The sequence below is a fragment of the Streptomyces rectiviolaceus genome (assembly GCF_039533825.1).
GTDB classification, from domain to species: Bacteria; Actinomycetota; Actinomycetes; order Streptomycetales; family Streptomycetaceae; genus Streptomyces; species Streptomyces rectiviolaceus.
In genome coordinates this window covers 12710-70380 of the sequence record NZ_BAAAUG010000043.1, presented here as the reverse complement: position 1 = coordinate 70380, position 57671 = coordinate 12710, and the positions used below count along the sequence as shown (strand labels likewise).

The following is a 57671-nucleotide window of genomic DNA, read 5'->3' as shown; positions in this document are numbered from 1 at the left end:
CGATGCGTGGAGTGGATGGCCGAGCCGGTGCCGGCCGCCGAGCTCGCCCTGGCACAGGAGGTGGCGGCCGACCACCGCGCCCGCTGGCGCGCGCATCATCTGCGGCCTGAAGCCTCGGCCGTGGAGGAGGCCCTGCGGGCCTGGCGGCGGGGCGACGCCCGGCCCCCGGCCGCGCTCGCCGCGCGACCCGAGCTCGTCCCGGACGCCGAGCCCCGCTATCTCGACACCGCGGCCGTCCTGGCCCGCTACCGCCTGGGCGACCCCTCGGCCGATCCGAGCGACGTCGAGGGGTCCTGCGTCGCCGACCTGCTGCTCGCGCGGGGCGACCTGGATGGCGCGCGGGACGCGTTCGTCGCCCAACTCACCGGCAAGGAAGCACCGTTCGCTGCCTGGGCGGGGCTGGGGCGGGCCCTTGCCGGAATGCCGGAGCAGCGGGACGCGTCCCGCCTTCTGTGCCACTTCCCGGAACGGGCCTGCGCCGTACAGAGCGCACTGGAACGTGCCACGGGGCAGCGAGCCGACCCGGTGGAGCTGGCGCGGTGGCTGGGGCGGGGCGGGGCGGCCGAGGGCTAGCGAGCCGAGGGCTAGCGGGGCGGGGGCTTCACGAGCCCCCGCCGCGACGAGCGGTACGGGCGGGCTACAGCGGTACGGGGTCGATGTCGCAGTTGGCGCGCTGCCCCGCCTTGGCCTGGACGGTGGCCGGGTGCGGAGCGGCATGCTCCGAGCGGAGCCGGGGCTCGTCGAGCACGCGCTCCATCCGCGCCAGCGTGTCGGCCCGCACCGCGGCTCCGTCGGCCTCCTCGCCCAGCGCGGTGAGGTCCGCCGCCAGGTTGATGGCACAGGCGAGCGTGGTGGGGTGGTCCTCGCCGAGCGTGGCCCGGCAGCGCTCCAGGGTCTCCTGGCCGAGCACGCGGGCCGAGCCGTGGTCGCCGAGCGCCGCCTGATCGCTGGCCAGGTTGATGGCGCAGGCCAGGGCGATGGGGTGGGCCGGGCCGAGCCGTTCGGTGAGGGAGGAGAGGGCCGCTTCGTCGAGCCGGCGCGCCTCGTCGGGATTGCCGAGCAGACGCAGCGTCACCGCGAGGTCGATGTCGGCGGCCAGTACGTGGGGGTGGTCGGGGTCGAAGATGTCGCGGTACCCCCGGCACGCCTTGACACCCCGCTCGCGTGCCGCCTGGAGGTCGCCGTTCTCGCGCAGTGCGATGGACAGGGTCAGGGCGGCGGAGAGGGACTGCGGGTGGTTGTCGCCGTACCGGCGGGTGAAGCGGGAGCTGGCGTCGGTGGCCAGTTCCAGGGACTTGGCGTGGTCGCCCTCCTTGCGGCAGGCCTCGCTGAGCTGGCGCACCGTGCCGATGGTGGCGGGGTTGCCGCGGCCGAAGACCTCGCGGTAGGCGATCATGACGGCTTCCTGGCGGGCGCGCGCGCCGACGTAGTCCCCTGTCTCGCGCATGTCGATGGCGACGTTGAGCTCGGTGTGCAGCGTCTGCTGATGGTCCTGGCCGAGCACCCGCAGCTTCAACGCCAGGGTCTGCTGGTCGAGTTCGTAGGCCTGGCGGTAGTCCCCCATCAGGCGCAGGCTCACCGCGAGGTTGTGGGCGGTGTTCAGGGTGGTCGGGTCCTCTTCGCCGAAGGCCCTGCGTGCCCGCTCGTACACCGTGGCGTCCAGCTGGGCGCCGAGGGCGAAGTCTCCTTCGACACGTCGCACGGCGGCCTCGAAGTTGATCGCGTCCAGGGCGTCCTCGCGGGCGTCCTCACGGCCGGCCGGGGCCGTGCGCTCGTAGATCGCCCTGATCTGGTCCACAAGGGCCGCGGCCTCGCGGTGGCGGCCGACGCTCCAGTAGAAGAAGCCCAGCTTCTGCCCCATGATGAGCGTCATCTGGTCTTCCTCGCCGAAGACGTCCCGCCAGGTCGCCCAGGCCCGCTCGGAGAAGTCGAGCGCCACGTCGTGGTCGCCCCAGTGGTAGAGGTACAGGGCGACGTTCAGGACGAGCTGGCGCACCCAGGGCTGGTCCGACTTGATCGCCTCGGAGGCGATGACGTGGCTGTACAGCTCCGCGTAGCGGGGCCAGTTGGCCGGGGCCACCGGGGACTTGGGGTCGGCGGCGGCCAGCAGGGTGTGGGCGCCGTGGCGCATCCGGACCTGCTCCTCGGGGGTCATGCGGTTGTTCAGGACGAGCTGGACGAGGCGGTGCATCTCGATGGAGTTCGTACGGTGGTCGATGCGGGCGAGGGAGTAGCGGTTCACCTCCCTTATGGCGCGCGCGAGCCGCATCGGGTCGTTCAGCGTCGCGTCGAGCTCGGGGAAGATGCTGCTGTTCCCGAGGCCGGAGAAGATGGACCGCGAGATCGGGTCCGGCGCGAAGTACGAGCAGAGCTGCAGCAGACGCAGGGCCGAGGGGCTGCGGGTCTCCAGGTGGTCGAGGGAGACGTTCCAGGCGGCGGCGACCGGCAGTTGGTAGTCCGGGGGCGGGGACGTCTCCAGGAGTTCGGTGCGCTTACTCTCGAAGAGGCGCAGATACTCGGACGCGGGCATGCCCGTCTCCGCGCGCCACGCGGCGGCCTGCTCCAGGGCGAGCGGCAGGTCTCCCAGCGCCTCGGCAAGCCGGTCGGCCTCGTCCTCCTGGAGGGGCGGCCCGGAATGGCGAAGGAGTTCCTTGCTCTCCTCGCGCGTGAAGACGTCCACCTCGAGCGAGCCGCCGACCAGACCCCACCGCCTGTTGCGGGAGGTCACCAGGATCGTGCCGTTGCCTCCGGTGGGGAAGTAGTGGCGTACCTGCTCGGGGTTGTCGGCGTTGTCGAAGATCAGCAGCCAGCGCGAGAAGGGGCGGCCCTCGCGAAGGGCCTCACGCACCGCGGGTCCCGCGATGTTCGCCTCGGTGCTGGTCTCAAGGCCCAGGCGCCCGGCCAGTTCCACCAGGGCCTGACCGATCTGGCCGGGCCGCTCGGAGGGGATCCACCAGACGATGTCGTACTCGCCCTGGTGCCGGTACGCGTACTCGATGGCCAGCTGGGTCTTGCCCACGCCGCCCATGCCGTGGATCGCCTCGGGCAGGACCGTGGTCGTGCCCTCGCGCAGGCGCTCACCGAGCAGTTCGAGGAGCTCTGCGCGGCCGGTGAAATTGGGGTTCCTCGGCGGTAGGTTTCCCCAGACGCGCGGCTGTGATGTGCGGTCCCCCTCCATTGTTTGCTGGGGCGTAGTCGACATCACCGAAGCTCCTTCAAGGACGGGCCGAGAGACGGGGGTTCCACCGCTTTTCTCCAGGCTGACTGCGTATCGCCGATCGTGCCAGCCAAGTACGCCTGCCAGCAGAGCGGCGCGCTGCATGAAACGACCGGAGAGTGCTCTCAGCGCGGCGAGTTCCACGCGCAGGAAACCGATATTGCGACTGTTCACCCGGGGCATGGCCAGGGTGTCCAGTGGTTCGGCCGGGGAGGGGAGCAGCGAGGCGGTCTCTGCTCCGACACCCGCCAACAGGGCGCGTACGTCGTGCAGGATCCGTGCCGTGTCGCTGCGGCGGCCCAGGGCGAGCAGTTCCTCGCGGACGTCGGGGGCGAAGGAGAACGCCACGTCCGTGATGTCCTCGCCGTGTGCCCCACTGGGCCGGACGAGGCCGCTCATCAGCAGCTCCGACGCGTGCACCGGCCCCGCTCCGGGTGTGGTCTCCAGGACCTTGCGGATGAGGGGGAGGCTCAGGGGGACGGCGGATAAGCGCGTCGCCAGCGTGAAGGCCGTGGGCGAGGCGCCGGCGCGGAAATCCGACACGCGCTCCGATGCGGGCACCGTGCTGCGCGGGTCAGGGATGTCGTCCGTCCAGGGCAGGGCGCGCGCCGCGTCAGGCCGGCGCTTCCAGTCCTGCGCCCGGATGGCGGACATCTCGAGCCACCGCGGCTCCGGGCCCATGACGAGCTGGGTCCAGGCCTCGGCCCAGCGGTTGGTCAGGGCCAGGACAGGCACGAGGACCGCGTCCCCCTCGGCCTCGGGCTCGTCCGGGTCGTGCGACTCCACGGGGGCCTCGCGCAGCTCCCAGTCGAGCTCGCTGTTGGCCGCCCAGGCGTGGTCGGCGCGCAGCCGCACCCGCAGGACGTCGAGGCCCGTGCGGAACCACAGCTGCTGGGGGAGCACATGCACCACGGCGACCGGACAGGTGCGCCCCCAGGCGCGCAGCAGGGGCATGACCGCGCCCGACCGCCATCCGGCCGCCAGACCGTCGGTCAGCACGAGGACCACGCGGTCCATGTCCCCGGCGCTGCCGATGGGCTCTTCCATGCTGAGACGGGCGGGGCCGGTCTCGTCGGTGCCGCGCAGGTGCAGCACGCGTACGCGCGCGAAGTCCCCCGCGCGGTTCAGTTCGTCGGCCAGGTCGTGGACCGCCTGGTCCCACACCTTCATCGTCAGGTGACCGTCGATGACGAGGACCGCTTCGGAGCGTTCCGGTCTGCCCGGCCGGCCGGGCCTCGAGTGTCCGAGCCGACGGAGAACGGACGCGGCCTCACGACGTGCCCGCGTAGCCGGTCCCTGCCGCTGCCCTCCGTCGTCATGCATATGCGCCCTCAAGGCGTCGTGGCGGCCAGGACAGTTGTGCGGAGTCCCGCAGAGCGCGGGCGTGCGTGACATCCACAAGCGCAGCGTGACAGTGCGCCCGCACTGCAAGCAAGGGGGTACGGCCGCATGGCCCGGGGCGCACGGAAATCCTGCCGGAAGTCGCGCCTTCGGCAGGAAAAACAGTGCCTCCGGCGGGAAGTTTCCTGCCCCTTGCGGGAAACTTCTTGCCCCCTGCGGGTAACGGCCGCACGGCAGTGGAGGCCGGCTGGTTCACGGCGCGGCACCCCCTCTCGCCGAGTGCGGGAGGATCACGGACATGTGGCCGGCGGGCCCGTTCAACTCGTCACCGGCGCGCGGTCGGGGCCGGGCGGCCCGGGTCTGCGTTCCGGATCGTCGAGCAGGATCGCCAGATGGCGTCCCACGTGGTTGTCCCAGCCCTCGGGTCCCAGCGCCAGAGCCTCCTTGCGCCAATTTCCGGCGCGCGTCATCAGACTGGACAGGCCCCTGTCCTGGACCATCTCGGCGACCGCCTCCTTGAAGGCGGGATCGCCGCAGTCGCCCCGGTGCCAGATCATCGCGGGCACCCCCGCCCGCAGTCCTGCCATGAACTCCCGGCGGCTGTCGCGTGAGTCGGTGCCCGGCGGCCGGCTCAGCACCAGGCAGACCGCGTGGTCGTCATCCTTCAGCTCGCGCTCCAGGTGGAAGTGCGACTGGCCGGGAGGGTTGAAGTACGAATGGCTGTCGGCGGGCTGCTCCTTGAGCTGACGCCACTTCTTGTGCCAGGGGCGGTGCCAGGCGGCCTTGCGCAGGCGCTCGAAACTGCGGATCAGCACGGCGTAGTCCATCACCAGGGGTGTCGGTGTCGAGGAGGAGGACTCCTTGTGCCACCACTCCACCGGCTCCCCCAGTAGTTCCCACGGCAGGATGAACTCCAGGACGACCGGTTGTCTCAGGTCCGCCCACCGCTCCTCGGTCTGCTCGATGAGGACCTCGACCTCCGCGGGCAGTTCGTCGCGGTGCAGGTGCAGGGTCTCGCCCGGTACGGGATGCCAGCCCTCGGCGTCCGACTGCCGCCAGTGGGAGAGGAAATAGCGCTCGGGGTCCACCCCGTCGGGCTCGAACTGGATCATCAGATACGCGGGCACCATGGGCGGTGGGGCCTGCTGAGCCATGCCGCTGCGCTGCCAGTCGACGATCTGGTCCTCAAGGCCCCATGTCCTTGCCTGCTGACGGTTCCAGCGACGCAGGTCCTCCGCTGCCTCCATCTGTCCGTCCTCCACGAGCTGTTCGGCGGCCAGGGCCAGGAACGCCATGCTCACCGGCAGTTCTTTAGCGGCGGTGTTGTCGCCGGCCAGTCGTAGGAAGACTGCCCAACCCGTGTCGCACCACGCGGGCAATTCCTGGGTGCGTGACCGGCTGGCTCGCCGGGCCAGCGTGGCGAGTCCGGCCGATGAGCGCATGTCCCGCAGGATCGGCTGCAAGGGGTGCAGGTCGGTGCCGTCGAAGAATTCCACGGCCTCCCATTCGTCCACCAGCCGCAGCAGCGACAGAATGGCGGAAGACTGCTGCTCCAGATATTGCAGGCAGCGCACCAGACACTGCAGCCCGTCAGGGATCCGCGCGCAGTGTTCCACCAGGTGCAGCAGCCAGGGCCGCAGCGCCGCGTTGCGCAAAGGTTCGACGGGTGAGTCCAGCTCGTCGCTCAGCATGCGCACCCATATGTCGGCGCTGTTCTCCTGTCGTACCGTGCTCGATTCCTGCAGTACGTCGACGATGTCGGCGACCAACTTGTTGCGAACCCTCGCAGGGCTGCGCCCTTCCACCCCCGTGACCTCCCGATCGCCACCAGCAGTCAGCAGTCAGCACTCATGCATCGATCAGCACGCGTGCATCGATGTGCGGCACCGTCGTATCGATGGTGACAGCAAGCGTACGACCACAGTCAGGCTCACGGCAGGCCTCCGGCCATTAGCAGAGCAGAGCTGTGACCATCAGGGGCGAGCTGCCAACTCCCATGCCCTGGCGAACAGTTCATGCAAGGGCACGGTTGGCAGCAGTCGTATGAAGGGGCCGTCGAAACCGCCGCGGCCGTCCGGTGAGGCCAGGAGCGTGGCCGGCTTCGCGGACTCCAGGGGCAGGTGCGGTGCGGCGGCCTCGGTCCAGCCGCCGGGCAGGAACGCCGTGCGGCCCGCCCTGGGGCGCTTGCCGGTCTCGATGACGCCTGCCGCGGCCAGCTCCGCTTGCGCGGCTTTGTGGCGGGCGGCCGTCCAGCTGTTCCAGCGTCGTACGTTGCGGTCCGTGGGGGCGGGCAGGGCGAGGAGCTGGAGGTGGAGCGCTGCGGCGTCGCGGCCCACGCCGAGTGCCGCGGCCACCTCCGTGACCAGCTCGGGGACGCTGAGCTGAGGGTTTGCCTCATAACCACCCGCGGGAACGGGCGAGTCGGCGGCTCGGTCGACCATCCTGGCCAGGCCGTCCTCGTACAGAGCCGCCGTCTCCCGGACGCGTCGCAGCAGGTCGGGGAGGGCGAGCTCCTGGCATACGCGGGTCACCCGCTGGAGGCGGCCCGGATCGGCCAGTCCGGCGGGGCGGACGAAGACGTGTCCCTGGGGCGCGCCGACGATGAGCAGGCCGTCGTCGTAGGCCACCGCTTCATCGGCTCCTCCCTGCGGGGGTGAGCCGGGAGACGGATGCAAGGGATGGCGGGTCGGGCCGAAGCGGCGGGCGATCTCCTGCGCACCGCCGGGGAAGGCGTGGCAGCCGAGGGACAGCGGCAGCTCGCGCAGGCGCGCGTGCAGGTCGGGTACGCCCGCGACGGCCGGGTCCCCGACCGGGCGCTCGGTGAGCGCCCACACCAGGAGCGAGGAGAGCGCGCGGTGCGGGACGCTTTTTCCGTAGACCCAGTTCCCCAGGGAGCCGTCCGGGTTGGTCCGGTGCAGTTTGACTCCGCCGTGAGTGTCGGCCGCGAGGACATATCTTGCTGCGGTTGCGTCCTGGGTGCCCGAACCGGCGAGTGCGGCGGCCCAGTCGGCGCCCAGGGTCAGATCGTTCTCCAGCGCCGCGGTCAGGTCCTCGTCGACGTACGGACGCGCTCCGAGGAGCCGGATCCACACCTCCGCCATGCGCCCGGCGGCGGCCACGACGCCGCCATCGGCCCAGAGGTCGGCCGGGTCGTCCGGCATGCCCGCCGCGAGGATCTCCTGGCGTCCCGCGATGCCCAGCTTCGAGAAGAGGCTGTCGTACGCGGACTCGATTTCCTTGGTCGCTCGGTAGGGAGCTCCTCGCAGCATCTTGCGGTGATCGTCGGTCCAGGCCTGCCGGGGCAGTCCACCGAGCGCGAGCGCCGCGAGCGCTCGCCGTGCTCCGGTCCGGCGGGAGAACTCCGTCAGGGCTTCGGTGCTCAGGGGCAACGGGCCCTTCACGGCGAGGAGTTCGAGGAGGCGTACGAGACGCGCCGCGTCGTCACGGGCGATGCCGACCGTCTCGCAGTCCGTCGCGCCCTCCGGTGCGGGGGCCGCGCCGGGCTGGATGAACCGGAGCTCGGGGTCGGCCGGTGCGGTGACCCGGCCGCGGTCGGCGGGAGCGGCTGCCGTGGTCGCTGCCACCGGGTGCCCGGCGGCGCGGCTCGCGGCCAGTGCGGACTCGGTGGCCCGGCCGGTGCGCCAACTGCTGCCGGGCTCGGCGAAGGGCTGCCCGCTCCAGGTGTGCAACAGCTCGGTCAGGGCTGCCCGTTCGGTGTCCGGGGTGGGGGCGGTGACCGCGCGCCAGGCCACCGCGTCGATTCCGCCGAGCAGTGTCGTCCAGTCGGCGGGCGGCGCGGGCGGGCTGAGCCTGCGGGTCTCGTCGTCCGTCTCGCCGCGCAGGTGGCGGCCGTCGGCGGCGATGGCGGTCTGCGTGGCGGGCTGTGGCTGGGCGGAGTGTCGCCGGAAGCCTTGGGGGTTGGTCAGGAGCCCGCGCAGTGCCGCGGTCAGGTCCGTGTCCGAGACTTCCGCCCGGAGCGTGACCGCGGGCCCCGAACGCATGATGCCGACCTGCCGGGAGAGCACCTCGCGAAGGGCCAGGGCGGCTGCCGCGCGGCGAGCTGCCCGGAGCGCACCCTCGATGATGCGGCGGTCCTTCAACTGAGGGAGGGCGCTGACGAGTTCGGCGTGCAGCTCGTGGTCGGACGTGGCCGTACGGGCCGCTTCCAGCAGGGTCCGCGCGGTGGCGTGGGTCGCCGCGCGCAGCGCCCTGGAGGACGCCGGGTCGCGTGGTGTGAGGAAGTGCCAGAAGGCGGGCGGCGGGGCCAGGAACTTCCCGGCGCTGTTCAGCCGGTCGGGCCTCTGGTTGTTCCCCTTGGCGGCCCGCAGCTTGAAGGCCCGCAGCCAGCTCCGGTCGGGGAACCCGGGCAGCTCCCACAGGAGGGAGCCGTCCTCGGCGGAGTGGCAGCGGACCCGGTCCGTCTCGGCCAGGACGCCGTACTCACCCTCCTCGGGCATGTGGACGATCCCCCAGGGGGTCTGCCCCTGACGTGTCACACGGAAGTCGGCGCGGCGGCCGTCGATGCTCTCCAGGGTGTAGCGCTCGGGGGCGTTGCTCGGGTAGTCCGTGCGGTAGAGCACACGGCAGCCGACCAGCGATCCGTCCTGGCCGAGCGGTGACGGGGCCGCGCCCGGCGGCATCGGTGCGAGGGAGATGCCGTCCAGGTGGACGGCCATGCCCTGTTCGGCCGGAGGAGCACCGGGGAAGTCGGGCAGTCGGCGGTCCTCGCCCCGCACGCCGGTCTCCGGATCGAAGCGCGTCCAGCCGCGGTCCCTGCCGCCGTGCCGCTCGTTGCCGAAGGGGGCGGAGCTCCAGCAGTGCTTCCCGTCGCTCAGCTGCTGTTCGTGACCGCTGATGCCTTCGCGGTCTCCCGGCCGCAGCGCACGTTCGCCGTCGTGCCGGCCGGTCCCGTCCGCCGTCTCGAACTGGAAGCCGAGCCCGCCGTCGATGTGGCCTCCGTAGGCGACCATGCCCAGCGGGTTCTCCGGCTTGAACACGTCCTCGGGCCGGTCGGACCAGAAGGCGTCGCTGACCAGACCCAGCTGGTCGTCGGTGCTCCACCCCACCAGGAAGCGGCCTCCTACGTAGTGCACGCTCTGGCTCCTGGCCTCCTCGGGGAGACGGAACGCGAACGCGGCACGGCGCCCCGCGTGGTCGACCGCCACGGCACGATCGCGGGAGAAGACGGTGAGAACGGGCCAGGTGCCCGTCACTCCCGTGACCGTGCCGTCGTCGAACTCGGCCAGGGCGTCCTCCAGGGCGGGCCAGCCGAACTCCTCCGGAAGCCCGGCCCGCAGGGCACGCGCGAGCGGGCCCACGAGGTCCAGCTCGGCCAGGGCTTCTTCGATGCCGTCCAGAGCGGTGGCCGTGGGCCGGTCGAGCAGCGAGCCGAGTTCGACCACCGCCTCCTCGGCGGCGGCCAGTCCTCCGCCGCGCAACTCCCCGAGCAGGCGGGTGATCCGCCCGTGCACCTCGGCATTGATGCCGGCGTTGCCCGGCAGCAGTGTCAGTGCGGTGCCGCGCCGCAGCCGGGCGTGGACCGTGCCCTCGAGGCGCGGCCCGAAGACCGGGTCCTCGGCCAGGGAACGCAGGTCGCGGTGCGAACGCTCGCCCCAGAAGTTGAGCGGCACCCGCAGGCCGGGATCCTCCACGGCGACGCCCGCGGCCAGGCAGGTGTCCAACAGGTCGGCGTCCAGGCCCGTGTAGTGGTGCCGCGTCCTGTGCACCTGGACCGGCCCGCCCTCCGCGCGGATGAACGGCGCGAGTCCGGTCACCAGGTCGAGCAGTTCTCGCGGAAGCTGCTGGCGGCTGACGCCGCCGCCGTCGGCCTTCCGATAGCCGTAGGCGTACGTGAACCGTCCGAGCCAGGCCCCGCAGCCGCCCTCGGGCGTGACCCGGCCCGCCACCATGGCGTCGCCCGCTCCGGAGCGGGCCAGCAGGCGCAGCCAGGCGGCGCCGTCGGTGTTGTGGGAGGGGAAGAGGTCCACCAGGGCGCTGCTCAGCGCGTCGTCCGCCGGGTGGTCCGCGAGCACGGCGGCCGCCGCGTCGAGGAGGGCGTCCGGCACGGGCTTCCCGCGCGCCTGGCGCAGGACTTCGCCGAGTACGCGCGCCTCCTCGGCCTGCCCGAGGCCGGCGCTCCGCGCCGAATTCCGGATCCGCGTGGCCAGGTCGGCGGCGAGGCCCGCGGGCGACCCCGCCCACGCCGTCAGGAAGCGCACGAACTCCTGATGCGCCCGCTCCGGAGACAGCGAGGCGGCCAGCCACCGCTGGTGCGCGCCCATCTCCTTGGCGGGCAGGGCGCCAGCGCGGGCGAACAGCAGCGCGTTCTCGACGCGGTGTCCCTCGTCGACCGGCAGTCCCAGCTTCTGCTCGGCCTGGCGTGCCAGTGCGTAGGCCCGCCCGGCGTGCCGGGGCTGCCAGGAGCTCAGCCGGTGACCCACCGTGTCCCAGAACCACGGCCGGTGGGCCGCGGGCAACCGCTCGGCGCGCCAGCCGAGTTCCCGCAGTACCTGCCCCGGCTTCTCGTGCGCCCGCCCGAGCTCGGTCCGCAGCAGCTCTGTCGACTCCTCGGCGACCGGCTCGGCAGCGGGGTCATGAGCCCTTGCCCAGTCGAGGTACAGCGTGGAGGAGTGAGGTTGTGTCGGCAGAGGAATCACAAGCGCTGGAGCCATGCCGAAGATCCTGACACGCGCCACTGACAGCGCCGCTGGTTCCTTGGCCCGGGGCGGCTCCGTTCAGTCAGTGACGGTGAGTTCAGTCAGTGGCGATGAGTTCGTTCAGGACGGGTGCCTTCTTCGCCGCTTTGACCGTGAGCCTTACGTAGCGGACCGGTTCCGTGCCCGGCGCGTGCCAAGTGCGGCCGTCCGTCGACGTCTCGACCGTGTGGCCTGCGGGCTTGACCGTCCACTTCGGCGTGACCGCGGCGACCTGGGACGTCCGCCCCAGGTCCACTGTCAGGGCGGACTTCCCGGCGGTCGGCGACCAGGCGGTGACCGTGTTGCCGTCCACCGCTGCCGCCGCGTACAGACCGGGGTCCTCGGAGGTCGCCTCCGCCGGGCGGCAGCGCGCCAGGTCCTTCGTCGGCTTCAGGTCGGGGCGGCGGGTCTCGAGGACGGCCGGGGCGCCCTCGCCCACCGTGAGCCGCCCCTTCGGGGAGTCGATCGCGAAGGGGCTTCCCGAAGTGAGCCGGACCGTCGTCTTCTCGGGGCCGATCGCGATGTCGTACGTACGGCCGCGCCACTTCATGCCGCGCAGCGTCACGCCCTTCTTGAGCTGCGGCGGAAGCGTCGGGTCGAGCTTCACGGAGTCCTCGCGCAGCCGCAGCCCCGTCAGGCCGTGCGTGAACACCTGCAGGAAGCCGCCCTTTCCGGTGAGGAAGTCCTGCGCGGGTGAGCCCGCGAGAGCGTCGCCCGCACCCGCCTTGTCACCGCGGGCCTCGGAGAACAGGGCGAACGGGCCACGCATGAAGGGACGTACGGACCGCTGGAGGAAGGTGTACGCCGAGCAGCCGGGCTCACCGATCGCGGCGGCGTCGATCGCGTGCACGGAGTCCGTCATGGCGGGCCCGTCCGGATCGGTGCGCGCGCTGTAGTAGTCGAGGGTCGCGGCAGCGGCGCCCTTGGGCATGGGCCAGTCCAGGGGGTAGGTGAGCAGCACGGTGTCGGCCTGCTTGATGGTCGAACCGTCGTAACCCGCGTACTGGAGATAGATCTTGCGCTTCGGGTCGTACGGGATGCGGATGCGGTCCGCGGTCCTGGTCCAGGCGGCCGGGGCGGTCCGGTCGAGCACGCGGGCCGCGCTGACCGCCGAGCGCAGGGCGGTGGCCGCGACCGCGTTCGTGTAGACGCCGTCCGTCACGCCGTTGCTGTACTCGTCAGGGCCCGCGACGTTCTGAATTGAATAACTGCCGTCTTCATTGAGGTGCGTGCGCGACGTCCAGTACTCGGCGATGCCCTTCAGGAGGGGCCAGCCGCGCGAACGCAGCCAGTCGCGGTCTCCCGTCGCGAGGTAGTACTGCCAGGCGGCGAGCGCGATGTCGCCCTGGAGATGGTTCTGCTGGACGCAGTGCGGTGGGTACCAACTCTGGCACTCCGACCACAGGGCGCCGCGGCTCGCGCTCGTCCAGGGGTAGAAGAGGCCCTTCACGGCGGTCTTGGCGGCGTTGTCGCGGGCGGCCTCGCTGGTCGCGTGGCGGTACTCCAGGACGGGGCGTGCGAGTTCGGGGCGGGTCGCGAGCAGCGCGGGGTACATCCAGGTCTCGGCGTCCCAGAAGATCATGCCCGCGTAGTTGTCGCTGGTCAGCCCTGCGGGCGCGATGCTGTCTCGGGCCCCGCGGCGGGTGGACGACAGGAGGCCGTACTGCGCCGAACGCGCCCAGAGTTGGAGATCGGGCTGCCCGGGGACCTCGATGTCGGACGACCACAGCTGCCGCCAGGCCGCGGCGTGCCCGGCGAACAGTGCGGGCCAGCCGCGGTCGGCCGCGCGCAGGGATACGGCGCGGGCGTCGGCGTGCGGGGTGCGGGAGGTGGCGGCCGTGTCGACCCCGACGTACTTGGTGACGTCGTACGTCCGGCCCTCCTGGACGGCGAGGACGGCGGACTGGCTGACGCTCAACTTCCGCGCCGGATCCGCCTGACGGGGCCTTCCAGGGGCCACCAGGGTGGATGCCACCGCGCCGTCCGTGCGGGTGCCGTCGGTGCGGAAGGTGACCTCCATGGTCCGCTCCCCGGTCGCGCCGCCGCCGGTCTGCGCCATCCGGCGGGCGCCCCGGCCGTCGATGCGGTCGGTGACCTGGGCCTCGCCGGACCAGTCGGGGGTGAGGCGCAGCCGTACGGCGCCGGTGTGGGCGTGGCCGCGGTCCGTCAGGACGTCGTAGGTCAGTCGGGTGCGGCGGCCGTCGGCGGTGATCCAGGTGAGCGAGGTCCTGACGAAACCGCAGCGGAGGTTCAGGGTCTGCCGGTAGTCCGACACGCGGCTGCGCGGGCCGTACGTCTCACCGCCGACGGTGACGTCGAGCGCCGTCCAGGTGGGCAGGGCGGCGATGGCCTCGCGGCCCGCGGTGTTGCGGGGCCCGCGCGCGTAGAGGCCCGCCGCGAAGGCACCGTCGTAGCGGGGGGTGTAGAGGGGCCAGCCGGTCTTCTGGTCCTTCACCGGCGCGGAGTAGCCCGCTCCGGAGGGCGGGACCCGGGTGCCGAGGTATCCGTTGCCCACGTAGGGCGCGTACGTGTCCTTCGGAGAGGTGCGGTCCGTGGTGGAGGGGGCCCAGCCCGGGGCAGGTGTGCAGTCCGGGGTCCTGGGCTGGGGCTGGTCGGCTTCCGGGACGGGGACGGGGGAGGCGGTGGCGAGGAGGGCGGTCGCGAGGAGCGTGGCGGTGAGGAGGGTCACGGGGTGACGATGCGCGGGTGCGCCACCGGAAACGGGGTGGCGCGCCCCGGGGTCCCACGGGTGGGCGCTTGCCCAGGACCGTCGGCCGGTCCTGTTCTCAAACGCTCGCCAGTCCGGATTTCAAACCCGCCCCGCACAGTGGAACCACCGCGGTGCGCTCGCCGAGGGCGCCGTTCCGTACGGCTGCCCAGCAGGCGACCCCGGTCGCCTCGACGTACAACCCGCGTCCCGCCAGGTCCAGTTGAGCGTGCCGGATCTGGTCCTCGGTGACCGTCAGGAAGCCGCCGCCGAGTCCGCGTACCGCCCGGAGGATCTGCCGTGCGCGAGGTGGCCGTGGAATCGCGATGCCCTCCGCGAGCGTGGGCGCCATCGGGGTGGTGCCCAGCGGCTCGTCGGCGCCCGCGCGCCACGCCTCGGCCAGCGGGGCGACCGCCGCGGCCTGCACGGCGTACAGCGCGGGAGCCTTCGCGATCAGGCCCGCCGCGTGCAGCTCCCGCACCGCCAGGGCCGCGCCGAGCAGCAGGGTGCCGTTGCCCACGGGCACGACGAGCGCGTCCGGCAGACGGCCGCCCAGGTCCTCCCAGAGCTCGTGCACGTACGTCTTGGTGCCCTGCAGGAAGTAGGGATTGTGGACGTGCGAGGCGTAGAACGTGCCGGGGTCGTCGGCCGCCGCCCGTGCAGCCCGTGCCGTCAGCTCACGGTTTCCGGGGACGACTTCGAGCCGCGCCCCGTGCGCGCCGATCTGCTCCAGCTTCTTCGGTGACGTGCCCTCCGGGACGTACACCGTGCAGGGCAGCCCGGCCCGCGCGCAGTACGCGGCGACCGCCGTGCCCGCGTTGCCGCTGCTGTCGGCGATCACCCGCTCCGGGGCGAGCCGCTGTGCGAGCGCGGCGAGCATGACCGCGCCGCGGTCCTTGAAGGAGAGCGTCGGCATCAGGAAGTCGAGCTTGGCCGAGATCGCGCCATTCAGCGGTACGAGCGGCGTACGGCCCTCGCCGAGCGAGAACGCGGGGGCGGGCAGCGGCAGGGACTCCGCGTACCGCCACAGTGAATTGACCCTTCCGTTAAGGGATTTCAGCGGCGCGGGATTGGGGGAGAAGTCCAGGTCGAGCGGGCCGCGGCAGACGGGGCAGCACCAGGCGAGGGTGCCCGCGGGGACACGGGTTCCGTCGGCGGGGCAGAAACAATCCGGCAATGCTGTCATGTGCGCAGGCTAGTTGGGGCAGTTGGGGCCGATGTGTCATGGCGGGTGCGTGGCGGTCATGTTGCGTCCGGTCCTGGCCCTTGTGGGATTCCTATGGATCAGCCAATCTTTCGTCCCGACGAAGGCAAGAGTGGACGCATTGCTTGACATGTACCTGTCTTTTGCCTCCGCGCGTGTGGGCACCACCAGCACCGCCCGTACCACTGGCACCATCCCCCACCAGCGCACCACCTATTGAGGAGGACCCCTCAGATGGCAGTGATGCGTCACACCCGCCGAAGACTGGCCGGGATCAGCGCGACAGCGGTCGCGGCCCTCGCCCTCGGCGTCGTCTCCGCCCTCCCCGCGACCGCTCAGCCGGGTCAGGCCGAAGGCACGATCGAGAACGCCGGAGCCCCCGGCGCGATACCCGGCAGCTACATAGTCAGCCTCGACGAGGACGCCGCGAAGGCGGACTCCAAGGCGGGCAAGGCGCTGGCCGAGGAGTACGGCGCCGAGATCAAGCGCACGTACAAGAAGGCCCTCAACGGCTACGCGGTCGAGCTCTCCGCGGCCGAGGCCAAGAAGTTCGCCGCGGACCCGGCGGTCGATTCCGTCGTGCAGAACCGGACGTTCACGGTCGACGCCACCCAGCCGAACCCGCCCTCCTGGGGCCTGGACCGCATCGACCAGAAGACGCTCCCGCTGAACAACTCCTACACCTACCCGGACTCCGCCGGTGAGGGCGTCACGGCGTACGTCATCGACACCGGGGTGCGCATCAGCCACAGCGACTTCGGTGGCCGCGCTTCGTACGGCTATGACGCCATCGACAACGACAACACCGCGCAGGACGGCCACGGCCACGGCACGCACGTCGCGGGCACCGTCGGCGGAACGCTGCACGGCGTCGCCAAGAAGGCGAAGATCGTCGGCGTGCGCGTCCTGAACAACCAGGGCTCCGGCACCACCGCGCAGGTCGTCGCCGGCATTGACTGGGTCGCCCGGAACGCGGTCAAGCCCGCCGTCGCGAACATGTCGCTCGGCGGCGGCGCCGACAGCGCCCTGGACACGGCCGTACGCAACGCCGTCGCGTCCGGCATCACCTTCGCGGTCGCGGCCGGCAACGAGTCGGTCAACGCCTCCACGCGCTCGCCCGCGCGCGTGACCGAGGCCATCACGGTCGGCGCCACCACGAACACCGACGCCAAGGCGAGCTACTCCAACTTCGGCAGCGTCCTGGACCTGTTCGCGCCGGGCTCGTCCATCACCTCGACCTGGAACAGCAGCGACACGGCGACGAACACGATCTCCGGTACGTCGATGGCGTCCCCGCACACCGCGGGCGCCGCGGCGCTCTACCTCGCGGACAACCGCACGTCGACCCCGGCGCAGGTGTCCGCGGCTCTGGTCGCCGCGGCCTCCACGGGCGTCGTCACCAGCCCCGGAACGGGCTCGCCCAACCGCCTCCTGAACGTGGGCCCCGGCTCGACGAACCCTCCGGGCCCCAAGTTTGAAAACGCGACCGACGTCGCGATCAACGACAACACCACGGTCGAATCGCCCGTCACCGTGAGCGGTGTCGCGGGCTCGGCTCCGGCCGCCCTGAGTGTGCCGGTCGCCATCAAGCACACCTACGTAGGTGACCTTCAGGTGCAGCTGATCGCGCCCGACGGCACCGCGTACACGCTGAAGGGATATGGCACCGGCGGCAGTTCGGACGACATCAACACCACGTACACGGTGAACGCGTCGTCGGAGACGGCCAACGGGACGTGGAAGCTGCGGGTGAGTGACAACGCGGCGCAGGACGTCGGGAAGATCGACTCCTGGGGGCTGCAGTTCTAGGCCGCAGGCCTTGAGCTGAGTTACTCCAGTACGAACGTACGCACGCTCTCGTCCTCGCGGAGGGGCTTCGGGTCGCCGACCCGGCCCGCCGCGAGGACGAAGTGTTGAGGGCTCACACTATGACGCCAGATGTGCCTTTTTAGTCCACCGGCCGTGCGCCGCATACGATGCGAAGCCCCCGCATCGACCGACCCTTCCGCATCTGGAGCACGGCACTCGTGGACATACCCCCGCCGCCCGACCTCGGTGGCCGCCCTCAGCAGCCGTACGGGCAGGCCCCGTACGGACCTCCTGCGGGGCCCCCGTACCCGGGCGGGCCTCAGGTTCCGTACCAGCGGTGGCCCGGCGCGTACTCGCCGTACTCCCGCCCTCCGGTCAACGGCTTCGCGATCGCCTCGCTCGTCCTCGGCATCCTCTGCTTCGTGCCCGCCGTGGGGCTGATACTCGGCCTCGTGGCGCTCGCGCAGATCGCGAAGAAGGGCGAGCGCGGCAAGGGCTTGGCGATAGCGGGCAGCATCCTCTCCGTCGTCGGCATCGTGCTGCTGGTGCTCGCCGTCGCCACGGGAGGCGCGCGTGACTTCATGGACGGCTTCAGGGAGGCCGCGCGTGACGCCCGGAACAGTTCCGGGTTCCCCGTCGACAAGGGGGAGTGCTTTAACGTCCCCGGCGGCAAGCTCGAAGGGGCGGAGTACGCCTACCAGGTCGACACGGTGCCCTGCGCCTCGCGGCACGACGGTGAGGTCTTCGCCTCGTTCCGGGTGAACCACGACAGCTACCCCGGCGACTCCGAGCTCATCCACCTCGCCGAGAAGAAGTGCGTCGACCTCCAGGCCGCCTACGTACTCGACACCTGGGTCGACTGGGGGGACGCCCAGATCAACTACTTCGTGCCCGACCGGGACACCTGGCGCCAGGGGGACCGCGGTGTCACCTGTCTCTTCGGTGACGCGGAGGAGAAGCGCACGCTGAAGGGTTCATTCCGCCGCGACGGCACGAACCTCGACGCCGACCAGCTCGCCTACCTGAAGGCGGACAAGGCCCTGTACGACGCCTACGGGACCGAGCCCGACACGGAGAACTTCGAGGACGACCTGCCGGGCCACAAGGAGTGGGCGGGCCGCGTCGACAAGGGCCTCGCCGAGCAGGCCCGGCTGCTGCGCGCGCACGACTGGCCCGCCAAGGCGGACGCCGGCGTCACCGCCCTCATCGACGCCATCGAGCAGAACCGCGAGCAGTGGCAGAAGGCGTCCACCGCCAAGGACGCCGACGCCTTCAGCGAGTACTACGTGCCGGCGCAGCGGCACATCAGCGGCAAGCGCGAGGCCGCGGCACGCAAACCCCTGGACCTGGCGACCACTTCACCGCGCGACGCGACTCCCGGCGGCGACGGTGAGAGCCACGAGGACGACGGAGGCGGGGCGGGCGCGGCGGTGTGAGCTGCCGTGTGGGGTGCCGTGTGAGCTGCCGTGTGGCGAGGGGGCGGCGCGGCGCTCCGGCGAGCGGGTCCTGCTCATCGCAGGGCCGCTCACCCTAAGGGCTTTTTGTCCGCTTCTGTGATAGTTCTTCGGCGTGACGACCGTCATGACGCCGACCGTCGCGGCCCAGCGCACTCCGGGGCCCGCGGCGTCGGACTCTCCCCGAAGGGGCAGCCGCAACGGCAGGAACGGGCCCAGGGTTTCGTGCGTCGCGCACCTCTCCCGCGGGCTCCTCGTCGTCGTCGCCCTCCTGAACGCCGCCCTTGTCGTGCTCGTCGCCGCCCCGCTGCCCCGCATCCCGCTCCTGGTGCTCGTCGCGGCGGCGGTCACCTCCTGGGGGCTCGTGATCGTGCCGCCCGCGGTCATCGGCCTGGCGGCCGGAGTGATCGCGGGGCGGCGGCACCCCTGGTGCGCCGCATTCACCGTGCTGACGGGGTTCGTCGCACTCGTGTACGGCGTCATGCCGTACGCCGCCGCGTACCGCACCGCCCAGGACCACGGTCAACCCCTGCTTCCCACGGCCTACTTCGAGGGCGTCAACTACGCCAAGGCCCCCGACGGCGACCGCACGCGCCGGTACGCCCGCATCGGCGAGCGGCGCGAGAAGCTGGACCTCTGGACCCTGCCGAAGCGGGACGGGGTGCGTCACCCGGCCGTGGTCTGGGTGCACGGGGGAGGCTGGAACAAGGGGCACCGCGGCCAGAGCCCCGGATGGAACCGCTGGTTCAACGAACGCGGCTGGTCGGTCTTCGACATCGACTACCGGCTCGCGCCCCGCGTGACCCAGCTCGACCAGATCGGCGACGTGAAGTGCGCCGTGGGGTGGGTGCGGCGGCACGCGCGCGTGTACGGCATCGATCCCGACCGCCTTGTCCTTGCGGGCAGTTCCGCGGGCGGCAACCTCGCCCTCGCGGCTGCCTACACGGAGGGTGATGACCGGGTCCCGGCGTCCTGTGCGGTGCGTGACAGCTCGGTCGCCGGGGTGATCTCCCTCTACGGGCCGACCGACATGGGGCGCCTCATCGCCGGGACCGCGCTGCGCGGCGACCCCATGATCCCGGGTCTGATGGGCGGTTCGGCGAAGGCGGTGCCCGCCCGCTATCTCCTCGGCTCGCCCGCGAAGCTCGTACGGACCGATGTGCCGCCCACGCTCTTGCTGCACGGCAGCGCGGACCGGGCGGTGCCGGTGGCGCAGGCGCGGGAGCTGGCGCGGCGGCTCGACGCGGCGGGGGCGCCGGCGACGTATGTCGAACTCCCCTGGGCGGACCACTGCTTCGACGTGAACTGGGGCGGCTGGGGGAGTCAGATCGCGAGATCGGCGATCTCCCGGTTCCTCGCCATCCGGGGCGAGAGCGCTTGATCGCCGCCTCCTGGAGAGCCGCGCGAAACTGATCGCCATAGCTGCGGAAAGCCCCTGCGTAAAGACCTGCACACTCCAAAATCATCACTTCGGGTGATTCCTTGGCCTTGGGTTGCGGCCAACAACCCACGGTTGCCAGGCTGTTGCTGTCTGTCAACCTGATGGGAGTGGCCAGTGACTTTCGGTGAACAGCCGGCGTATCTGCGTGTCGCGGGTGATCTCCGCAAGAAGATCGTCGACGGTTCCCTGCCGCCGCACACCCGACTCCCCTCGCAGGCCAGGATCCGCGAGGAGTACGGAGTGTCGGACACGGTCGCCCTGGAGGCCCGCAAGGTCCTGATGGCCGAAGGCCTGGTCGAAGGGCGTTCCGGATCCGGCACCTATGTGCGCGAGCGACCGGTGCCCCGCCGCGTCGCCCGTACCGGCTATCGGGCCTCCGGCGGCTCGACGCCCTTCCGTCAGGAGCAGGCGGAGGACGGCGCGCGCGGCACGTGGGAGTCCCGCAGCGAGCAGGCGGAGGCGACCAGCACGGTCGCCGAGCGTCTCGGCATCCGCGTGGGCGACCGCGTGATGTGCACCAGGTACGTCTACCGCGACGCGGGCGAGGTGATGATGCTCTCCACATCCTGGGAGCCGCTCGCCGTCACCGGACGCACTCCGGTGATGCTCCCCGAAGAGGGACCGCTCGGCGGCTGCGGAGTGGTCGAGCGCATGGCGGCCATCGACGTGATCGTGGACAACGTCGCGGAGGAGGTCGGCGCGCGCCCGGGGCTTGCGGAGGAGCTCATGGCGCTCGGCGGTGTCCCCGGCCATGTGGTGATCGTCGTGCAGCGGACGTACTTCGCGTCGGGCAAGCCGGTCGAGACGGCCGACGTCGTGGTGCCCGCGGACCGGTATCGCATCGCATACCACCTGCCCGTGAGGTGACCGAGCGCTCCGGCGTACGCCCGGAATCCGGACGGGCCCGTCCGCCCGCCGTGATCGCGAGTTAACGCGCGCTCAACTTCCGTAACGCCGGGGCAATCCCGCCCTGCAACAACTTGTCATGCACGGCTCCTAACTTCGTCGCCCGTACCCGCAATCCGGTCGGACGACAGGAACCCTCATGACGGATACGGCCACCCGCGACACCAGCGCAGCCGCAGGACCACCACCCAAGCGCAGCTACGCGAAGATGGCGGCCGACGAGAGCCGCGAGGACTACTCCCTGCGGTACGCGCCGCACTCCTTCCGGCGCTGGTCGCCGACCATGGTGGCGTCGACCGCGCTCGGCGGCATCGCCTACCTCGCGGACTTCGCGATCGGCGCGTCCATCGTCTTCACCTACGGCTTCACCAGCGGACTCGCCTCGATCCTCTGTGCCGCGACGATCATCTTCGTCACCGGCATCCCGATCGCGCGGGCCTGCGCCAAGTACGGCCTGGACATGGACCTGGTCACCCGGGGCGCGGGCTTCGGCTACTTCGGCTCGACGCTGACGTCGCTGATCTACGCCTCGTTCACGTTCATCTTCTTCGCCCTCGAAGGCTCGATCATGGCCCAGGCCATGCATCAGGCCGTCGGACTCCCGGTGGAGATCGGCTACTTGATCACGACGCTCATCGTGATCCCGATCGTCTTCCGCGGCATGGGCGCCCTGGCCAAGGTGCAGGCCTGGACGCAGCCGATCTGGCTCATCGGGATGGTGCTGCCCTTCGTGGTGCTCGCCTTCGAGGCGCCGGAGGCCTGGGGCGCCTTCGGCTCCTTCGGGGGCACCGAGGGCGCGGGCAGCGGCTTCTCCTGGGTCGCCTTCGGGCTCGGCACGGGGGTCGCGCTCTCCCTCATCGCCCAGATCGGCGAGCAGGCGGACTACTTGCGCTTCATGCCGGCCAAGACCGAGCAGAACAAGAGGCGTTGGAATCTGGCCGTTCTCGCGGCAGGGCCCGGCTGGGTCATCATCGGCGCGGCCAAGCAGCTGGGCGGCGCACTCCTGGCGTTCGTGGCCCTCGAAGCCGTCGGCAAGACGCACGCCCTGGAGCCGATCGCCCCGCAGATCGAGGCCCTGAAACCCTGGCTCGGCTCCTTCGCGCTGCCCGCGGCGGCCCTCTTCGTGATCGTCTCCCAGATCAAGATCAACGTGACCAACGCCTACAGCGGCTCGCTGTCCTGGTCGAACTTCTTCTCGCGCATCACGCACAAGCACCCGGGCCGGGTCTGGTACATCTTCCTCAACCTCGCCATCGCGCTGACGCTGATGGAGATGAACATGTTCGCGGCCCTCAACAAGCTGCTCGGCTTCTACTCGAACGTGGGCATCGCGTGGATCGTGGCGGTCGCCGCCGACCTCGTCATCAACAAGAGGATGGGCTGGAGCCCCCCGTACATCGAGTTCAAGAGGGCCTACCTGTACGCGGTGAACCCGGCGGGCTTCGGCGCGATGGTGATCGCCTCGGTGGTGTCGATCCTGGCCTTCTTCGGCCTCTTCGGAGAGTACGCGGAAGCCTTCTCGACGTTCATCGCGGCCGGACTCGCCGTCGTCCTCTGCCCGTTGATCGCCTGGGCGACGAAGGGCAAGTACTACCTGGCGCGCCCGAACCCGGTGAACGGCCCGCATGTCGATGTCCCCGACGTGACGGCCACGCACGCGTGCAGCGTCTGCGAGACGGCGTACGAACTCCCGGACATCGCGGACTGCCCGGTCCAGTCGGGTCCGATCTGCTCCCTGTGCTGCTCGCTGGACGCGGAGTGCGGCGACGTCTGCCGTACGTCGCCGTCGAGTGCGCCGGTGCTCATGCCGATGCCGACGGTGCGCGCCGACTGACGCGGGCCCGTACCGGCTGAACCGGTGTCACCAGGGGGCGCACCCGACAAGGTGCGCCCCCTCGTCGTTGGCCAATTGCGTACCTCTTTGTGCAAAGTCGTATCCGCTGAGTAAAGGTCGGGCGTAGGCTCGGGCATATGCGGATTGCGGTTTCCTTACTGATCGAGGCGTGGCGCGCGCCGGGGGCGGCGAGCGGAGGGGCGCGATGAATGACGGAACGGTCGTACTTCCCTGGCTCGTGATACGTCAGGACGACAACGGCAACCGCTACAGGGTGGGCAGGTACGCGACGAAGGCCGAGGCCGAGAAGATCGCGGACAGCCTCGACGAGCACGGACACCAGCGGCTGTACTGGGTCGAGAGGCTGAGCGCGAACGGCACCGCGCGCTGACCACATAGGCTCCCGCGCATGACGGAACGGATCGTGGTGGGCGCCGCCCTGTACGACGACGGGCGCCTGCTGGCCGCGCGGCGCAGCGCACCCCCCGAGCTCGCGGGCCGCTGGGAATTGCCCGGCGGGAAGGTCGAGCCCGGCGAGCATCCCGAGGAAGCCCTGGTCCGAGAGCTGCGCGAAGAGCTTGGCGTCGCCGCCGAGCCGGTCGCGAGGGTGCCGGGGGAGTGGCCGCTCAAGCCGGGCTACGTCCTGCGGGTGTGGACGGCGAAGCTCCTCTCGGGAGCCCCCGAGCCCCTGGAGGACCACGACGAGCTGCGGTGGCTCTCGCCGGACGAGGTCTGGTCGGTGGAGTGGCTGGACGCGGACGTCCCCGCGGTGGCGGCCGCGATCGAGTGCCACTAGGCGGAATCGGCGCCGCTGGGCGAGGGAGCGTGCGGGGCGCGCCTGCCCGTACTTGAGCCCCACCTACGCCGTTCGTGCCACAGTGCGCCCAGGTAAGCGGTAATTCCGCCGGGATATCGGGTATGTGCCCATTAACCCCATGAAACCGGACAAGGGTCCGCTGTTGCTGGTCTGGAAGTGATCGGCGTGATCGACACCGAAGGCGACTGCGCCGAGTGGAGCTTTCCCGCGGACCCCGGCGCCGTGCGCACGGCCCGTGCCGTGGTCCGCAAGCAGCTCGCCGCCTGGGATCTCGCCGCCCTCGGTGACATCACCGTCCTCCTCGTGAGCGAACTGGTGACCAACTCCCTGCGACATGCCTCGGGGCCTATCGGCGTACGGCTCGTACGCCCTGCCGGGCCTTTGGGCGCCCTCCTCGTAGAGGTCTCCGATCCGCTTCCCGACCCGCCCCAGGAGCGCGATGCCACGCCTGATGACGAGGGGGGCAGGGGTATCCAGTTGGTGGCCCGCGCGTCCCGGCGCTGGGGGACACGGCAGGGCAGGACGGGGAAGACGGGGAAGACGGTGTGGTTCGAGCTGGTGCTGCCGGGTTAGAAGACTGGCAGCGTAGGACGGACACAAGACGGGCACGGGCCAAAAAGAGTTGAGTCCGTGCTGTGATCGTGAACGCCGTGTGGCGTGGCTCCGTAGTGCTGGATACTGCGGGCAGCTGCATCCGGTGACCGGTGCCGGACGTGGTGAGCTGGAGGGGACGGTTCGCGTGAGCGAGATACCAGCGAAGGCGACGGAGCGGGACGGGCCGTCGGGTGACGCTAGGGGCGAAGCTGCGGATGACGTGATGTGGCAGAGCAGTCCACCCGGTTCGATCTATGACTACATCAAGGTGGCCTCGTTCTCGATCGGCCCCGACGGTCTCATCGACCAGTGGAGCGTGCGGGCCGAGCGGCTTTTCGGAGTGGCTGCAGGCGACGCCGTGGGCAGAGACCCGATCGAGGCCTTCGTCGCGCCCGAGCTGCGCAGCAGCGGGCACCGCAAGATGGCGGAGATCCTGGACGGCAGGGAGTGGACCGGGTCCGTCCCCTTCCGGGCGCCGGGGCGGCCGGACGAGACCGAAGCGGCATCCTTCAAGGGCTCCGAAGGCATAGCCGAGGTCTACGTCATGCCGACCGAGACGGAGGACGGTGAACGGGCCGCCGTCTGCATCGTCGTCGACGTACGGGCGCTCCGGCAGATCGAGACCGACCTCGCGGCGTCGCAGGCCATTTTCGGCCAATCTCCCTTCGGCTTCCTGCTGTTCGGCACCGACCTGAAGGTCCAGCGAGCCAACCGCCGCTTCGCCGCTGTCTTCGGAGGCGGCGTCGAGGAGCACCGCGGCCGCACCGTCCACGACTACCTTCCCCGGCACGAGGCCGACCGCATGGCCGCCGCCCTCAAGCGCGTCCTGGAGACCGGCGACTCCGTCACGGACATGCAGATCGTCGGCCCCGCCCCCGGCAGCAACGAACGCCGCCACTGGTCGATCAACCTCTACCGCGTGCACAGCGGTTCCGGACGGGCCATAGGCATCGCGGGCCTCGGCACCGACGTCACCCGACGGCACGCCGCAGCCCGCGAGGCCGCCCACGCCCGCCGCAACCTCGCCCTGCTCAATGAGGCGGGCGCACGCATCGGCAACTCCCTCGACCTGGAGACGACCGCGCGCGAGCTCCTTGACGTCACCGTCCCCGGCTTCTGCGACCTCGCCTCCGTAGACCTCTACCAAGGGCTGCTCGACGGCGACGAGACACCTCCTGGCCTCGCCGACGGAAGCGCCGAACTGCGCCGCGTCGCCTTCGCGAGCGCCGTCGCCGACGCACCCTTCCCGGAGGGCGGCCGACCCGTCGACGTGGGCGCGGTCCACCGGTTCGCCTTCACCTCGCCCTGCGCCGACGCCCTGCGCACCGCACGGCCACGGCTCGTCTCCGCGGCCGACGACGGCTCCGCGAGCAGGCTCACCGGCGGGCTCGTCCAGTCGACGCTCGCCGTGCCGATGGTCGCCCACGACACGGTCGTCGGCCTCGCCCAGTTCTCCCGCACGAAGGGAAGCGAGCCCTTCGGGGAACGCGATCGCTCCCTCGCCGTCGAGCTCGCCGCACGCGCCGCGGTCTGTATCGACAACGCCCGCCTCTACCGCCGCGAACACGAACGCGCGCTGATACTGCAGCGCTCCTTGCTGCCGCCCGGCGACCCCGAGGCGTCCGGCCTGGACATCGCCTGCCGCTACCTCCCGGGCAACGCGGCCACCGAAGTCGGCGGCGACTGGTTCGACGTCATCGAACTGCCGGGCCATCGCACCGCCCTGGTCGTCGGCGACGTGATGGGCCGCGGCCTGCGCGCCGCCGTCGCCATGGGAGAACTGCGCACCGCCGTACGCACCTTGGCGCTCCTGGACCTGGAGCCCGCCGAGGTCCTCTCCGCGCTCGACGAGATCGCCCGCGGCCTCGGTGACCCCTCAGGCACCCAGCAGGCCACGAGAGCGGCCCGTCAGACGCGTTCCACGAACGGGACGGACCTCGCGGAGGTCTACCTCGCCACGTGCGTCTACGCGGTCTACGACGCCGTCACGCGCCGCTGCACGTTCGCCAACGCCGGCCATCTGCCGCCCGTGCTCGTCGAGCCCGACGAATCGCCGCTCATGCTCGACGTGCCGCCCGGCATGCCGCTGGGAGTCGGCGGCGAGCCCTTCGAGGAGGTCGAGGTCGAGCTGCCCGAGGGCGCCCTGCTCGCGCTCTACACGGACGGGCTCGTCGAATCCCGCCACCATCCCCTCGACGAGGGCCTGAACGCCTTCGTACGCGCCCTCGACGACCCCGCACCCGCCCTCGAGGACGTCTGCGACCACGTCCTGAACACCCTCGACACCCACCACGGAGAGGACGACATCGCGCTGCTCATGGCGCGCATCCAAGGCCTGCCGGCCGAAGCCGTCGGCGACTGGACGCTGCCGCGTGACCCGAAGTCGGTGGGCCGGGCGCGCGAACTGGCCTGCGAACAGCTGCGCACCTGGGACCTGGAACCCCTCTGCGACACGACCGAACTGCTGGTCAGCGAGCTGGTCACCAACGCGCTTCGGTACGGCGAGGGCGACATCCGGCTGCGGCTCCTGCTCGACCGCACCCTGGTGTGCGAGGTGTGGGACGCGGGGCTCGTCCAGCCGCGCCGCCGCAGGGCCCGTGACACGGACGAGGGCGGCCGTGGGCTGCAGCTGGTCGGTCTGCTGAGCGCCGCGTGGGGCTCGCGCAGGACACCGCGCGGCAAGACGGTGTGGTTCGAGATGCCGCTGCCGGACAGCGGGGTGGAGCCGATGGACGCGGCGGAGGCGCTGCTCAGCCTCTTCTGAGGGCTCTCCTCTGCTGGGGCGCCGCTAGGTCGTGGCCTTCAGGGCGGCGAGGCGGGCCGCGACCTCCGCCTCGTCGCCCATGCTGTCCAACTGCTCGAACTGCGCGTCGAGGGAGGACGCGGCGAGTTCCTGTTTGCCCATGGCCCTGGCCTCCTCCCGGCGCACCTTGTCCTCGAAGCGGCTCAACTCGCTGGCCGGGTCGAGCACATCGATGCTCTGGGCGGCGTCCATCATCTGGTTCTGCGCCTGCGCGGTCTTGGCGCGGGCGACCAGCTGATCGCGCTTCGACCGGAGCTGGGTCAGCTTGATCTTCATCTGGTCGAGGCCGGACTTCAGCTTGTCGACGACCTCGGTCTGCGAGGCGATCGTCGGCTCGGCGTCCTTGGCCTCCCGCCCGGACTGCAGCTGCCGCTGCAGCGCGACCTTGGCCAGGCCGTCGAACGTGTCGGCCTCCACGGCGCTCCCGCCGGACCGCAGCTCGTCCGCCTTCTTGCTGGCCGCGACCGCCTTGGTGCCCCACTCGGCGGCCGCGTCCTGGTCCTCCTTGTGGTCCAGTTCCAGCACCCGCAGATTGCCGATGGTGGTCGCGACCGCCTCCTCGGCCTCCTGGATGTTGCTCGTGTAGTCGCGGATCAGCTGGTCGAGCATCTTCTGCGGGTCCTCGGCCTGATCGAGGAGGGAGTTGATGTTGGCCTTGGCGAGCTGGGCCACACGTCCGAGGATCGTCTGCTTCGTCATGACGAGCTCCTTCTATGAGGGTCGGTAGGAGTACGAGGGCTCCAGGGGACGTACGAAAAGGACCGCGATGGCAGCGGATGGCAGCGTCATGCGCCGGCTCAGAACCTCCCGCCCCCGCCCATCCGCCCCCGGGTCCCGCCCCCGCCGAAACTCCCGGGACCGCCGCCTCCGAAGCCGCCGCCCCCGAAACCTCCTCCGCCGGCCCCGCGGCCCATGCCTCCGAAGAGCTCGCCGAGGATGATGCCGCCGAGGACCGCGCCGCCCATGCCGCCGCCGCGCCCGCCACCGCCCCCTCCGTAGGGGTTGCCGAAGCCGCGTACGTCCCGCTCGGCGAGCTGCTGTGCCTGCCGGGCCTGGGCGTCGGCCTGCTGGGCCTCGGCCAGCGCCGCGGCGGTGTCGGCGTCCTGGGCGGCCTCCGCGCCCGAGAGATGCCGCTGGGCCTCGGCAAGGCGGGTCCTCGCCTCGCTGCCCACCGCGCCCCGGTGCGTGTCGATGAAGTCCGCCGCCGTTCCCACGGCGCTGCGCGCGGTGAGCAGGGCCTGGCCGAGGAGGGTGGCGGCGCGCTGATGGCTGACCTCGCGTTCGCGGGCGCCCGCGAGGGATTCGTCGAGGACCGTGTCGGCCTCCTCGACCCGGCGCAGCGCGTCGATCGGGTCGTGCGGGCCGGCCGCCATCTTCTTGCGGACCCCGGCGACCACCGTCTCCGCGCGGGCGATACGGCCGTGCAGGTCAGCCGTGGAGGCTCCCGCCGTGGTGCCCTCGAGGAGGCCGCGCGCCTCGGCGAGGTCGGTCTCCGTCTCGGTGAGCGCGGCGGGCAGCTTCTCCGCGGCCTGCGCGAGCTCTTCTGCGAGGCGGTCGACGGCGTCCACGAAGGTGCCCGCCTGGTCGACGGCGCCTTCGGCGGCACGCAGATGGACGGCGGCCTTGCCGTTGTCGCCCGCGTCGATGGCCTGCCGGGCTTCGTTGAGGTGCGTCGTGGCGAAGACGAGGCGGTCCTTGGCCTGCTCCACGTGGCCGAGGACGGACGCCGACGCGGACGGCGCGTACTGTTCCCGGATCTTGCCGAGGGTGGTCTCCGCCGCGGTGGTACGGCCCGTGACCTCCCGGAACACCTGCTCGGCGTGGCCAAGGGCGCCCGTGACGTCGCGTTCGAGGGCGCGCAGCTGGTCGAAGCCCGCGGCTTCCGCGTCGAGGCGCCGGCCCGCCTCGGTGCAGCGCGAGACGATCTCGTCCAGCATGGTGCGCTTGGTCGCGTCGTCCTCCGGATAGGCGTCGTCCAGCTGCTGGCGCACCTTGAACGCCGCCGTCAGCTCGGACCGTGCGTACGCGAGCGCGTCCGTGAAGGGCCGCACCGCCTCGTCGCCGAACTGGGCGGTGGCGAAGCCGAGTTCTTCGGCACTGGTGCGGATCGCGTCGTCGGTCTCCACCAGAAGCTGCCTGCTCCGTTTGTCGAGCTCCGGGAGCGGTGTCGGCTGCTCGGCCCCCGCGCCCTTGCCCCAGCCTCCGCCCCCGGGTGTCGTACGCGTGTGGGTGCGCCGCTTGCGGCGGCTGTACGCGACCGCGGCGAGCTCGCCGGCGCCGCCGACCACCGCGATGGGCAGGACCAGGTCGCCGGTGGCCACGTCGTCCCCGCTCGCGCCGCCGCCCGGATCGGCCTCCCCCGGGGTGATCGCCGGGGTGGGAACGGGTTGGCCGGAGAGGACCGCGCGGTAGCCGTTCGCGGCGCCGATGGCCGCGCCGGCCCAGTCGTTCTGCCGCAGCGCGGGCTTGATCGCGGTGGTCGCGACGTCCTGGAGCTGGGCCTCGGTGAGCCGGGAGTCGACGTCTACGGAGTAGGCGTACTGGCGGTCGTGCGTGGCGACGGCGAGCAGCAGGTCGTCCAGGCCGAGCCCATTGCGCTCGGCGGTGGCGTCCGCCCAGTCCTGTGCGCCGCGTCCGGAGAAGTCACGTACGTAGACGACGAAGAGCTGCAGGCCACGGTCGTCGTAGAGCTGGTCGAGCGCCCGTTCGGTGGCGTCCTTGCGGTCGCCGAGCGCGCGCACCTTGTCGGTGATCTGGCCGTCGCGGGAGAGCGTGACCGGGTCGTCGGCCGGGACGGCGAGTGCTGCGGGGGCGGACAGGAGCAGCAGGCACCACGTGAGCAGTGCGGTGGCTGCCGCTGTCGCCCGCACGGCCAGATGCGAGGGCGGCGTCACATTTGGGAGCGTATGACCGTCTTGGGGGGTGCGCGACCGGGGGAACGGGGGCACTCACCAGCGCCCCCGGCCGCCAGCTCAGATGCTGAACCGCTCCTTGGCCAGCAGTGGCCGCACACGCGCGCGGAAACCGCCCGACCGGAACGGTGCCTGCAGCAGGCCGGGCCTGAGTTCCTGCGCCAGAGCGGCCGCGATCATGCCCTGGTCGAGCGCGAGCACGAAGTCGCTCACCCGGCCGGTCCGCACGTTCACGGAATCCCGGAATCCGTAGTCCTCGTCGTACGCCCCGAAGTCGCGGGCGAGTGCCTTCAGGTTGCCGATGGCCTCCCCGCGCGCGTGGGGGAGCGCGAGGAAGGACGCGTGCGGTGTGACGACGCCGAGGGAGTTGTAGCCCTCGGTCTGCATGCCGATCGCGTCGACGCCGTACTCCCGGTATCCGCCCTCGGGGATGTTCGCCGGCGAGAACCCCCAGTAGCCGTACTCCTCCTCGTCGAGGCCGTGCTCGATCTGACTGCGGACGTAGCGCGTGTGGGAGGCCCCCCAGGAGCGCGGCGACCACTCGCTCTCCGGCACGAAGAGCGGCACCATCAGCGCCTCGAACATCGAGCCGCCCCAGGTGGGAACGAGCTTGCGTCCGCGGTACGTGTAGTGGCCCTGCCACACCCGGACGCCGTCCAGGGTGACGTACGAGCCGCCGGGGGACTGTTCCTGCTCCTGGCCGGGGAGCATGGTGCGCAGGAGGTGCCAGTAGTGGTCGCCGGGCAGTGTGCCGTCGGCTATGCCGAGATAACTGGCCATGCGGGGCTCGGTGTTGAGGGCGCCGTAGTGGTGCGGGGTGGGCTCCTCGGTGTCGGTCCAGAAGCCGCCGCGCAGCTGGCCGGGGTGGCCGACCGGGTCCGCCGCGTCGTAGGGCGTGTAGAAGTACGACCAGTCGGCGGTGGCCAGGAGCTTCGCGATGCGGGGACGCAGGGCGGGATCCGCGTCGGCGGCGATGCGAAGGCCGGTGACCAGCCAGGCGTTGTCGACGGACGAGAGGAACGGGCGGACCGGGTCGCCGGTGCCGGGCCAGCTCGTCAGGACCGAACCGTCGTGCGCGTCGTACCAGTTGAGCCAGAAGCCGTGATGGCGCTCCAGCTTCTCGACGGCGGCGACGGTGCGGGACAGCCGGGTGTGCATGGCGCTGTCGCCGAGGAGGCCGAGGCCGCGCGCGGCGACCGTGGACCACAGGCCGCAGCCGATGTTGGTGGGCGAGGTCTGGCGCGAGGGGACAGGCGAGCCGGACCCGCTGACATCGATCTTGTCGGCGGTGAGACCGATGTCGGTCGTCATCGCCTCGATCGAGTGATGCGTGGAACGGAACCACTTCCGCAGCAGCGGTGTTTCAAGAGTATGAGAACGCGATGCGGCGGATGCCGATGGGGAAGCGAAGGCAGGTGCGGATGCGGCGCCCAGCGACAGGGCGGCGGCTCCGGTTCCGGCGGCGGTGAGGAACGTACGACGGTCCATGAAGGTCCAACTCCCAGTGACAGGTGGGGAAGGGGAGGTCCGTGGCGTATACGGGGACCGGCCGCGGTCAGGTGCGGCCGGCCCCCGGGTCTGGTGGAGCGGTGTGAACTAACCCTCGGTGCGGGGCAGTTCACGCGTGCGCCCGAGTCCGCCGAGCCAGACGGCCGACGGCTTGGCGGTGCGGGCGAAGGTCTCGCGGTCCCAGGCGATCAGGCCGAAGGTCGGCTTGTAGGAGCCCCACTCGTAGTTGTCCAGGGCGCTCCAGGCCAGGTAGCCGTCGATGTTGAGGCCGTCCTGCAGACAGGCGGCGACCGCGTCCAGCGCACCCTTGTAGTAGTCCACGCGGCGGGCGTCGTCGGCGGTGGCTATGCCGTTCTCGGTGACGATCATCGGCACGTCCCCGTTGCCGAGCACCTCGGCGGTATGACGCAGGGCGTGGCCGACGGCGGCCGGGTAGTACTCCCACTGGGTCAGCGTGCGCTCGACGTCGTCGGGCCACGGAATCGGGCCGTCGGAGCCGATCTCCGTGCGGGTGTAGGACTGGACGCCGATCCAGTCGTCGCCGCGCGCGGCCTCGATGAAGATGTCCTCGCGGGGATGCCGGTAGGCGGCGGCGACGTCCTCGGCGCCGGGCAGGGCCTGGTAGACCTGGTTGGCGATGGTCCAGCCCGCCTGGATCTCCGGGTTGATCGCCTTGACTTCCTTGACGGCGGCCCGGTGGGCGGCGATCACCGCGTGGCTGGTCTCCTCGTCGGGAGTCGGCAGCCCGGCGGGCGGGAAGCCGATGTCGCCCGCCTTGGCCTGCCCCGCCATCACGGCGATCATGTTGGGCTCATTGATCGTGCACACATGGCGCACGTCCTCGCCGATGACGGGCGCGCAGGCGGCGACGTAGCGGGCGAACAGCTCGACGGCGCCCTCGGCGGTCCAGCCGCCCCGCGCCTCGAACCACTGCGGCACGGTGAAGTGGTGCAGGGTCACCATCGGGCGGAGCCCGCGCTCGATCGCGCCTTCCACCATCCGCCGGTAGTGGGCGAGTTCGGCCCGCGAGAACTGGCCCTCCGCGGGCTCGATGCGCGCCCACTCGATGCTGAACCGGTAGTCGGTGAAGCCGAGTTCGGACAGGACGTCCATGTCGTCACGCCAGCGGTGATAGCTGTCGCAGGCGTCCAGGCTGGGCTCCTGGATGTGCGTGCCGGTGCTGTGTTCCTTCACCCACCAGTCGCTGTTGGTGTTGTTGCCCTCGATCTGATGGGCGGCGGTGGAGGCCCCCCAGAGAAAACCTTCGGGGAACGGGATCGGGGTGTGCGTCATCGTCAGATGTCTTTCTGGTGGAGAGAGGGCGCGGGCCGTGGTGGCGCGGGCGGGCTACTTCATGCCCGCGGTGGCGATGCCCTGGGTGAAATGCCGCTGCAGCACGGCGAAGACGATCAGGACCGGCAGCACGATCAGGAACGAACCGGCCATCAGCAGGCCGTTGGAGCCACCCGACTTGTTGGGGTCGGTGGCGAACGTGGCCAGGGCTACCGGGAGGGTGTATTTGTCGGGGTCGTTGGTCGCGATGAGCGGCCAGACGAAGTTGTTCCAGGAACCGAGGAAGGTGAAGATCGACAGCGTCGCGAGAGCGGGCTTGACCAGCGGCATCACGATCCGCCAGAAGATGTACCACTCACCCGCGCCGTCCATCCGGGCCGCCTCGAGCAGCTCGTCCGGGATCGACTGCATGAACTGCCGCATCAGGAAGACCCCGAAGGCACCGGCGGCGAACGGCAGCACCAGCGCGGCATACGAGTCGATCAGCTGAAGCCTGCTCATCAGCACGAAGAGCGGGAGCAGCATCAGGTTGCCGGGCACCATCAGTGCACCGAGCACAAGGCCGAAGATCTTGTTCTTGCCCGCGAAGTTCAGCTTGGCCAGGGCGTAGCCGAGCATCGAGCAGAAGACGAGGTTCGAGACGGTGACGAGCACCGCCACGATCACCGAATTCATGAAGTAGAGCGGCAGATCGAGCTTGTCGAGGAGCGCGCTGAAGTTCTCCAGGGTCCACTCGGTGGGAATCCACACGGGCGGACTTGCCGTGAGCTCGCTCGACGTCTTGAAGGCCGAGAGCGCCATCCACAGGAAGGGCGCGGACATCACAAGCAGTCCGACGGAGAGCAGCACATACACGAGCCGCTTCTTCACCCCGGCCGACTGCTTGCCCTTCGGCGCCGGCTTTTCCTGTTTCCTCTTCGGCGTCTTCTCCGCCAGACCCGTGGCGCTCATTTCGTGTTGTCCTTCAGCAGTCGGAGCTGGAGCACGGTGATGCCCATGATCACTACGAAGAGGACATACGCCATGGCGCTCGCATAGCCCATGTGGAAGAAGTTGAAGCCCTCGCGGTACATGTCGAGGGAGACGGTGAGAGTGGAGTCCGATGGCCCGCCCTGGGTCATGACGAACGGCTCCTCGAAGACGTTGAGATAGCCGATCGTGGTGATCACCGTGGCGTAGAGCAGCGTGGGCCGGAGCAGCGGAACGGTGATGCTGCGGAACTCCTGCCACATCCCCGCCCCGTCGAGCTTTGCGGCCTCCCGCACCTCGGTGGGGATGGCCTGCAGCCCGGCGATGAATAGCACCATGACCGTCCCGAGATTCCGCCACACGGCCATCGCGATCAGCGACGGCATGGCGAGCTTCTCGTCGCCCAGGAAGTCCGGGGCGGTGAGGCCCACTTCGGAGAAGAGACCGGCGATCAGACCGTCACTCGGATCGAGGACGAAGCGCCAGACGACGGCGACCGCGACGATGGAGGTGACCACGGGAGCGTAGAAACCGACCCGGAAGAAGGTCCGCGCCCGGTCGATGCCGTTGTTCAGCAGAACGGCGACGACCAGCCCCAGAAGGATGGTGAGAGGAACACCGATCACCACGAAGTAGGCGGTGTTGAACAGCGCCTTGAGGAACTTCTCGTCGCTGAACAGCTTGGTGTAGTTCTCGAACCCGATGAAATTCGCTTCCAGGGGGTGCGTGACATTGCGCAGCCCGAAGTCCGTGAAGCTCATCAGGAGCGTGGCGACGATCGGGAACGCCATGAAGACGGTGAACAGAACGAGGAAGGGAGTCGAGAACAGCCACCCGGCGAAGTTCTGCACGCCCATGGAACCCCGCTTGGAGCCCCGTTCGCGCTCCCGGCCCGGACCCGCCGAACCGGTGGCGGCCCGCACCTCGGCCGCCCGTGCGACCTTCTCAGTCTTGGTGCTCGTGGTGCTCATGGCTCCTACTTCACAAGGCTCTCGATCTCGGACTGGGCCTTCTTGGCGGCGTCCTCGGGGGAGGCCTTGCCCTGCGTCACCGACTCGACGGCCGCGTCGACCTTGGAGGTGACCTCGGTCCAGTTGGCGAGCGTCGGCGAGGACTTGGCGGTCTCCATCTGCTTCTTGAACACCTGCAGGCTGGGACTCTCGGCGAGCTCGCCGGTCTTCCAGGCGGTGGTGTTGGCGGGCAGATCACTGGTCCGCTCGAACCAGTCGGTCTGGCCCTCGGCGTCCGTCAGGTACTTGATGAACTCCTTGGCCGCGGCCTTGTGCGAGCTGTCCTTGGAGATCACCAGGCTCGAGCCGCCCGCCATGGAGGTGGAGGTCTTGTCCGCCGGGACGGGGGCGACGGCCCACTTGTCCTTGAGGTCCGGGTACTGGTCCTTGATCAGGGTGCTGATCCAGGGGCCGGAGAAGAACATCGGCACGTCACCGGTGTTGAAGTCCTTCAGGGGGTCGTAGCCGGGCTGCGAGCTCTTCGTGCTCAGGCCCTGCTTGACGTAGTCGCCGTACTCCTTGAAGGCCTTGACGGCCGCCGGGCTGTCGATGACGGGGGTGCCGTCCTTGTCGACGATCTCGCCGCCTGCGGAGTACAGGAACGGGTAGAACGACTGCACGGTGTCGAGGCCGCGGGGCTGCATGTAGATGCCCCACTTGCTGCCGGCCTTGTCCTGCAGGGCCGATGCCATGGTCCGCAGGCCCTTCCAGTCGGAGGGTGCCTTGGTGACGCCGGCCTTCTTGGCGAGGTCGGTGCGGTAGTAGAGGACGCGGGTGTCGACGTACCACGGGACGCCGTAGGCCTCGCCCTCCACTTCGCCCTGCTGCCAGCCCGCCGGGAAGAAGTCCTTCTCGTCAAAGGTCTTCGTGTCCACCGGTTCCAGCACGCCGAGCTCGGCGAACTCGCCCATGTAACTGCCGCCCATCTGCGCGACGTCGGGCATCTTTCCGGCGGCGGCAGCGGCGACCAGCTTCTGGTGTGCGACGTCCCAGCCGACCGGGGTGACCTTGACGGTGATGTTCGGGTTCGCCTCCTTGTACTCCTTGGCGACATCCACGAGCTTCTCGCCCTCGGCACCCATGGCCCAGACGGTGAGGGTCTGCTTCTTGTCGGCGGCGACTTCGCCTCCGGCGGAGCTTCCGCACGCGGTGACGGCGAAGGCCGTGGCCAGCGCGGTGGCTACCGATGCGGTTCTGGCGGCGCGGTGCATGGACGGCTCCTCCTTGAGCTTCCCTGACAGTCCGGCATCCCTGGAAGATTCAGGTGCAGGATGTATGCGCTGTCTGTAAGCGCATACATCACTCTGTGGCAGCGTCCTGGGGTGCCGCAAGGGGGTCCTGGTCACACTCCCGTAACGGGTCCGTCATCTGGAGCGGGGTCTGGCCGGGGCGCCTAACCGGAGGGTACTGGTCCGCTTTTGCCTCCGGCGGGGAGAGCGGGGGCTCCTCGGCGGGGGAGCGGGGGCTCCTCGCACTCCCTGGCGGGGTGGCCGCCTCGGGTATCGGCGCCGGGCGGCGTTGGCGTGCGTGCCCCTTGGCGGGGTTGCTGCCCTGCCTCACTCATCGGCGCCCGGCAGTTGGCCTGCGTGCCTCATGGCTGGGTGGCCGCCTCGTTCATCGGTGACCGGTGACCGGTGACCGGTGACCGGTGACCGGTGACCGGCGACCGGTAGCTGCGGGCTGTGCCCACCCTTCCCCAAGCTCTCGGCTTCGCTCGAGCAGGGGGAGGCCCCGATCGCCCTGCGGAACGACTGCCGATAGAGGGGCGGGAGCCCCTGCTCGCGCGGTTCTCGCGCGGTTAGGGTCCCCGCATGCCACCCTTCCCGCACGGCTTTCCCTTCGACCCCGCCTATGGGCGCACCCTCGGTGACCTGCTGGCCGTCCCCGCACCCCCGGCCCCCGCCGACTTCGACGCGTTCTGGCAGGACCGGTACGAGGCCGCGCGGCGAGTGGTCACGGACCCCGTGGTCGGCCCCCTGGAGGAAGAGCGGGACGGGGTACGGATCCACGGTGTGACGTACACGTCAGTAGGCGGCGCACGCCTCGGCGGCTGGCTGGCCCTACCCGCCGAGCCACGCACCCCCAACACCCCCGCGGATGCCCGCACCCCCGCAGGTGCCTCCACCCCCGCCCCCGCGGAATCCGCGGCCCACGGCTTCGTCATCGCGCACGGCTATGGCGGTCGCCACGAACCAGGCCCCGACGTCCCGCTCCCCCTGCCTCGCTCGGCAGCGATCCTCCCCTGCGTGCGAGGCATGGGCGCCCGCAGCGCGAGCCCCGCCATCCCGCCGGACGCCGACGCCCACGTCCTGCACGGCATCGCATCCCGCGACACCTACGTCATCGGCGACTGTGTGGCCGACCTGTGGTGCGCCGCGTCCGCCCTCCTCGAACTGGTCCCGGAGCTGGCCACGACACCGCCCCGCCTCGGCTACCTCGGCGAAAGCTTCGGCGGCGGCCTCGGCGCCCTCGCCCTCCCGTGGGACGACCGCTTCGCCGCGGCCCAGCTGACCGTCCCCACCTTCGGCAACCACCCGCTACGCCTCACGCTCCCCTGCGTGGGCAGCGGTGAATCGGTCCGCACCTACCACCGCGACCACCCCGAAGTCATCGACGTACTCCGGTACTTCGACGCGGCGACAGCAGCGACCCGCCTCGGCATCCCGACCCTGGTCGCGCCCGCGCTCTTCGACCCGTCCGTGCCGCCGCCCGGTCAGTTCGCCGTGCACAACGCACTGCCGCCCACCATCCGTGAACTGCACGTACTCCAGGCGGGTCACTTCGAGTACGAGGGCAAGACGGCCGAGGCCAAGCGCCTGGCCGACGCCAAGCCCCGCTTCTTCGCTGACCAGTTGGGGGCAGAAAGCTGAGGCGGCCTGTCCGGTGGATCTCCTGACGAGGAATTGCCGTGTGGACATCGCTACACCCTGCTAGCGTCTGCGACATGAAGCGCGCTGCTATGACGACGACGCCGGAGAGTGTCCCGGCGCGCTGACAGACGACCTGATCCGAAGCCCCGGGGCAAGTGCCCCGGGGCTTCGTCGTACGCCCGGTCACTTGCTCCGCAACCAGCAAGGAGACCGCGATGACCACCATCCACGACCACCGCAAACTGGGCCGCGAACTGGGCCTGTTCGACACCGATCCGCTGATCGGCGCCGGCCTGCCGTACTGGCTGCCCGACGGCGCGGCCGTGAGGCACACCCTGGAGGAGTACATCCGCGCCGCCGAGCGGCGGGCGGGCTACCAGCACGTGTACTCACCGGTCATCGGCAAGCGGGAGCTGTACGAAATCTCGGGGCACTGGGCGCACTACAGCGACGACATGTTCCCCCCGATGGACCTGGGCGGTGAGCAGGTCGTCCTGCGGCCGAGCCTGTGCCCTCATCACGCGGTGATCTATCGTTCCCGCTCCCACAGCTACCGTGAGCTGCCGCTGCGCATGGCCGAGCTGGGAGGCATGTACCGCTCCGAACTCTCCGGCGTGCTCGGCGGGCTGACCCGGGTGCGGGCCATCCAGCTCAACGACGCGCACATCTTCTGCACCCTGGACCAGGTCGCCGAGGAGGCGCAGGCGGCGCTGGACATGATCCGCCGGGCGTACGAGGCGCTCGGCATCACCCCGACCCGCTACCGGCTCTCCCTCCCGGGCCCCGGCGGCAAGTACGTTGCCGCACCAGAGAAGTGGCAGCGGTCCACCGCCCTGCTGACCGATGTCCTCGACCGCTCCGGCCTGCCCTACGAGGCAGCCGAGGGAGAGGCCGCGTTCTACGGGCCCAAGATCGACGTTCAGGTCACCGACGGCGCCGGCCGGGAGTCCACCCTGTCCACCGTCCAGGTCGACTTCCACCAGCCCGAGCAGTTCGACCTGCACTACATCGGCGCGGACGGCGCCAAACACCGCCCGGTCATGGTCCACCGCAGCATCATCGGCAGCGTGGAGCGAGCCGTTGCCCATCTCATCGAACAGCACGGCGGCGCGTTCCCCGCCTGGCTCGCCCCCACTCAGCTGGTCATCCTCCCGATCTCCGACACCGAACTGCCGAACGCCGCAGCCCTCGCACAACGCTGCACCAGTCTCGGACTGCGTGCCCAGATCGCGGGGCCGGACCGCGGCAGTCTGGGCGCCCGTATCCGAGAGGCCCGACTGGTTCCCTACCAAGCCGTCATCGGCGCCAAAGAGGCCGTTGAAGATCACGTCGCACTGCGCTTGCGTGACGGACGCCGACTCGACCCGCAGCCGGTCAGTGACGCACTCGCCCACATCAGCGCTCTCATCGGAGCCCACAGCACCGCCCTGTGGGCCGACACCACCGCATAGCAGCGTCATGATCAGCGTCTGTTCGCGGCCACGGTAACGGTGCCGTGGAAGAGACATAGGCCCTCTTGTCGAAGCCGGTGGGCCGCCGCCTCGGGCACCTCGGCGCCCACGGTTGGCCCGCCGGTCCCTCGGTTCGGGGATGGTGTGCTTGATGTGGCGCCTTCATGATCCGCCCGACAGCGCCTAGCGTTCCCCGCAGCCGCAGCTGGCCCGACGGGCCACCGTCACCGGCAGCATCAACGACACAGGTTCACCGTCCCGCTCCTCGCCGAGGCGGCGTACGAGCAACTCGACTGCCTCCTCGCCCAGTTGACGCATCGGCTGCCGCACGGTGGTCAGCGCGGGCCGCACCAGGCGGCTCAGCGGAATCCCGTCGAAACCGGTGACCGCCACATCGTCCGGCACCCGCACCCCGCGCCGGTCAAGGGCGTGCAGAGCGCCCACGGCCATCTGGTCGTTGGCAAAGATCATCGCCTCCGGAACCGTGCCGCCGCCCGGGCCGCCGTCCCCGCTCTCCTCGCCTGCCCGGTCGAGCAGCGCGTCGGTGGCGCGCTCGCCCTCGGCCTGGGTCATCATCTCCGTGCGCAGATCGGGCTCCTCGCGTACGGGGAGACCGGCGGCCCGGCACGCTTCCTGAAAGCCGCGGAACCGCGCCTCGGCGTCCGGCGATGCCTTCGAGCCGCCGACGAAGACGAGCCGCCGCAGGCCGTGGTCCTCGATGAGGTGACGCGTCAGCTCGCGCTGGCCGTCGGCGTTGGCGACCTCGATGTGATCGAGGTGGTCGAGCTCGTCGTTCTCACGGGGTCCGGCGAGCATCACGACGGGCAGCCGTCGTGAGATGACATCGAGATCCTCGGTCGGCACCGTCCTCGCGAGGACGGCGAACCCGTCGACCCGCCCGGCGACCTTGGCCACCAGGCTCTCCGGGCCGCCCTTGAGGGAGGCGGCGATCAGCAGCGCATACCCGTGCCGCCGCGCGGCCCGTTCCATGCCGCGGATGATCTGGTCGGAGTAGAGCATGAAGGCGTGGTCGTCATCGGCGTCGGCCGCGGCGGCCTCGGTCTCCGTGTCCGGGTCCGAGTAGTCGGGGAAGCAGAGCCCGAGGACGCCGGTCGATCGGCTGGCGAGCCCCCGAGCGTTGCCGCTCGGGACGTAGCCGAGCTCGCGGGCCGCGGCGAGGACCCGCTCCCGGGTCGTCTCCCGGACGGAGTCCGGGTTGCGGTAGACCCGCGACACCGTCGCGATGGAGACGCCTGACCGCTCGGCGACGTCGTACACCGTGGGGGTTGTGCTCACCCGACCGCCTGCTCGTCTCTCGTTCTGGAACCGGCCTGAACCGGATTGAAAGCGCATTCACAGTAGGCGCGTACGACGACCCTGGGCAAGGCCGGGTCTCCTTCGGGCGTCGGCCGAGAGGGGGAGGCCTGCAGGTGGACGGGGTCTGGGCGGGAGTACGGGAGCGCGTGCTCGCCCTCCGAGAGGCGCCGCAGAGGGCCAGGCGGCTCCAGGCCGATGCGGCCCGCCTCACCCCGCCAATCACCCCGCGAATCACCCCGCCAATCACCCCCGAATCACCCCGCGAACTCCACCTCCGGATACCTACCCGAAGGGCCGTCCAGCAGGTGGTCGTCCTTGTCCCGCAGCCAGCGGTCGAAGAACGACGTCGCATAGGCTCGCTCCGCCGCAACCGCGCGGTCCGGGGCGATCGTGCCTATGTGCTTCTCGATGACCTTGCGGTCCACCCCGGTCTGCGGGAGCAGCGCGGCGAGGTCCGTGTACGCCTGGTGCATCGAGCCGCGCAGGGTCAGATTCCGCTTCCAGCCGGTGGTGTGGGACCAGAACTCGCGCCATGACGGTTCCGTGGTGCGGTCGCTGCCCTGCCTGCCCATGAGCAGGAACGGGCGGGTCAGGCCGTGTTGGGCCACCGGCGTGAGGTTCGTGCCGTTCGGCTCGGGGTTGTTCTCCAGGGTGCCGTCCATGTTCATTCCTGCCTTGACCCGCCTGTCCTCGTACATTGTCTCGGCCGCCGCGATCCCGCCCGCCGATTGGCCGAACATGCCCACCCGCTCCTGGTCCACCACCCTGGACAGACCGTGCGGCAGGGAGCCGAGGCGGTCCAGGACGAACTTCGAGTCGGCCACCCGGATGTCCAGGACCTTCTTGAGCAGCGCCGGCACCGCTTCGTTCTGCTGCGCCTCCGCGAAGGCCTTGAGAAGCGGGGCGTCGTCCTTGACCGAGCCGTCGGGGAACTGCACGGCCGGTGCCTCATAGGTGTGGTCGATCGTCACCACCACATAGCCGTGGCTCGCCAGCTCCTCGACCGCAGAAGTACCCCACGTACGCGGGTCGTTGGCGCCCGCCGCGTACAGAAGCACCGGTCGTCGGCCCCCGCTCGTGTCGGCCGGAGCTCCCTCCCGCGCGTGCGTCCGCATGGCCGCGAAGTCGATCGCGTCCTTGGGTATGCCGTGGGGCGCTTTCGCGTTCCAGCGCTCTGCCGCGCCCGGCGCCATATAGGGAGCGAGGCGGTGCCCCGCGCCGCCCGGCCTTTCCGCCGCCGGATACCAGACGCTGATCATCAGTTCTCGGTACGGCACGGACTTCACCCACGGGTCGTGCCGTGAGGTGTCGACGAGGCGCGTCGACACCGTGCCGATCCGGTGCGGTCCTGTGGGTGCGGGGAGCTTCGCCTCGATGCCCATGGGACGCGCCTGCGCGGGGGACGGGGCGGCGAGCATCGTCGCCGCCAGCCCGGCCGCTGCGAGGCCGAGCACCGAGCGTCGAGTCACGACCGGGCGAGAGGCCGAACGAGTCACGGCCGAGGAAGAGTTCATGCCTCAATGCTGATCTCGCCCCGCCCTCGTGACCATGGGGGAAATCTTGAGTCTTCGGCCTGGGGGATTACCCCCAGACTCCCTCCCTCGCCCGCGTCGCAGCGCGCCGGCAGCACTGCCATCCGCGTCGCAGCACTGCCCCGCCGCGTCGCAGCGTTGTCGGCAGACCGCCGGCAGCGCTACTGCTCCCCCCGCCGCCGGATCTTGTTCCCGAGCCAGACCAGCGGGTCGTACTTCCGGTCAACTGCCCGTTCCTTCAAGGGAATCAGCGCGTTGTCCGTGATCTTGATGCCCTCGGGGCACACCTCCGTACAGCACTTCGTGATGTTGCAGTAGCCGAGCCCGTGCTCGTCCTGGGCGTTCTTCTTCCGGTCGAGGCCGTGCTCCGCCGCAGCGTCCAGCGGGTGCATGTCCAGTTCCGCGACCCGCATCAGGAAGCGCGGTCCCGCGAACGCCGTCTTGTTCTCCTCGTGGTCGCGCACCACATGGCACGTGTCCTGGCACAGGAAGCACTCGATGCACTTGCGGAACTCCTGGGAGCGGTCCACGTCCGCCTGCTGCATGCGGTACTCGCCGGGGCCGAGGCCCTCCGGCGGCACGAAGGCCGGCACCTCCCGTGCCTTCTTGTAGTTGAAGCCGACGTCCGTCACCAGGTCCCGCACCACGGGGAAGGCCCGCAGCGGTGTCACCGTGATGACGTCATCGCGGCTGAACACCGACATCCGCGTCATGCACATCAGCCGTGGCCGGCCGTTGATCTCCGCCGAGCACGAACCGCACTTGCCCGCCTTGCAGTTCCAGCGCACCGCCAGGTCCGGGGTCTGGGTCGCCTGCAGGCGGTGGATGATGTCGAGGACGACCTCGCCTTCGTTGACCTCGACCTTGAAGTCCTCCAGATCGCCGCCTCCCGCGTCCCCGCGCCAGACCCGGAACCGCGCGTCGTACGATGTGCTCGAAGGACTGCTCGACGGGCTCGACGGGCTCGAAGGGCTCGGCTTAGCGGTACTCACTCGTAAAGCTCCTCTTCGGCGAGGTACTTGACCAGCTCTTCCTTCTCGAAGAGAGCAAGCAGGTCGGGACGGATGGGCTCGGTGGTGACCCGCACCAGGTCGATCTGGCCGCGCACGGGATCCGTCGCCGCAAGCCCGCCTGAAGGATCCGTGAGCTGGCAGAGCAGATTCGCGCGCCGCCAATCGCGGTTCATGCCCGGGTGGTCCTCGCGGGTGTGCCCGCCCCGGCTCTCCGTGCGCTCCAGGGCGGCCCGTGCCACGCACTCGCTGACCAGGAGCATGTTGCGCAGGTCGAGCGCGAGGTGCCAGCCGGGGTTGAACTGGCGGTGGCCCTCGACGCCGGCCCGCCGTGCCCGCACCCGCAGTTCCGCCAGCTTCTCCAGGGCCTGTTCCATCTCTGACTCGCGGCGGATGATGCCGACCAGGTCGTTCATCGTCTGCTGGAGTTCCTGGTGGAGCGTGTACGGATTCTCCGGCGCCGCCCCGGCCTCCGGGCCCTCCGCGCTGAACGGCCGCAGCGCCTCGGCCGCCGCCGTGTCCACCTGCACATCGTCCACCAGAGGCCTCGCCTCGGCTCCGGAAAGCCCACCCCCGGAAAGTCCGTCCCCGGAGAACCCGGCCGCGTACCGCGCGGCGTGCAGTCCCGCGCGCCGCCCGAAGACGAGCAGGTCGGAGAGGGAGTTGCCGCCGAGCCGGTTGGAGCCGTGCATGCCGCCCGCGACCTCGCCGGCCGCGTACAGGCCGGGCACGCGCTCTGCCGCCGCCGTGTCCGACTCGACCGCGATGCCGCCCATCACGTAGTGGCAGGTCGGTCCGACCTCCATCGCCTCGGCCGTGATGTCGACGTCCGCGAGTTCCTTGAACTGGTGGTACATGGACGGGAGTCGGCGCCGGATGACCTCGGCGGGCATGCGCGTCGACACGTCGAGGAAGACCCCGCCGTGCGGCGAGCCGCGGCCCGCCTTCACCTCGGAGTTGATGGCGCGCGCCACTTCGTCGCGCGGCAACAGCTCAGGGGGGCGGCGGTTGTTGTCCGGATCCTCGTACCAGCGGTCGCCTTCCTCCTCCGACTGCGCGTACTTCTCCTTGAAGACGTCCGGTACGTAGTCGAACATGAACCGCTTGCCTTCGGAGTTGCGCAGTACCCCGCCGTCGCCGCGCACCGACTCGGTGACCAGGATGCCCTTCACTGAGGGAGGCCAGACCATCCCCGTCGGGTGGAACTGCACGAATTCCATGTTGAGGAGCGGCGCACCGGCGAGCAGGGCGAGCGCGTGGCCGTCGCCCGTGTACTCCCACGAGTTCGACGTCACCTTGAAGGACTTGCCGATGCCACCGGTCGCAAGGACCACACTCGGGGCCTCCAGCACGAAGAAGCGGCCGGACTCGCGGTCGTAGCAGAACGTGCCGCTGACCCGCTCGTCCTCCTTCAGGACGCGGGTGACCGTGCACTCCTGGAAGACCTTCAACCGCGCTTCGTGGTCGCCGAATTCGCGTTCGTCCTCCTGCTGGAGGGAGACGATCTTCTGCTGGAGCGTGCGGATCAGTTCGAGGCCGGTGCGGTCGCCCACGTGCGCGAGGCGGGGGTACTCGTGCCCCCCGAAGTTGCGCTGGGAGATCCGCCCGTCCGCCGTACGGTCGAACAGGGCGCCCCAGGTCTCCAACTCCCAGACGCGATCGGGCGCTTCGCGCGCGTGCAGCTCGGCCATCCGCCACTGGTTGAGGAACTTGCCGCCGCGCAGGGTGTCGCGGAAGTGGACCTGCCAGTTGTCGCCGGAGTTCACATTGCCCATGGAGGCCGCGATGCCGCCCTCGGCCATCACCGTATGGGCCTTGCCGAACAGGGACTTGCAGATCACGGCGGTACGGGCGCCCCGCTCACGTGCCTCGATCGCGGCCCGAAGGCCCGCGCCTCCGGCTCCCACCACGACAACGTCCCACTGCTGCCGCTCCACTTGAGACATCAGAACAACCTCGGATCGTCGAAGGCGCCGGACGCGATCAGATACACGTAGAAGTCGGCGAGCGCCACACTCACCAGGGAGACCCAGGCGAGCAGCATGTGCCGTGCGTTCAGTTTTCCGACCCACTGCCACATGCGGTACCGCACGGGGTGCTTGGAGAAGTGCTTGAGCTTGCCGCCGACGATGTGCCGGCAGGAGTGACAGGAGAGCGTGTACAGCCAGATCAGCGTGATGTTGACCAGGAAGATGAGCGTGCCGAGGCCCATGTGGCCCCACTCGTAGTGCTCATCGCGGAACGAGAGCACGGTGTCGTACGTGAGGATGCCCGCCACCGGAACCGCCGCGTAGAAGAAGTAGCGGTGGATGTTCTGCAGGATCAGCGGGAAGCGGGTCTCTCCGGAGTACTTCTTGTGCGGCTCGGCGACCGCGCAGGCGGGCGGTGAGGCCCAGAAGCCGCGGTAGTAGGCCTTGCGGTAGTAGTAGCAGGTCAGCCGGAAGCCGAGCGGGAAGATCAGGATGAGCAGGGCGGGGGACAGGCCCCACCAGCTGCCGAAGATCTCCCAGTTGGGCCCTGACCGCATCGGCTCGCAGTTCTCGGCGAGGCAGGGCGAGTAGAACGGTGAGACGTAGGGCGCCGCGTAGTAGTCCGCGTTCGCGAAGGCCCGCCACGTCGAGTAGACGATGAAGGCGAAGAGCCCGGCGGCGGTCGCGGCGGGCGCCAGCCACCAGCGGTCGGTCCGCAGATGGGCAGCGCTGATCGCGGCGCGCGTCGCCCCTCGTACGCCGCCGGGATCCTGACCGCTTTTCAGATGAGGTTCCGTGCCAGTGGCCAACGAGGCTCCACTCCTTTGTCCTCAGATCGGCAGTTCTCACGTTCGACGTCCGGCGGATCGGCCGTCCTCGGATCGACTGTCCTCAGGCCGGCGTCCGGGATCAGGGCGGGTGCGGCGCCTCAAGGGGCATGTCGGTCCCGCGCGCCGAGGCCCTCGTCGTCCGAGTCCGTCCACAGCGAGCTGTCGTACGGCGTATCCGGGATGGTGACCAGGTCAGGCCGCTTCGACGGGGCTCCGGCGGGATCCGGGGCCGAGGCGCGCAGGAGCGCGACGCTCTCGCGCAGATGGTCGGCGTCCGTGCGGACGCGGCGGACGTCGATCCCGGCAAGACCACCCCGGGAACCCGCGCCGACCTGCTGCTCCAGCTTGCCGACGGCGCGGACCAGATCGTCGACGCAGCGCTGAACAGCCGTCAGATCATCCTGCAGAGCCATGACTTGCCCTCACTTCAGTGGTGCGGCGGCAACGTTCATGCGCCTGCGAGTGTCGCGCGTCACATCCCGGCTTGTGAAGGGATGTGCCGGGATTCCCGGCTCGTACGCGCCGAAACGCGCCGGGGTGCGCGCCGCCGCCCCGGCCGTGCCTCGGGGCGCGCACCGGCGCCGTCGTCGCGCTCGGTCACGCTCGGTCACGCCGGGTTGGGCCGCACGAGTGGGATCCGGCGCGCCCACGCCGTGTCGCTCCCCTGTGCCGGGTCCCGTCCCCTTCAGTGGATCGATAGATGTGATCAGCTCCATATACCGCCATACGTGATCAAACCCGGCCCGGTCCTGGTAGCGGGCGGCCGGGCGAGCCCCGGAGGTACCCGTCATGTCCCCAGACCGCGCCAGACTGAGATCTGCCGTGTTCCTCGCCACGGGCGTGCTAGCTCTGCCCGCCCTCGCCGCCTGCAGCTCCCAGGACGAGGCGGGCGCCCCGACCGCCGGTCAGGACGTCGCGCCCGCGGCCCGGGATCGCGTCGCCGACGGCGGGACCATGAACTGGGCCGTCGACGCGATGCCGGAGACCCTCAACACCTTCCAGTCGGACGCCGATTCGGGCACGTCACGGATCGCGGGAGCGGTCCTGCCGTCGATGTTCCGTCTCGACGCGCAGGGCAGGGCGCAGCAGAACACCGACTTCCTCGAGTCGGCGAAGGTCGTCGAGCGCGAGCCCAAGCAGGTCGTGCTCTACAAGCTCAACCAGCAGGCGGTGTGGAGCGACGGCCGGGAGATCGGGGCCGATGACTTCGCGGCGCAGCAGCGCGCCCTGTCCGGGAAGGACAGCGCCTACTGGACGGCACGCAACGCGGGCTACGACCGCATCGAGAAGATCGAGCGCGGCGCGGACAACCTGGAGGTGCGCGTCACCTTCAACAAGCCGTACGCGGACTGGCGTTCGCTCTTCTCGCCGCTGTACCCGAAGGAGGTCATGGGCACTCCTGACACCTTCAACGACGGCGCGCGGCGCAAGCTCAAGGTGAGCGCGGGCCCCTTCGCGGTGCGGGAGTTCGACAGCAAGGCGGACGAGGTCACGCTGGTCCGCAACCCGCGCTGGTGGGGCAGGCCGGCCAAGCTCTCCAAGCTGGTCCTGCGCGAGGTCCCGCGTGAGGAGCGCGCCGCCGCGCTCGCGCAGGGGAAGGTCGACCTCGCCGAGATCGACGCCCCGGAGGCGCGCCGCATCACGAACGCCGCGCGTGACCAGGGTGTCCAGGGCCCGCTCAGCCACGGCCCCGAGGCACAGCTGACCCCGGCCAAGGCGCTGCGCTCCTGGGCGATCGCCAACGGCTCCGACGAGGAGGCGGCCGACACCGAGCAGCAGGCCCGCGAGAAGACCGGCAAGGCGATCAAGAGGTACGCCACCGAACAGTCGGGCCTGCGGGGCTACACCGTCCGCAAGTCCCTCGAACCGGCCTACACGCAGCTCGCCCTCAACGGCACCGAGGGCCCGCTCGCCGACGACCGGGTGCGGCGCGCGGTGGCCCGCGCACTCGACCGCGACGAGCTCGCCAAGGCGGTCCTGACACCGCTCGGCCTGCCCGCCGAGCCGGTCGGCAGCCACCTGGCCCTCGCCGGGCAGCAGGCGTACGCGGACAACAGCGGGGCCCTGGGCGACCAGGACACCACCGAGGCGCGGGCGCTGCTCGCCGACGCCGGGTGGACGCCGGGCGGTCCGGTGAAGGAGCCGAAGGGGAAGACGGCCGGCGGCGAGGCGGGGGCCAAGAAGGCGAAGGCGGAATCCGACGCGGACTCGGCCGAGGGCTCAGAGGGCTCGGAGGGTTCAGAGGACTCGCAGGACTCGGGCGACGACGGCACGTACGTCGTCGGGGAGGACGACCAGAAGCCGGGCGACAGCGGCACCTCGGTGCTCGCGCCCGCTCCGGCGGCTGCGTACCAGCAGGCGGCGCTGACCCGCCAGGCCGCGTCTCTCACGGCTCATCGCGAGGCGGACAAGGAGAAGAAGAAGGACCCCGGCGGGCACGCCAAGCAGCACGCCGAGAAGCGCGCGGAGAAGCACGCCGACAAGCAGGCCGCGAAGGGCGGTGCGCCCGGTGCGTACGCCCCCAAGGGCACCGCGGCACCCGCCGGGGCCACCCCGGCGGCGGGCGGCCCCATGGCGAAGGACGGCAAGCCCCTCACCCTCCGCTTCGTCCTGCCGTCCGGCGAGGGCTCGGAGTCGCTGCGGACCGTGGCCGACCGGATCTCGCGGATGCTGGAGAAGATCGGCGTCCGTACGGAGACGGCGAAGGTCGACGACGAAAGCTACTTCAAGGACCACATCGCGTCGGGTCAGTACGACCTCGCCCTCTACTCCTGGCCCGCTTCGGCCTTCCCGGCCACGGACGCGCGCCCGATCTTCGCCAAGCCGGTGCCCGCCGCGGACGGCTCGCTGAACGTCGAGCAGAACTACACGCGGGTCGGCACGGACCACATCGACCAGCTGTTCGATCAGGCGCTCGGGGAGCTGGACGAGGACGAGAACCGCGCCCTGGTCAGAAAGGCCGACGCCCGGATCTGGGCCGAGGCCGGATCCATCCCCCTCTACCAGCGCCCCCAGCTGATGGCGGCCCGCACGAACCTCGCCAACGCGGGTGCCTTCGGCTTCCAGTCCCCGAACTTCGAGGACATGGGCTTCCTGAAGCCGGGCGCGAAGCCCGCGGGCAAGCCCGCCGCGAAGTAGCTCCGTAGCAGGTCACGCTCAGATTCCGCTCAACTCCCTTGCCCGCCGGCACCTCCGGCGGGCAAGGTCGTTTCCACCCATTGACCTGTACGTATTCCCCCCGGCTCCCCCTCGTGCGGTTCGCGTCCCCCACCGCGGCCCAGAAGTCCCTGCCCGAGGGGCGAAGCACCCCCTATAACCCCTGGTCAGGCCGCCCGCGAGGGCCCCGCGGAGGTGACCTCCGCGTAAGGCACGTAGACTGGGGTGAGGCCGTGGCGTGTTCTGCCCGGCAGGGCACGCGTGCCGGACCGTACGCGCGGCCATCCACTCTTCCCGGGAGAAGCGCAGCTCGTATGCCCACGCGCCATGACATTCGTAATGTAGCCATCGTCGCCCACGTCGACCACGGCAAGACCACGCTGGTCGACGCCATGCTCAAGCAGGCCGGCTCCTTCGCCGCGCACGCCGCCGAGTCGCTCGACGACCGCATGATGGACTCGAACGACCTGGAGCGTGAGAAGGGCATCACGATCCTGGCCAAGAACACGGCCGTCAAGTACCACCCCAAGGATGGCGGCGACGTCATCACCATCAACATCATCGACACCCCCGGCCACGCCGACTTCGGTGGCGAGGTCGAGCGCGGCCTGTCGATGGTCGACGCGGTCGTCCTTCTCGTGGACGCCTCTGAGGGCCCGCTGCCCCAGACCCGCTTCGTGCTCCGCAAGGCCCTCCAGGCCAAGATGCCGGTCATCCTGTGCATCAACAAGACGGACCGTCCCGACTCGCGCATCGCCGAGGTCGTCGACGAAACGTATGACCTCTTCCTGGACCTGGACGCGGACGAGGACCAGATCGAGTTCCCGATCGTCTACGCCTGCGCCCGTGACGGCGTCGCCTCGCTGACCAAGCCGGAGGACGGCACCGTCCCGGCCGACAGCGAGAACCTCGAGCCGTTCTTCTCCACGATCCTGGACACCGTCCCGGCTCCGGAGTACGACGAGGAGGCCCCGCTCCAGGCTCACGTCACGAACCTGGACGCCGACAACTTCCTCGGCCGTATCGCGCTGTGCCGTGTCGAGCAGGGCGAGCTGCGCAAGGGCCAGACCGTCACCTGGATCAAGCGTGACGGCTCGCAGTCCAACGTCCGCATCACCGAGCTGATGATGACGGAGGCGCTCACCCGCAAGCCCGCCGAGAAGGCGGGCCCCGGTGACATCTGTGCCATCGCCGGTATCCCGGAGATCATGATCGGTGAGACCCTCGCCGACCCCGAGAACCCGATCGCGCTCCCGCTGATCACGGTCGACGAGCCCGCGATCTCCATGACCATCGGCACCAACACCTCGCCGCTCGTCGGCAAGGGCGGCAAGGGCCACAAGGTCACCGCCCGCCAGGTGAAGGACCGTCTGGACAAGGAGCTCATCGGTAACGTCTCGCTCCGTGTCCTGGACACCGAGCGTCCCGACGCCTGGGAGGTCCAGGGCCGTGGTGAGCTCGCGCTCGCCATCCTGGTCGAGCAGATGCGCCGCGAGGGCTTCGAACTGACCGTCGGCAAGCCCGAGGTCGTCACCAAGCAGATCGACGGCAAGACGTACGAGCCGATCGAGCGCATGACGATCGACTCGCCCGAGGAGCACCTCGGCGCCATCACGCAGCTGATGGCGACCCGCAAGGGCCGCATGGAGACGATGACCAACCACGGCTCCGGCTGGATCCGCATGGAGTGGATCGTTCCGTCGCGTGGCCTCATCGGCTTCCGCACGGAGTTCCTGACCCAGACCCGCGGCACCGGCATCGCGCACTCGATCTTCGAGGGTCACGAGCCGTGGTTCGGCGACCTGCGCACCCGTCACAACGGCTCGCTCGTCGCGGACCGTTCGGGTTCGGTCACGCCGTTCGCGATGGTCAACCTCCAGGAGCGCGGTGTCATCTTCACCGAGGCCGGCACCGAGGTGTACGAGGGCATGATCGTCGGCGAGAACTCGCGCGCCGACGACATGGACGTGAACATCACCAAGGAGAAGAAGCTCACCAACATGCGTGCGGCTTCCGCGGACACGACCGAGAACGTCGTGCCCGCCCGCAAGCTGTCGCTCGAGCAGTCCCTGGAGTTCTGCCGCGACGACGAGTGCATCGAGGTGACCCCGGAGACCGTGCGTATCCGCAAGGTCGTCCTGGACGCCAAGCAGCGTGGCCGCAGCGCCTCGCGCGCCAAGCACGGCTGAGGCCGGTAGCAGGCGCAGCAGAAACAACTGCCGCTGACGCTCGTCGAATTCGGCAACTGAGGCCGGTTTCCGCCCCTCCCTCCCCGGGAGAGGCGGGACCGGCCTCGCCGCGTATCTGTGGGGGCGCCCCTTGCGCGGGCCTCAGCGGCACTACGCTGGCCCAGACCTCGGGGGCGACGGTTCTCCACCGCCGCGACTCTCCGCGCATCTACGCGCGTCCGCCAAATCGCCTCCGACGGCGCCGCGAGCCGTTTCCAACTCGGTCCGCCGCAACCGGTTTTCCTGGACCGTGTGTCCGGAATACGGACACCGTTGACCGTTAGATGTGTAACACGTCCGTTTCGCAACCATCTATCTCGGATCGGTTTGTCCGGATTTTGGAAGTTGTACGCACCAGGTGTGATTGAACCGAGACCAAAAGAGTGTGGTCGGGCGGTACCTCATGGCTAATAGTTGACCGCGTATAGCTCGGGTCAATGGGTCACGCGCTGTGGGGAGCGCCGACTCACGAGCATCCTGGGGTACTCGATCTACGCGCCGTCAGGGGTGTCGGCGCGGTTTCTCGTACCCCCTCTTGTAGTGAACAAGTGGACTCATGAGGAGGAACCCCATGCGTGGTGCCAAGAGCGCCAAGTGGGTCGCGATAGCGGGTGTCGTGGCGCTGACGGCAACGGCCTGCGGCGGCGGCAGCGACAGCAGCGGCAACAGCGGCAAGGTCGACCCCAAGGGGATCGTCAGTTACGCCAACGGTGAGCCGCAGAACGCCTTGCAGCCCGCCAACACCATGGAGGCGTACGGCAGCGTCGTCATCAACTCCCTCTTCACGGGGCTTGTCAACTACGACAAGCAGGGGAACATCACCTACGAGAACGCCGAGTCGGTCACCCCCGACAAGGACAACAAGGTGTGGACCGTCAAGCTCAAGCCGGGCTGGAAGTTCCACAACGGCGAGGCCGTCACGGCCAAGTCGTACGTGGACGCCTGGAACTTCGCGGCGAACCCCGCCAACGGCCAGCAGAACAGCGGCTGGTACCGCGACATCGTCGGTTACGACAAGGTCCACCCCGAGAAGGGGAAGGGCACCGGCAAGACCATGTCCGGTCTGAAGGTCGTCGACGACAACACCTTCACCATCACGCTGAACTCGGGCATCCCGTACTACGCGTACAAGCTCGTCTACGCGCCCTTCTACCCCATGCCCTCGGCTGCCCTGAAGGACCCGAAGACGTACGGCGAGAAGCCGGTCGGCAACGGTCCCTACAAGCTGAAGAGCTGGGACCACAAGAAGTCGATCAAGGTCACCGCCTGGTCCGGCTACAAGGGTGAGAAGAAGCCGAAGAACGGCGGCATCGACTTCAAGGCGTACACGACGCCGCAGGCCGCGTACAACGACCTGCGCTCGGACAACGTCGACACGATGCCGCTGATCCCGGACAGCGAGCTCGCCAACTTCAAGCAGGACTTCGGCGACCGCGCCATCGAGCAGGACTTCTCGGCGATCAACACGGTCAACCCGGCCTTCTACAGCAAGACGTTCAAGGACGTCGACGTGAAGGTCATCCAGGGTCTGTCCATGGCGATCGACCGCGACACCATCGCGAAGACCACCTTCGCCGGTACGCGTGAGTCCGCATCGGGCTGGGTCGCCAAGGGCGTCAAGGGCTACAAGGCCGGCGCCTGTGGTGAGTTCTGCAAGTTCAACCCGAAGAAGGCCAAGCAGTTCGTCAAGGACGGCGGCGGCGTTCCGGGTAACAAGATCACCATCCAGTACAACGCCGACCAGCCGCACAAGGGCTGGGTCACGGCGGTGTGCAACAGCATCACCAAGTCGACCGGCGTGAAGTGCACCGGCGACCCGACGACCGACTTCCAGGCCGACACCGAGATTCGGGACAAGAAGCAGGTCAAGGCGATGTACCGGTCGGGCTGGGTGCTCGACTACCCGTTCAACGGCAACTTCCTCGCCGACCTCTACGGCACGGGCGTCGACGGCAACAAGGGCGGCTTCTCGGACAAGAAGTTCGACGAGCTGACCAAGAAGGCCGACGCGGCCAAGACGATCGACGAGTCCGCGGAGCTGTACAACGAGGCTGAGAAGCAGCTCGTCAACACCTTCCCGGGCATTCCGCTCTGGTACAACAAGACGCTCTCCGCCTACTCGCAGAACGTCAAGCACGTGCAGTTTGACCAGGCCGGTGACCCGATCCTCACCGACATCGAGGTCTTCAAGAAGTAGGCGTCGGAGGCCCGTTCCCGAAGCGACGCCCGGCGATCCCGGGCGTCGCTTCGGGCGGCTCCGGATTGGACGGAGGCACCAATGGGGCGTTATGTCGCGCGGCGACTGCTCCAGATGATCCCGGTTTTCATCGGGACAACCCTGTTGATCTTCATCATGGTCAACGTGCTCCCCGGCGACCCCGTACGGGCGCTGTGGGGCGACAAGCCACCGGACCCGGCACAGGTGGCGCAGATTCGCCACGACCGTGGTCTGGATCTGCCGCTGTGGCAGCAGTATCTGCACTACATGGGCGGCCTGCTGCAGGGAGACTTCGGCAAGACCATCGCCGGTAACCGGCCGGTCCTGGACGAGATCACCCAGGCCTTCCCGGTCTCGATGCGACTGGCCTCCATGGCCTGGACGTTCGAGCTCATCGTCGGCATCACCCTGGGTGTGCTTGCCGGCATCAGGCGCGGCCGGTTCGTCGACAACACCGTCACGCTCTTCACGCTCCTGGTGATCTCCGTACCGATCTTCGTGGTCGGTCTGCTGTGCCAGCTGTTCTTCGGCAATGAACTGGGCTGGATCACGCCCACGGTTCAGGACTCCGAGAACATGGGCCAGCTGCTGGTGCCGGCGATCGTGCTCGGCATGGTGGGCCTCGCCTATGTGGCGAGACTGACGCGCACCTCGATCGCCGAGAACCGGCAGGCGGACTACATGCGCACCGCGGTGGCCAAGGGCCTGCCCCGGCAGCGCATCATCACCCGGCATCTGCTGCGCAACTCGCTGATCCCCGTGGTGACTTACCTCGGCACGGACGTCGGCACCCTGATGGGTGGCGCGGTCATCACCGAGGGCATCTTCAACGTGACGGGCGTCGGCAATCTCCTCTTCCAGGCTCTCGCCCGCCGTGAGGGCGCGGTCATCGTCGGTGTAGTCACCGTCCTGGTGCTCGTGTACCTCGCAGCCAGCCTGATCGTCGACCTGCTTTACGCGGTCCTGGACCCGAGGATCCGTTATGCCTGACCTCACCAAGACCACGGCCACGGACGAGAAGACCGTGGCGCCCTCCGCTCCCACGGACGCGATCGCGGCCGGTCCCGCACCGGGAAAGCCGCGAAGCCTGTGGAACGACGCGTGGCGCGAGCTGCGCGGCAATCCGCTCTTCGTGATCTCGTCGATCCTGATCGCGATCCTGCTGGTGGTGGCCGTCTTCCCCGGCCTGTTCACCAGCACGAATCCCGAGTCCGGCGACCAGGTGAACCACTTCCTGGGCAAGCCCGAACTCAGCAAGTTCTTCCAGGAGAGCTGGTTCGGCTACGACAGGGTGGGCCGCAGCATCTACGCCCGCGTCGTCTTCGGAGCGCGCAACTCGATCCTCGTCGGCGTCGGCGTGACGATCCTCGTCACCTTCTTCGGCGGCCTGTGCGGCATGCTCGCGGGCTACTTCGGCGGCTTCTGGGACAGCCTCATCTCCCGGCTCACCGACGTGTTCTTCGGCATCCCGTTCCTGCTCGGCGCCATGGTCGTCCTGAACGCCTTCACCGACCGCACCGTGTGGGTCGTCATGGGCGCGCTTGCCTTCCTCGGCTGGACGCAGATCGCCCGCGTGATGCGCGGCGCGGTCATCACCACCAAGCACGCCGACTATGTGGTGGCGGCGCGCGCGCTCGGCGCCGGGACGAAGCGGATCCTGTTCCGCCACATCCTGCCGAACGCGCTGGCTCCGGTGATCGTCGTGGCGACCATCTCGCTCGGTACGTACATCGTGGCCGAGTCGACGCTGTCGTACCTGGGCCTCGGCATCGGTGACGGCGCCATCTCCTGGGGCGGCGACATCTCCGACGCGACGCAGGACATCCGGAACAACCCGCACACGCTGTTCTTCCCGGCAGGAATGCTGAGTATCACGGTGCTGGCGTTCATCATGATGGGTGACGCCGTACGCGAAGCCCTCGACCCGAAGCTGCGCTGAGGGAGGCGTAAATGACCAGCATCGACATCAAGGAAAACTCGGTTCCCGCCCCCCGCTCGGGCGAGGAAAAGGGCGGCAGGCTGCTTGACGTCAAGGACCTGCACGTCGAGTTCCACACCCGCGAGGGTGAGGTCAAGGCGGTCAACGGCGTCAACTACAGCGTGGACGCGGGCGAGACGCTCGCCGTTCTCGGTGAGTCGGGCTCCGGCAAGTCCGTGACCGCCCAGGCGATCATGGGCATCCTCGACATGCCGCCGGGCAAGATCCCGCAGGGCGAGATCCTCTTCCGCGGCCAGGACATGCTGAAGATGTCCAACGAGGAGCGCAGGAAGATCCGTGGTCGCAAGATCGCGATGATCTTCCAGGACGCCCTGTCGTCGCTCAACCCCGTGCTCTCGGTGGGCTATCAGCTCGGCGAGATGTTCCGGGTGCACGACGGGCTCGGCCGCAAGCAGGCCAAGGCCAAGGCCATCGACCTGATGGACCGGGTGAAGATCCCGGCGGCCAGGGAGCGGGTGAACGACTACCCGCACCAGTTCTCGGGCGGTATGCGCCAGCGCATCATGATCGCGATGGCGCTCGCCCTCGAGCCGGACCTGATCATCGCGGACGAGCCGACGACGGCGCTCGACGTGACGGTCCAGGCGCAGGTCATGGACCTGCTGGCCGACCTTCAGCGCGAGTACAACATGGGCCTGATCCTGATCACCCACGACCTGGGTGTGGTCGCGGACGTGGCCGACAAGATCGCGGTCATGTACGCGGGCCGGATCGTCGAGACGGCCCCGGTCCACGAGCTCTACAAGCGCCCCGCGCACCCGTACACGCGCGGTCTGCTCGAGTCGATTCCCCGGCTCGACCAGAAGGGCCAGGAGCTCTACGCGATCAAGGGCCTGCCGCCCAACCTGCTCCACATCCCGTCCGGTTGCGCCTTCAACCCGCGCTGCCCCAAGGCGCAGGACATCTGCCGTACGGACGTCCCGGCCCTGGTGCCGGTGGCGGAGCAGGACGGCGGGGAGCTGCCGGGTCGCGGCAGCGCGTGCCACTTCTGGAAGGAGACGATCCATGGCTGAGCTCAAGAAGAATGACGAGCCTCAGGACGCGACCCCGAGCGTCTCCGACGTGGAAACGGTCGACGCGTCCAGCGCCGAGGAGGCCGTCGCGGCCATCGAGGCACCGGTGGAGCGCGGCGAGCCGATCCTTCAGGTCCGCAACCTGGTCAAGCACTTCCCGCTCACGCAGGGGATCCTGATCAAGAGGCAGATCGGTGCGGTCAAGGCGGTCGACGGCATCTCCTTCGACCTCTACCAGGGCGAGACGCTTGGCATCGTGGGCGAGTCCGGCTGTGGCAAGTCCACGGTCGCCAAGCTCCTGATGACCCTCGAACGCGCCACGGCCGGCGAGGTCTTCTACAAGGGCCAGGACATCACCAAGCTTTCGGGGCGCGCCCTGAAGGCGGTCCGCCGCAACATCCAGATGGTGTTCCAGGACCCGTACACGTCGCTCAACCCCCGTATGACGGTGGGCGACATCATCGGGGAGCCCTTCGAGATCCACCCCGAGGTGGCTCCCAGGGGCTCGCGCCGCCAGAAGGTCCAGGACCTCCTGGACGTGGTGGGCCTGAACCCGGAGTACATCAACCGCTACCCGCACCAGTTCTCGGGCGGCCAGCGCCAGCGCATCGGCATCGCGCGCGGTCTGGCCCTGAACCCCGAGATCATCATCTGCGACGAGCCGGTCTCGGCGCTCGATGTGTCGGTGCAGGCGCAGGTCATCAACCTGATGGAGAAGCTGCAGGACGAGTTCAACCTCTCCTACCTCTTCATCGCGCACGACCTGTCGATCGTCCGGCACATCTCGGACCGTGTGGGCGTGATGTACCTCGGCAAGATGGCGGAGATCGGCTCGGACGAGCAGATCTACGAGCACCCGACGCACCCGTACACGCAGGCACTGCTCTCCGCGGTGCCGGTGCCTGACCCGGAGGCGCGCGAGGGCCGCGAGCGGATCATCCTCACCGGTGACGTCCCGTCCCCGGCGAACCCGCCTTCGGGCTGCCGCTTCCGCACCCGCTGCTGGAAGGCGGAGGCGAAGTGCGCGGAGGAGACCCCGCTGCTCGCGATCCCGCAGCGGTTCGCGGGCCAGGACACTCCGGCGGCGCATGAGTCGGCGTGTCACTTCGCGGAGGAGAAGGACGTCGTGCACGCGGCGTAATCTCGTCCTCGGCTTTTGGCCGTACGTGATGGGGGTGCCCGGAACCACTCGGTTCCGGGCGCCCCCATTTTCGTGTGTAACATCCGGGCGCCGCCGAGCGTGTCCAGGTCAGAAGCGGAACGCAGGAGCGGACGGACGGGGACGATGACGACACGGTCGGAAGGTGCGGATCGCGCGGCGGAGTTCGACGCGTTCTACGCCGCCACCGCCAAAAGACTGGTCGCCACGGTCTATGCGACGACCGGCGATCTGGCGGAGGCGGAGGACGCGGTGCAGGAGGCGTATGTGCGGGCTTGGCAGCGGTGGGAGCGGCTGACCCGGGAGGGGGATCCGCTGCCGTGGGTCAGGACGGTGGCCTCGCGGCTCGCGATCAGTGCGTGGCGGCGGACCAGGAGCCGGCTGCGGGCGCAGTTCCGGCATG

The 57671-nt window shown here is 69.8% G+C and carries 38 protein-coding genes and 1 pseudogene (1 of these 39 cut by a window edge); 20 read left to right on the top strand and 19 right to left on the bottom strand.

Annotation, left to right across the window (positions count from 1 at the left end; all coding sequences use genetic code 11):
* The coding region annotated (locus tag ABD378_RS15480) for an aKG-HExxH-type peptide beta-hydroxylase (RefSeq protein WP_344521466.1) crosses the window boundary (this coding region is incomplete at its 5' end): on the top strand, positions 1-573 show 573 of its 1474 nt. 901 nt of the annotated region lie to the left of the window's left edge.
* Positions 574-637: 64 nt separating this feature from the next.
* Here the strand turns inward: ABD378_RS15480 and fxsT are convergent.
* The 5 genes from fxsT to ABD378_RS15455 form a co-directional block, all read right to left on the bottom strand.
* Positions 638-4540: an FxSxx-COOH system tetratricopeptide repeat protein gene (gene fxsT, locus ABD378_RS15475; RefSeq protein WP_344521465.1), complete on the bottom strand. Its 3903-nt coding sequence runs from the start codon at positions 4538-4540 to the stop codon at positions 638-640.
* 335 nt (positions 4541-4875) lie between these two features.
* The gene (locus ABD378_RS15470; protein WP_344521464.1) at positions 4876-6327 is read right to left on the bottom strand and encodes a VMAP-C domain-containing protein; all 1452 of its coding nucleotides are present in this window, start codon (positions 6325-6327) and stop codon (positions 4876-4878) included.
* 204 nt (positions 6328-6531) lie between these two features.
* The gene (locus tag ABD378_RS15465; protein WP_344521463.1) at positions 6532-11229 is read right to left on the bottom strand and encodes a hypothetical protein; all 4698 of its coding nucleotides are present in this window, start codon (positions 11227-11229) and stop codon (positions 6532-6534) included.
* Positions 11230-11311: 82 nt separating this feature from the next.
* The gene (locus ABD378_RS15460) at positions 11312-13942 is read right to left on the bottom strand and encodes a glycosyl hydrolase family 65 domain-containing protein (RefSeq protein ID WP_344521462.1); all 2631 of its coding nucleotides are present in this window, start codon (positions 13940-13942) and stop codon (positions 11312-11314) included.
* A 97-nt stretch (positions 13943-14039) separates the two neighbouring features.
* Positions 14040-15146 (bottom strand): threonine synthase, encoded by a 1107-nt coding sequence (locus tag ABD378_RS15455; RefSeq protein WP_344521461.1) that lies wholly within the window; start codon positions 15144-15146, stop codon positions 14040-14042.
* 252 nt (positions 15147-15398) lie between these two features.
* Here ABD378_RS15455 and ABD378_RS15450 point away from each other — a divergent pair, with 252 nt between their 5' ends.
* The 9 genes from ABD378_RS15450 to ABD378_RS15410 all read left to right on the top strand — a co-directional run bounded on the left by ABD378_RS15450 (position 15399) and on the right by ABD378_RS15410 (position 26783).
* Positions 15399-16973 carry a S8 family peptidase gene (locus ABD378_RS15450; protein WP_344521460.1) on the top strand — a complete coding sequence of 525 codons (1575 nt, stop codon included), beginning with the start codon at positions 15399-15401 and terminating at the stop codon, positions 16971-16973.
* A 218-nt stretch (positions 16974-17191) separates the two neighbouring features.
* On the top strand, positions 17192-18409 hold the full coding sequence (locus ABD378_RS15445; protein WP_344521459.1) for a DUF4190 domain-containing protein: 1218 nt from the start codon (positions 17192-17194) through the stop codon (positions 18407-18409).
* A gap of 133 nt (positions 18410-18542) precedes the next feature.
* Positions 18543-19808, top strand: a complete 1266-nt coding sequence (locus ABD378_RS15440; RefSeq protein ID WP_344521458.1) for an alpha/beta hydrolase fold domain-containing protein — start codon at positions 18543-18545, stop codon at positions 19806-19808.
* Between the two features lie 174 nt (positions 19809-19982).
* A complete protein-coding gene (locus tag ABD378_RS15435) occupies positions 19983-20735 on the top strand; it encodes a GntR family transcriptional regulator (protein WP_344521457.1) in 753 nt (250 codons plus the stop codon).
* A 178-nt stretch (positions 20736-20913) separates the two neighbouring features.
* Positions 20914-22608 (top strand): purine-cytosine permease family protein, encoded by a 1695-nt coding sequence (locus ABD378_RS15430; protein WP_344521456.1) that lies wholly within the window; start codon positions 20914-20916, stop codon positions 22606-22608.
* A 205-nt stretch (positions 22609-22813) separates the two neighbouring features.
* Positions 22814-22999, top strand: coding sequence for an SPOR domain-containing protein (locus ABD378_RS15425; protein ID WP_344521455.1), 186 nt, complete (start codon positions 22814-22816; stop codon positions 22997-22999).
* 18 nt (positions 23000-23017) lie between these two features.
* Positions 23018-23404 carry a (deoxy)nucleoside triphosphate pyrophosphohydrolase gene (locus ABD378_RS15420; RefSeq protein WP_344521454.1) on the top strand — a complete coding sequence of 129 codons (387 nt, stop codon included), beginning with the start codon at positions 23018-23020 and terminating at the stop codon, positions 23402-23404.
* Between the two features lie 177 nt (positions 23405-23581).
* Positions 23582-23998 carry an ATP-binding protein gene (locus ABD378_RS15415; protein WP_344521453.1) on the top strand — a complete coding sequence of 139 codons (417 nt, stop codon included), beginning with the start codon at positions 23582-23584 and terminating at the stop codon, positions 23996-23998.
* Positions 23999-24164: 166 nt separating this feature from the next.
* On the top strand, positions 24165-26783 hold the full coding sequence (locus ABD378_RS15410; RefSeq protein ID WP_344521452.1) for a SpoIIE family protein phosphatase: 2619 nt from the start codon (positions 24165-24167) through the stop codon (positions 26781-26783).
* A gap of 24 nt (positions 26784-26807) precedes the next feature.
* On the opposite strand, the gene ABD378_RS15405 is transcribed toward ABD378_RS15410, so the two are convergent.
* From ABD378_RS15405 to ABD378_RS15375, 7 genes are all read right to left on the bottom strand, one after another.
* Positions 26808-27521, bottom strand: a complete 714-nt coding sequence (locus ABD378_RS15405; protein WP_344521451.1) for a PspA/IM30 family protein — start codon at positions 27519-27521, stop codon at positions 26808-26810.
* Positions 27522-27619: 98 nt separating this feature from the next.
* Positions 27620-29716, bottom strand: coding sequence for a TPM domain-containing protein (locus ABD378_RS15400; RefSeq protein WP_425583846.1), 2097 nt, complete (start codon positions 29714-29716; stop codon positions 27620-27622).
* Positions 29717-29794: 78 nt separating this feature from the next.
* Positions 29795-31222, bottom strand: coding sequence for a glucoamylase family protein (locus tag ABD378_RS15395; RefSeq protein ID WP_344521450.1), 1428 nt, complete (start codon positions 31220-31222; stop codon positions 29795-29797).
* A gap of 108 nt (positions 31223-31330) precedes the next feature.
* Entirely contained in the window at positions 31331-32536 is a 1206-nt protein-coding gene (locus ABD378_RS15390) for a glycoside hydrolase family 1 protein (RefSeq protein ID WP_344521449.1), read from the bottom strand.
* A 54-nt stretch (positions 32537-32590) separates the two neighbouring features.
* Complete coding sequence (locus tag ABD378_RS15385; protein ID WP_344521448.1) at positions 32591-33487, bottom strand: carbohydrate ABC transporter permease; 897 nt, start codon at positions 33485-33487, stop codon at positions 32591-32593.
* A complete protein-coding gene (locus ABD378_RS15380) occupies positions 33484-34476 on the bottom strand; it encodes a carbohydrate ABC transporter permease (RefSeq protein ID WP_386544012.1) in 993 nt (330 codons plus the stop codon). Before ABD378_RS15380 ends, ABD378_RS15385 begins: the two co-directional genes overlap by 4 nt.
* 5 nt (positions 34477-34481) lie before the next feature.
* Positions 34482-35726: a sugar ABC transporter substrate-binding protein gene (locus ABD378_RS15375; protein ID WP_344521447.1), complete on the bottom strand. Its 1245-nt coding sequence runs from the start codon at positions 35724-35726 to the stop codon at positions 34482-34484.
* A gap of 600 nt (positions 35727-36326) precedes the next feature.
* Here ABD378_RS15375 and ABD378_RS15370 point away from each other — a divergent pair.
* Both ABD378_RS15370 and thrS read left to right on the top strand, forming a co-directional pair.
* Positions 36327-37385 carry an acetylxylan esterase gene (locus tag ABD378_RS15370; protein WP_344521446.1) on the top strand — a complete coding sequence of 353 codons (1059 nt, stop codon included), beginning with the start codon at positions 36327-36329 and terminating at the stop codon, positions 37383-37385.
* Positions 37386-37609: 224 nt separating this feature from the next.
* On the top strand, positions 37610-38836 hold the full coding sequence (gene thrS, locus ABD378_RS15365; protein ID WP_344521485.1) for a threonine--tRNA ligase: 1227 nt from the start codon (positions 37610-37612) through the stop codon (positions 38834-38836).
* Between the two features lie 11 nt (positions 38837-38847).
* Here thrS and ABD378_RS15360 read toward each other — a convergent pair.
* The 7 genes and pseudogenes from ABD378_RS15360 to ABD378_RS15330 all read right to left on the bottom strand — a co-directional run.
* Positions 38848-38998, bottom strand: a pseudogene (locus tag ABD378_RS15360) (IS5/IS1182 family transposase); the annotation flags it as partial.
* A gap of 21 nt (positions 38999-39019) precedes the next feature.
* The gene (locus ABD378_RS15355; protein ID WP_386544009.1) at positions 39020-40189 is read right to left on the bottom strand and encodes a LacI family DNA-binding transcriptional regulator; all 1170 of its coding nucleotides are present in this window, start codon (positions 40187-40189) and stop codon (positions 39020-39022) included.
* A 218-nt stretch (positions 40190-40407) separates the two neighbouring features.
* Positions 40408-41622: an alpha/beta hydrolase gene (locus ABD378_RS15350; protein WP_344521444.1), complete on the bottom strand. Its 1215-nt coding sequence runs from the start codon at positions 41620-41622 to the stop codon at positions 40408-40410.
* A 224-nt stretch (positions 41623-41846) separates the two neighbouring features.
* Entirely contained in the window at positions 41847-42677 is an 831-nt protein-coding gene (locus ABD378_RS15345; protein WP_344521443.1) for a succinate dehydrogenase/fumarate reductase iron-sulfur subunit, read from the bottom strand.
* On the bottom strand, positions 42674-44641 hold the full coding sequence (locus ABD378_RS15340) for a fumarate reductase/succinate dehydrogenase flavoprotein subunit (RefSeq protein ID WP_344521442.1): 1968 nt from the start codon (positions 44639-44641) through the stop codon (positions 42674-42676). The genes ABD378_RS15345 and ABD378_RS15340 overlap by 4 nt, the downstream gene beginning before the upstream one ends.
* Entirely contained in the window at positions 44641-45474 is an 834-nt protein-coding gene (locus ABD378_RS15335; protein ID WP_344521441.1) for a hypothetical protein, read from the bottom strand. Before ABD378_RS15335 ends, ABD378_RS15340 begins: the two co-directional genes overlap by 1 nt.
* A 119-nt stretch (positions 45475-45593) precedes the next feature.
* The gene (locus ABD378_RS15330; RefSeq protein ID WP_344521440.1) at positions 45594-45908 is read right to left on the bottom strand and encodes a hypothetical protein; all 315 of its coding nucleotides are present in this window, start codon (positions 45906-45908) and stop codon (positions 45594-45596) included.
* Positions 45909-46284: 376 nt separating this feature from the next.
* Here ABD378_RS15330 and ABD378_RS15325 point away from each other — a divergent pair, with 376 nt between their 5' ends.
* The 8 genes from ABD378_RS15325 to ABD378_RS15290 all read left to right on the top strand — a co-directional run.
* Entirely contained in the window at positions 46285-48633 is a 2349-nt protein-coding gene (locus tag ABD378_RS15325; protein ID WP_344521439.1) for an ABC transporter family substrate-binding protein, read from the top strand.
* A 332-nt stretch (positions 48634-48965) separates the two neighbouring features.
* Positions 48966-50840 carry a translational GTPase TypA gene (gene typA, locus ABD378_RS15320; protein WP_344521438.1) on the top strand — a complete coding sequence of 625 codons (1875 nt, stop codon included), beginning with the start codon at positions 48966-48968 and terminating at the stop codon, positions 50838-50840.
* A gap of 610 nt (positions 50841-51450) precedes the next feature.
* Entirely contained in the window at positions 51451-53076 is a 1626-nt protein-coding gene (locus ABD378_RS15315) for a peptide ABC transporter substrate-binding protein (protein WP_344521437.1), read from the top strand.
* Between the two features lie 81 nt (positions 53077-53157).
* Positions 53158-54087 carry an ABC transporter permease gene (locus ABD378_RS15310; protein ID WP_160507037.1) on the top strand — a complete coding sequence of 310 codons (930 nt, stop codon included), beginning with the start codon at positions 53158-53160 and terminating at the stop codon, positions 54085-54087.
* A complete protein-coding gene (locus ABD378_RS15305; protein ID WP_344521436.1) occupies positions 54080-55036 on the top strand; it encodes an ABC transporter permease in 957 nt (318 codons plus the stop codon). The genes ABD378_RS15310 and ABD378_RS15305 overlap by 8 nt, the downstream gene beginning before the upstream one ends.
* An 11-nt stretch (positions 55037-55047) precedes the next feature.
* Positions 55048-56109 (top strand): ABC transporter ATP-binding protein, encoded by a 1062-nt coding sequence (locus tag ABD378_RS15300; RefSeq protein ID WP_344521435.1) that lies wholly within the window; start codon positions 55048-55050, stop codon positions 56107-56109.
* Positions 56102-57250, top strand: coding sequence for an ABC transporter ATP-binding protein (locus ABD378_RS15295; protein ID WP_344521434.1), 1149 nt, complete (start codon positions 56102-56104; stop codon positions 57248-57250). The genes ABD378_RS15300 and ABD378_RS15295 overlap by 8 nt, the downstream gene beginning before the upstream one ends.
* Before the next feature lie 144 nt (positions 57251-57394).
* Positions 57395-57671: sigma factor (locus ABD378_RS15290; RefSeq protein WP_344521433.1), on the top strand; the 277-nt coding region annotated here is incomplete at its 3' end.

Excerpts from the sequence above, each read along its gene's own strand:
- fxsT (WP_344521465.1), bottom strand. The coding sequence starts at position 4,540 with ATGCATGACGACGGAGGGCAGCGGCAGGGACCGGCTACGCGGGCACGT.
- ABD378_RS15465 (WP_344521463.1), bottom strand. The coding sequence starts at position 11,229 with ATGGCTCCAGCGCTTGTGATTCCTCTGCCGACACAACCTCACTCCTCC.
- ABD378_RS15455 (WP_344521461.1), bottom strand. The coding sequence starts at position 15,146 with ATGACAGCATTGCCGGATTGTTTCTGCCCCGCCGACGGAACCCGTGTC.
- ABD378_RS15450 (WP_344521460.1), top strand. The coding sequence starts at position 15,399 with ATGGCAGTGATGCGTCACACCCGCCGAAGACTGGCCGGGATCAGCGCG.
- ABD378_RS15430 (WP_344521456.1), top strand. The coding sequence starts at position 20,914 with ATGACGGATACGGCCACCCGCGACACCAGCGCAGCCGCAGGACCACCA.
- ABD378_RS15425 (WP_344521455.1), top strand. The coding sequence starts at position 22,814 with ATGAATGACGGAACGGTCGTACTTCCCTGGCTCGTGATACGTCAGGAC.
- ABD378_RS15420 (WP_344521454.1), top strand. The coding sequence starts at position 23,018 with ATGACGGAACGGATCGTGGTGGGCGCCGCCCTGTACGACGACGGGCGC.
- ABD378_RS15405 (WP_344521451.1), bottom strand. The coding sequence starts at position 27,521 with ATGACGAAGCAGACGATCCTCGGACGTGTGGCCCAGCTCGCCAAGGCC.
- ABD378_RS15395 (WP_344521450.1), bottom strand. The coding sequence starts at position 31,222 with ATGGACCGTCGTACGTTCCTCACCGCCGCCGGAACCGGAGCCGCCGCC.
- ABD378_RS15390 (WP_344521449.1), bottom strand. The coding sequence starts at position 32,536 with ATGACGCACACCCCGATCCCGTTCCCCGAAGGTTTTCTCTGGGGGGCC.
- ABD378_RS15385 (WP_344521448.1), bottom strand. The coding sequence starts at position 33,487 with ATGAGCGCCACGGGTCTGGCGGAGAAGACGCCGAAGAGGAAACAGGAA.
- ABD378_RS15380 (WP_386544012.1), bottom strand. The coding sequence starts at position 34,476 with ATGAGCACCACGAGCACCAAGACTGAGAAGGTCGCACGGGCGGCCGAG.
- ABD378_RS15375 (WP_344521447.1), bottom strand. The coding sequence starts at position 35,726 with ATGCACCGCGCCGCCAGAACCGCATCGGTAGCCACCGCGCTGGCCACG.
- ABD378_RS15370 (WP_344521446.1), top strand. The coding sequence starts at position 36,327 with ATGCCACCCTTCCCGCACGGCTTTCCCTTCGACCCCGCCTATGGGCGC.
- ABD378_RS15355 (WP_386544009.1), bottom strand. The coding sequence starts at position 40,189 with ATGCGCTTTCAATCCGGTTCAGGCCGGTTCCAGAACGAGAGACGAGCA.
- ABD378_RS15340 (WP_344521442.1), bottom strand. The coding sequence starts at position 44,641 with ATGTCTCAAGTGGAGCGGCAGCAGTGGGACGTTGTCGTGGTGGGAGCC.
- ABD378_RS15330 (WP_344521440.1), bottom strand. The coding sequence starts at position 45,908 with ATGGCTCTGCAGGATGATCTGACGGCTGTTCAGCGCTGCGTCGACGAT.
- ABD378_RS15325 (WP_344521439.1), top strand. The coding sequence starts at position 46,285 with ATGTCCCCAGACCGCGCCAGACTGAGATCTGCCGTGTTCCTCGCCACG.
- typA (WP_344521438.1), top strand. The coding sequence starts at position 48,966 with ATGCCCACGCGCCATGACATTCGTAATGTAGCCATCGTCGCCCACGTC.
- ABD378_RS15315 (WP_344521437.1), top strand. The coding sequence starts at position 51,451 with ATGCGTGGTGCCAAGAGCGCCAAGTGGGTCGCGATAGCGGGTGTCGTG.
- ABD378_RS15310 (WP_160507037.1), top strand. The coding sequence starts at position 53,158 with ATGGGGCGTTATGTCGCGCGGCGACTGCTCCAGATGATCCCGGTTTTC.
- ABD378_RS15305 (WP_344521436.1), top strand. The coding sequence starts at position 54,080 with ATGCCTGACCTCACCAAGACCACGGCCACGGACGAGAAGACCGTGGCG.
- ABD378_RS15300 (WP_344521435.1), top strand. The coding sequence starts at position 55,048 with ATGACCAGCATCGACATCAAGGAAAACTCGGTTCCCGCCCCCCGCTCG.
- ABD378_RS15295 (WP_344521434.1), top strand. The coding sequence starts at position 56,102 with ATGGCTGAGCTCAAGAAGAATGACGAGCCTCAGGACGCGACCCCGAGC.